Origin of the sequence: Nocardiopsis alborubida (assembly GCF_012396365.1) — a bacterium.
In the GTDB taxonomy this organism is placed as follows: Bacteria; Actinomycetota; Actinomycetes; order Streptosporangiales; family Streptosporangiaceae; genus Nocardiopsis; species Nocardiopsis alborubida.
Genome location: NZ_JAAXPG010000017.1, coordinates 1 through 57671 on the forward strand (window position 1 = coordinate 1; position 57671 = coordinate 57671).

Genomic DNA, 57671 nt, shown 5'->3' on the forward strand with positions numbered 1-57671 from the left:
CCGTCTGCACGGCGAGATCGGTCTGGTCCCGCCAGCGGAGTTCGAGGACGGCTTCTACCGGCAGCAGGCCGGGGCAACAGAAGGCGAAGCGTTGGTTCCGAGCCTCCAATAAACCCGGCACGAGACAATCACCAGGTACGGGAGCGCTTGGAAGTCGCCTCCGTCGACCAGACGCTCATCAGCCTGTTCGAGGAGCAGACGCAGAACCTACGCCTGATCGACCGGAAACTGGGCGCTCACTACCTCCTGGCGCAGAGCCAGGCCCATGTCCAGCAGATGGAGGAGTTGCTACGCCAGTCCATCCCGGGAGCCGCAAGGCGCGGCCTGGCCCGCGCCTTGGCCGAAGCAGCGTCCCTGACCGGATGGCAGGCCCTCGACTCAGGACGCGCGGCGACGTCCTGGCGCTACTACGAACTCGCCAAGGCAGCGGCTCGCGAGAGCGGTGACCCCGTGGCCCTGGCCCACGTGAGCGCCGAACAGATCTACGTACTGCTGGACAGCGGCCAAGCACCGGAAGCACTCACCGTGCTCAGAGCCGCGCACAAGGACGGCGGTGGGTCGCTGCCCCCGTTGCTGCGCTCGTGGATGTGGGCCGCCGAAGGAGAAGTGCACGCCTGTCTGGGGCAGAAGGTGGAGTCCCAGAAGGCCTTGGAACGGGCCTTCGCTCTTCTCCCCCAGCAGCCGGATGATCCCGCGTTGCCCTTCCTCATGCTGGACCAGACTCACCTGCTGCGTTGGCGGGGCCACTGCCTTGCACGCCTCGGTGCGCCCGAAGCGATCGAGGACCTGACCCGGGCTTTGGCGGACATCGCGCACCTCGGGCTGGGGCGCGCCGAGGCCGGTCTGCGCACCGACCTGGCCATGGCCTACGCCGCCTACGGCGACCTCACCCAGGCCCGTGGACAGGCGCGACGCGCCGTCGAGCTGTCGAAGCGTTCCGGTTCGGTCCGCCAACACGCCCGTCTGGCCCGGTTACTGGAACCTCGGGCTCTGTCAGGAGGCGAGCAGGTGGAGTAGGGCGATGAGGGTGCCTGAGCTCTGCACACGCCCCTCAGCGATCAGGGCACGGGTCTTGGCCAGGGGCACCCACTCATAGACGCCCTCGTCGAACTCGGTCGGGTCCGCGACGAGTTCAGCGTCGCGTCCAACGAAGACGTGGTGGGGGCTGCGGACCGTGCCGATCATCGGCTCGAACGTGGCCACGTGCTCCACCGAACCGACCCGGTGCCCGGTCTCCTCCAGAGCTTCACGAACGGCGGTCCGTTCCGGTGTCTCCTCGGAGTCCAAGAGCCCGCCGGGCAGCTCCCAGCCCCACACGTCAGGCACGAACCGGTGCCGATAACTCATCAGCACGTGCTCTTCGGTGCGGTCCAGGACCGCGACCACCGCGGCCGAGGGCAGAGTCACGGTGTGGTGCTCGAACCTGTTGCCCGAGGGTGTGGTGATGTCGGCCTTACCCAGCCGCACCCACGGACTGTCATAAAGTGTGTGCTCGCTGTGCACCACCCAGCGGCCCCGGCCGTCCTTGGTCCCGTCCATGCCCCGAAACTACCGTGATGTGGCACCTGTGCTCGCGGCTGGGCTCACGGTGTTCCGCGAAGCTGGGCTGGATGTGTGATCTACGGCCAGGTGCTACCAAAACACGCCGATGGGTGCACTACAGCCTGCATTTGTCGTACTGGTGAACGAAAATAAAGAGTGAGGCTGATCAATCGCCCCTCACGAGCACCACCACCGTGCTCGGCACAGAGCTGGCATCACCCACCGCATCGGCAGGTGAAGGGCTTCGCCTCGCACACACCGATCCCAGGCACACCAACACGAAGAGGCGATATGAACGAAGTGGAACTACAGGCATTCGTCAACGGGCCTGTTCCTGAGGTGCAGCACAGGAACGTGCCTCACCAATACCTACACCCAGACCAATGTGACGAGCAGACCGAGTACGGGACCTCGGCGGGCAGCCGCTACTGCGGTGCTCCGAAGGCAGCGGGATTCAAGCTCTGCCTCCACCACCTGTTCACGAAGCTCACCGAAGACACACCAGCCACTGAACTGCGAGAATAACCCTAAGTCCCAAAATGTCACTTTGAGCACCACCATTGGATAGCCACATATAACACTCAACGCGAAGTTTAGGACCTTATGCCTGTCATCTCAGAAAACCTCGCACTATGGCACTATGGTAATAATTCTCGTTTCGTAAGAGAATGACCGCTCCTGACCCAATATGGTGTGTGAGCGGGGTGGCGTGTGGGGCCCAAGTGGCTACTGGGTGCTATATCAGACTTCGGCGCGCAGTGCGCTCGGAAGCTGCAAGAAAGCGCAGGCCAACCGGAGGCAGCGATCCGCGGCCCCAGCGAGCGATTCCTGGTGGCGGTCGGCGGGCAATTCGGGCTCTCGGTCATAGCCCATGACGAAGCACGTATGAAGCAGACGCGAACCCGCCCCGACTTCGCAATCCGCGTCGACGGGGCGATCACCGGCCACGTCGAGCTTAAAAAGCCAGGTGAGAACCTGGACCCGGAGTGCTTCACCGGCCACAACAAACGCCAGTGGGAGCAGATGCGGGACCTGCCCAACCTGCTCTACACCAACGGCACCCAGTGGCGGCTCTACCATCGCGGAGAACTGGCCCTCACCGCTTCCTTCGCCCCGGACCTGTACACGGCCGGAGCAGACCTGTCCCCCCAGGACCTGAGCGCCGAACCCCTCCTGCGCGAGTTTTTGCGCTGGAGCCCGCCGCCCATCACCACCGCCGACCAACTGGTCCACGCCGTGGCCCCGCTGTGCCGCCTCCTGCGCGAATCCGTGCTGGAACAGCTCGCCGTCGAACACCGAGCCGTTGAAACCGGAGCCGACCCCGACGACCAGCCCTTCTCCCTGCTCGCCAAGAGTTGGCGCAACCTGCTCTTTCCCAGCGCCACCGATGAGATCTTCGCCGACGGCTACGCCCAGACCCTGACCTTCGCCCTGCTCCTGGCCCGCACCGAAGGCATCGACGTCGCCGCGCTGCCCGCCTACCAGATCGCCCGCCTGCTGGGAGAGAAAAGCGCCCACTCGCTGATGAGCCAGGCGCTCAAACTGCTCTCCGAAAGCGCCGTGGAGGCCTTCCAGGTCACCCTGGACCTGCTGCGCCGCGTGATCGGCGCGGTGGATTGGGAGCCCATCTGGGACAACCGCGACGACGCCTACCTGCACCTGTACGAGTCCTTCCTGGGCGTCTACGACCCCGACCTGCGCAAGGAGTCGGGCTCCTACTACACGCCCATTGAAGTCGTCCAGACCATGGTCCGCCTCACCGAAGAAGTGCTGACCACCCACCTGGGAGCTACGGAAGGCTACCTGTCCCCCGCGGTGACCACCGTCGACCCGGCAATGGGCACCGGCACCTACCTGCACGCCATCATCGACCACGCCGCACGTCGGGCCGCCCAGGACCAGGGTCCCGGCGCGGTGGGGCCCTCCATCAGCGACCTGGCCCGGCGCCTGATCGGCTTCGAACTGCAGATGGGCCCCTACACCGTCGCTGAGATGCGGGCGGTGGACCTACTCAAGAGCCACCAAGCGCGTCTGCCCCCCGAAGGTGTGCGTCTGCACGTGACCAACACCCTGGACGACCCCTACGAGGAAACCGTGGCCCTGCCGGGGCTGACCGCATTGTCCAAGTCCCACAAGCAGGCCAACCGGATCAAGTCCAACACCCCCGTCACCGTGGTCATCGGCAACCCGCCCTACCGTGAGCGCGCCGAAGGGCTGGGTGGCTGGGTGGAGTCGGGCTCCAAGAACGCCGCTGGCCCCGCCCCTTTGGAGCTCTTCCGCAAGGAGGGCAACGGGCGTCTGGAATACGTGCTCAAGAACCTCTACGTCTACTTCTGGGCCTGGGCTTCCTGGAAGGTCTTCGAGGCCCACGACCAGGACCGGCACGGCGTGATCTGCTTCATCACCACCAGCGGCTACCTCAAGGGTCCTGGTTTCAAGGGCATGCGCCGTTACCTGAGGAAGACGTGCTCGCAGGGGTGGGTCATCAACGTCTCCCCCGAGGGAATGCGCCCGGACGTGCCCACCCGGATCTTCCCGGGCGTGCAGCATCCTCTGGCCATAGCGATCTTCGTGCGCCGCGCCGACACTGACCCCAATGTGCCGGCCCAGATCCGCTACACCGAGGTCACCGGACGGCGGGAGGACAAATACGCCCAGCTCGCGAACTTGAGCCTGGAGTACGGCTCCTGGAGCTGGACGCGCACCGATGCGGAAGCGCCCTTCCTGCCCGCGGCAGAGTCGGCTTGGGACGACTACCCGGCCCTGGGAGACCTGTTCTGCTGGACCGTGCCCGGGATGAAGCCTAACCGGACCTGGGTCTACTCCCCCTCCCCTCAGCTACTGGTACAGCGTTGGCAACATCTCGTGAACGAGAAGGACAGGGAGAGGAAGCGCGTTCTCTTCAAGGAAAGCCGTGACAGGAAGCTCGACACGGTGGTGGGCCCTCTTCCTGGTTTTCCTGTCCACTTGTCAACGATCGAGAAGGAGGAGGGGCCTGCGGCTGAACCAGTTCGTGTGGCTTACCGTTCCTTCGATCGGCAGTGGGTTATCCCGGACAATCGACTCTTTCATGGGCCTAGCCCTGATCTGTGGCGAGGTCGCCTGACCCCTGATCAGCTCTTCCTCAATGAGCAGCACTCCCAACCCATCAGTTCCGGCCCCGCGGTGGTCTTCTCCACCCTCATCCCCGACATGGACCACTTCAAGGGAAGCGAAGGTGGCCGGATCCTGCCTCTGCTGCACCCTTCCGGAGAAGACAACACCGCACCCCGCCTCCTTAGCTGTCTCACTGACAGGCTTGGGATACCCGTGACCGCCGAGGACCTAGCCGCCTACATCGCCGGTGTCAGCGCCCACCCGGCCTTCACCCAGCGCTTCACCGCCGAGCTCACCACTCCAGGAGTCCGCATCCCCCTGACCGCTGACGGCAAGGCGTGGCACGAAGCCGCAAAGATCGGGCGCGAACTGGTCTGGGCCTGTACTTATGGCGAAGCCTTCGCCGACTCCGCAGCGGGTCGGCCCAAAGACGAAATCACCTTCGATGTCGCAGACTCGAGGAGGCCCAAGAACCTCACCCCCATAGGCGAGGACCTGCCGGACAAGCTCTCCTACACCGAAAGCCCGGACGGCGAAGGCACCCTCCACGTCGGCCAAGGCTCCTTCGGTCCGGTCACAGCACGCATGTGGGCCTATGACGTAGGCGGGATGAACGTCATCAAGAAGTGGTTCTCCTACCGCAAGGCTAACCCGGGGGGAAAGAAGACCAGCCCACTCGATGAGCTGCGTCTTCAGATCTGGCCGCGGGAGTGGATCACCGAGTTCAACGAGTTGCTCACCGCGTTGCGCCGCGTCACCGAACTGGAAGAGGCCCAGGCCGCTCTTCTGGAGCGGGTGCTCTCCGGTCCGCTGATCACCGCAAATGAACTGGTGGCCGCAGGGGTCAAGTTCCCGCAGAGCACCAGGGACCGCAAACCCAGCTACAGCCTGGCCATGAGCAGGCCCAACACCCAAGCAGGCCAGGAGACCCTGATGTGACCCAGTGGCGGTCTCGGTAGGGCCATGTGCCGCATCGTTCTTGACTTATTTCGGGGCGTTCGGCCCGGGTGGACTTACCAGTAGGCGTCGGCATCAGCTCCACCGCCCCGCCGCGTACACGAACCAGGTTCGTCCTAGGCTTTCCGCATGACGAAGAACCACTGGTACGGCGTTCTGTCCTACGTCGTTCCCTTCCTCACCGGGATGGTGTTGCTGACCTACGTGGGTGAGACAGCGGCCCTGGTGTGGTTGGGCATCTACTTCGTGGTTCTGTTCGTTTGGGCTTTTTGGATGCGATCCCAGCGCAAAGCACGCGCTCATCAGGCCGCTTCCCCCTCAGTAGAAGAACCCACGCCTTAGCTGTCCGCCATAGCGGTGATGTCCTCGTCCGAGACGTAGGCGGCCCGTACCCGCACCGGGGCCGGGGAGCCTTCCAGGCGGACGTAGGCCACCCCGGCAAGGTCGGATCGATCAGGTGGGCTTCCGCGCCCCGTTCGCGTGCACCTTCGCCGAGGACCATGTCCACCTGCGACGCCTCGTCCAGGCGCAGGGCGACCTTGTCCGGGAAGAGGTTGCGCAGGTTCATGACCTCCTTGCGCGGGTCCTGTAACGCCGCCAGGACCGCGAAGCCGACCGAACGCCCCTGCGAGGTCAGCGTGGCGATCGCGTTCTCCGCACGACGGCGCACGTCCCGATCCGGGTGGTACGCGGTCAGGAACGCCACCTCATCGAGCAGCACCACAACGAAGGGGTCATCGGTGGTCGGGACGTGCGAGCGCTGTTTGCCCGCGTAGCGTTCGGCCCGCTCCTGCATCGAGGCCACCGCCTTTTCCAGCAGTGCCACTGCGGATTCTCCGCTGTCCGCGTAGTGCGCGAACAGGTCACGCCCGTAGGCCAACTCCATGCGCTTGGGGTCGATCGCCCACACCTGTGCGGTGCCGCCTGCCAAAGCGGGGAGCATGGCGCGGACCGTGGACCAGATCACCGAGCCCTTGCCGGCCCCGGTCACCCCGACCACAAGGCGACAGCGCAAGCGTTGTCGCAGCGGCCTCCGGCCACTGCTCGGGCTGCGGGCTGACGCCCGGTCCCTCGCGCGGCCAACGGCCGTGCTACTTGGCATCTTGACGCGGCCCGCGGACGAACAGTTGCCGTTTGGACGAAATCGGTTGATGACGTGCGCAGATCCCGAGGCACCCGGTAGCGGAATGCGGTTGTCATGGGTAGTTGACGCCAGCGCCACCGGGCACCTCGGCCCGAAACCGGGGCGACCCTCCGCTGTGGTTGGGGTGTATAGCTGGTTCATCAGGTGAACCGGACAGGCCCCACCGAACCGAACCGTTGAAAGGACCGCACGAGTGGTCTCGGAGCCGGACAGCTCCCCCGGCAGTCAAACGACCGGCCCGGCTCCAGGAGACCTCGTGCGGGTCAGGATCACGAGCCACAAGCCGTGGGGAGTCCTGGTCCAGATCATCGGCCACGAACGCATCAGCGCATCGGTGAGCCTTTTCATCCTGCTTCTCGGAGCTGAAAGTCCAGCATGGCGCGGGTGACCTGGCCAGCCCATTGCGAGCAGCAGCGTAGGCGGCACAGAATGTCCCACTGCTTGAGCTGAGCGATCGCGCGTTCACACGGCGGACGGAGCTTGGCGTGGGCGGATTCGGCGTCCTTTTCCACTGCGGCTTACCGCGCCCCTTGAACGGGCAGAACACCACATCGGACAACCCCACGTATCCCTTATCGCCCAGACCGACCAGCCCTGAGGCCTTGATGCGCTCGGCGGGCTTCCACACCCGGGCGGCCTTTGGTGCGGACGGCCAGGTTCAGGGTGCGGTGTGACAACGGCAGCGCGGAACGGCAGAACAGCATACAGAACCCCTGGTGAACTGGGGATTCCTGGTCGAAAACCCGCCCACCAGGGACTTCTTGCCGTTCAGGAGGAATTCGGGGACACCGGAACGGGGCTGTGACCTGCATCTTCAGGGTGAAAAAGGCTCGGTGCACGCCCACTCTCCCCATGCACATCTCCAGATTTCGGACGCCCCGGAAAAGATCCACCGGAAGAGAGGAATCCGCACCCTGACACAATGAGAAACCTCAGAGACAACAGGAAACCCATAGGGTGCCCGTGACCCAATCTTCCCTATCCCCCTCGTCGCGGCGACAAGGGAAACCCCGCCTTTTCGCAGGTCCTGCGACCCCGGCGAACATTTCACCCTCCATTCGGCCATCCTCCGCACACGGAAATCGCTTCCCGACGTGTCCGCTACCGGCCACTCCCGTGAATTGTCTCCGCATGGGAGTTAGGCTCACGCCGGGCACAGAAGATGCTCCGAACCCCTGCCTGTGGAAGGAAACTCCGTGTTCCAGAACATTGGCCGTACCCTCGCCCGCGCCGGCGCAGCCTTAGCCCTGACCGCCGCGACCCTGTTCGCACTGTCCGCACCCGCCTCCGCGCACACCCTCGACCAGGCCGCCAGAGCATCGGCCGGATGCGCCTGGATCAGCGGGAGTTACAGCACCCTGCACTCGTCTCCCGTCACCACCGCCGGCGGCGCCACCTACGGCAGGGTGTACCTGCTGTGGAGCAGCACCTACGGGCAGAACTGCGTGGTCACGCTCAAGACCGGGTCCACCCACGGCACGCCCACGTACACCCGGGCCTCCCTCTACCTCCAGAACGGCAGCGGCGCCCATGAGACCGGCGACTACTCCCACTACGCGGCCGCGTCGAGGGCCGCCGCGGGTGTGTGCGTCCGCTACTCGGGAGCCATCCGGGGAACCACGGGAACGCTGGCCACCGGCGGTCGGTCCAACTGGGCCAACTGCAGCTAACGCAGCCCCCCGCAGAGCACGGCGGAGCCGGGCCCCGGGCCCGGCTCCGCCCCACCGCGGGCACACTCCGGGCACCGAACGCGACTCCAGAGACACCCGCCAGGTGGTCGTCGACGACGTCGACGACAGCAGCGGTGACCTGTTGAGCCAGTGATCGCGCGAGCCGGACGGCACGGGTGTGGCCGAGGGTGATGGCGCTGGCACCTACCGGGCGGCGCCCCGGAAGCGCGAAAGGGTCGGCCCCGGCGCGGCCTGTCCCGACCGCGCCCGAGGCGCCGACCCCCGACGCTCCCCGCACGGGACACGTCTCGCGGCCGTCAGTCCTCGGCGCGCACGTCGACGGCCTCGCCCGCGGCGTCGAGGATGACGTCGTACTCCTGGCCGTCGGCACCGCGCACCTCGGCCTCCCAGCCGTCCCAGCCGTCCTCGTCCTGGCGCTCGACGTCGACGGTGGTGGCGCCCTCGCCCACCGCGGCGGCGGCGTTGGCGGAGACCGTCTCGCGGTCGGCCGCGGCCTGCTCGTCGGTGTTCTGCCAGGGCGCGGGTCCCCCGTCGGTGTCGCGGAAGTCCGCGCCGTTGACGGTGAACACGTCGGCGTCGTCGCGCTCCTCGCCCTCGTCGTCGCCGTCGTCGTCGGCCTCGTAGCGCACGCCCAGGGTGACCTCGGTGCCCTCCAGGCCGCGCAGCTCGTCCAGGAGCGGCTCGACGGTGCCGTTGCCGTCGAAGTCCTCGAGTTCGGGGTCGGTCAGCAGCCACTCCTCCGGACCGAAGTCGACCTCGACCCCGGACACGGACCAGTCGTCGATGTCGTCCCCGGCGCGCAGCTCGCCCACGAGCTGTTCCAGTCCGTCGACCGACCGGGTCGAGGGCTCGCTCTGCTGCGGCTGCCCGTTCCCGCCCGTCCCGGAGTCGGCTCCGGCCGTGACACCGGTGAGCTCGATCGGGGCCACCTCCTGCTCGGGGTCGCCGGTGACCACGTAGCCGACCGTGCCCACGGCCAGCAGCCCCGCGGCGACGGAGGAGGAGAGGATGATGATGGTCTTGGTCTGCATCGCGGGTCCCTTGCTCACATGCTCGAAGGTCTGTGTACCCCCAAGCATGCGGCGGCCCGATGATGGCGGCATGAGGTCGACATGAGGGCCTTCTTCATGTTGCGCTCAGGGACGGTTCAGGGGCCTCCGCCACGGTGGTAGGCGACACGGGGGAACGGGGAGGGGCACGGCCTTGGCGATTCTGGTGGTGGAGGACGAGGAGGGGATCGTCTCCTTCGTGCGGCGCGGGCTGGAGACGGCCGGTTACCAGGTGCTCGCCGCCGACGACGGGATCGACGGGCTGACGATGGCGCTGTCCTCGGACGTCGAACTCGTCGTCCTGGACCTGGGGCTGCCGGGGATCCCGGGTGAGGAGGTGCTGCGTCGGCTGCGCATGCGCCGCCCCTCGGTGCCGGTGATCGTGCTCACCGCCAAGGACGCCGTGAGCGACCGGGTCGCCAACCTCGACGCCGGGGCCGACGACTACATGGTCAAGCCGTTCAGCGTGAGCGAGCTGCTGGCCCGTGTGCGGGCCCGGCTGCGCGGCGGCGGCCAGGAACGCGGCGACGTGCTGGCGGCGGGCGGCGTGGTGCTCGATCTCGGGGCGCGCACCGCCTCGGTGGAGGGACGCACCGTCAACCTGTCCGCCCGCGAGTTCGCGCTGCTGGAGGTGCTCATCCGCCATCCGACTCAGGTCTTCTCCCGGCCCCAGCTGCTGGACCGGGTCTGGGGCTACGACTTCGACGGCGCCTCCAACGTGGTGGAGGTCTACGTCAGCCAGCTGCGCCGCAAGCTCGGCGGCGAGCGCATCCAGACGGTCCGCGGCGCCGGATACCGGCTCGGGGACGGCCCGCGGTGAGCCTCACCGGCCGGGTCGTCCTGCGGTCGCTGCTGGTCATGGCCCTGGTCATCGGCGGCGTCGCCCTGCTCACCTACGAACTGGTGCGCGTGTCGGGCCTGGGCGACATCGACCGCCTGCTGCGCGAGGAGTCGGCGCTGGTCGGCGACGCCCTCGACGGACGGCTGCCCGCCGCCGCCGGGCTCGACGGCGTGGTCTCGGGGCCCGAGGCCGAGCGCGCCGCCCGCCAGGCGCTCGCCGTCCGCCCCAGCGGGGCCCGCCACGTGACGCTGGTGACCGTCAACGGCGTGCGGCTGCAGAGCACCGGGGGCCCCTCGCGCGTCGCGGGCCTCATGCGCGGCGGCGACGCCCCCGAGGCCGAGCCCGGGGCCATCCGCACGCTCGACACCGACGCGGGCCCGCTCCGGGTGCTCGACACCCGGGTCGTCGACGACGCCGGTGACACCCTGGCCGTCGTCACCGTCGCCGCCCCGCTCGACTCCACCCGCGACACCGCGGCCACCGTCCTGCTGTGGGCCGGGCTCGCCGGGGCGATCGGCGTCGTCGGCGGAGGGGTCGTGCTGTGGCTGGTGGTGCGGCGCACCCTGCGCCCCGTGCGGGAGGTCTCCGACGCCGCCAAGGCGATCTCGCCGTCCGACCTGGCCACCCGCGTCCCCGTGCCCTCCACCCGCGACGAGATCGCCGAACTGGCCACCGAGATCAACCAGATGCTGACCCGCATCGAGCAGGCCGACAGCACCCGGCGCCGGTACCTGGCCGCGATCTCCCACGAGGTGCGCACCCCGCTCTCCGTCGCCGAGGGGCACCTTGAGCTGCTGGGTACCGCGGAGGCGGCGGTCGTGGGCTCCGAACTCGACCGCCTGCGCCGCGTGCTGGAGGACCTCATGGCGGTGGCCCGCGGCGGCGACGAGATCGACGTCCGCGTCGAGGCCGTGTTCCTGCCCGACCTGTTCCACGACGTGCGGGCCCGGCTCGACGCCCTGCCCCACGCCGACGCCGTCACCCTGGAGGAGCCGCCGCCGGACGTCCTGCTCGGTGACCAGTCACGCCTGGAGCAGTGCCTGGCCAACCTCACCGCCAACGCCGTCGACCACAACCCGTCCGGTACCCGCGCCACCGTGACCGCCCGCGGCGGAGAGGACACGGTCACCCTCACCGTGGCCGACGACGGCCCGGGGATCAGCGCCGAGGTGCTCCCCCACGTGTTCGAACCGTTCGTCACCACCCGCGCCACCGGATCGGGACGTACCTCGGGGCTCGGTCTGTCGGTCGTGCGCTCCCTGGTCGAGGCCCAGGGAGGCGAGGTGGAGATCGACAGCGGCCCCTCCGGCACCGTCGTCACGATCACCCTTCCGCGTGCCACGCCCTGACCGGTTCCGCGCAGGACCCGGGTTCCACGTCCGGCGGCTCGGCGCACATCCCCGCCCACACGGGAACCCGGTGGAATTCCCCTTCACCACGGAGGGCGGAAACGGGAATTCCCCGGAAAGGGAGAACGCATTCCGCTGAGGACGCCCCCTCCGGCCCTCCGCGCGGCGGCCACCGGCGCACTCTCCGCGGGGAGTCCGCAATCCCCATCTCCCGTGATATTCTCGTAATATCGCTGCAACGCCTCTCACCTGCGCGTACGCCCACCACGGGCACCTGACTGAACCGTGGCCAAGTTTTGGGTGGGCCTTGGGGGGCAGTGCGATATGACAGGAGGTGCTCCAATGGAGACCGGAATAATTGTCATCATCGCCTTAGTGGTGGTGGTCGTCATCGCCGGAGGAATCGCGATCGCCGCGCGGTCCTCGATCCTCCCGGCCCGGCGCACCGCCCGGCTGAAGAAGCGTTTCGGCGCCGAGTACGACCGCGCCGTGGAGGTCCACGGCAACAGGACGGCCGCCGAGAACGACCTGTCCGAGAGGCTCCGCCGCCGCGACAACATGGCGCTCCGCGAGCTGAGCGACCAGCAGCGCGTGGCGCACACCGAGACGTGGGCCGCGGTGCAGCAGGAGTTCGTCGACGATCCCGTCCGCGCCGTCCGCGACGCCCGCGGACTGGTGGAGGCGATCATGGCGGACCGCGGCTACCCCGGCCCCGCGTCCGCGGCCGACGGTGGCGCGGCCTTCGACCAGCGCCTCGACGACCTGTCGGTGGACCACTCCGCCGCGGTCACCGGGTTCCGCCGCGCGCACGCCACCGGGCGCCCCGCCGAGGCGGACCAGACCGGCACCGAGCACCTGCGCGAGGAGCTGGTGTCCTACCGCGGCCTGGTGGAGTCCCTGCTGGGCGGCCTTCCGACGGCTGACGGCACGACGGCCCGGCCCCCGGGCACGGAGCGGACCCCGGTCGACCGCACCGCTCCGGCCGCGAGCGCGGAGCGGACCGCCGTGGAGCAGCCGCGCCGGAGGAGTGGACCGGAGGCGGGTCCGTGACCGGCCTCGGCGGCGCTCCGAGGAACCGACGACGACACGAGAAGGCGGACGACATGGTGGAACGCGTACCCGGCCCCGGCAGGAGCCGGGAGACCGAATCGGAGCAGTACCGGGCGCGGACGCCCGGCCCCGGGACCGGCCCCCGCACCGCGGAGCCGGTGACCGTCGACGCCGAGGTGAACGACCCCGGGCGCGGGACCGGCCCCGCTGGACGCACCGGCGACCCGGACACCGGATACACGGGTGCCCCCGGTACCGCCGGTTCTGGACACGCCCGGCCGGGTGCCCCCGGAACCGCGCCGGGTCAGGTGCCGGGGCAGCCGGGCACCGGAGCGGACCGCTCGGACCCGGCGGACGGGCCCCGGTCGCAGGGCGCGAAGCTGGAACGGGTCCGGGAGCGCTGGAGCGCGACGCAGGGCAGGTTCGTCGACGATCCCCACGGCGCCGTACGCGAGGCCGACGCGCTGGCCGCGGAGGTCGCCGACGCCGTGGTCGCGGAGATCGAGGAGCGCCGCTCCGCGCTGCGCTCCGCGTGGAACGAGGGAGAGGGCACGGACACCGAGTCGCTGCGGGTGGCCCTGCGCGACTACCGCTCCTTCGTGGAGCACCTGGTCAGTACCAACGCCTGACCGCGTGCGGCCGCAGTGAGCCGTTCCGGGCCGGGGGCCGCCCACCGCCGAGCGCGGGGGCGGCCCCTCCGGGTGCGCGGCCGCCCCCTCGGGCGGGGGCTCGCGCGAAGATCCGCGCCCTCCCGGACGGAATCCGGGCGGTCCCTTCGGAAGCGGTCGGCTCATCCGGCGACGAGCTTGTCGACCGCCGCCTCGGCCTCGGCGAACAGCTCCCGGTAGTGGTGTTCCCGGGCCTCGCCGGACAGGTCCTGGGCCTCGCTGTCGAACAACGCGGCCGTGTGGACCTCGAAGATCCCGCAGAACTCCGAGATCCCCCGGCGCAGGGGCCCGTCGAGCAGGCTGAGTACCAGGTCCGCGTTCGGGTCCCGCGCGGTGAGTCCGGCCAGGCCCAGCCACAGCATCCGCTTCCCCGCCATGGGGGACCTGCTGCGGCCGTACGTGAGGCCGTAGTTCCACACCCGGTCGATCCAGCCCTTGAGCAGGGCCGGCAGCCCGAACCACCACACGGGGAACACGGGGACGATGAGATCGGCTGCGTGGACGCGGCGGATGTGGGCGTGCACCTCGTCGGAGTAGACCTTGTCCCGGTCGCCGTAGTCGGGCTCGTCGGCCTCGCTGTTGCGGGGGTCGAACCCCTCGGCGTGCAGGTCGAGCAGGTCGACGCGGTACCCGGCCGCCTCCAGGCGGGCGGCGACCCGTCCGGCCACGGCGGCGGTCAGGGAGTCCGGGCGGTGGTGGGCGACCACGACCAGCGCGGTGCGTCCGGTCGACGCGGGGGCTTCGGAGGGCTCGGTGGGTGCGAAGGGCTCTCGGTTCATGAGTCCAGTACAGACCAACAGGCGTGGACGTTCCATAGCTGAAAAGCTGCGTTTCTTTGGCGTGCGTCTACACTCGCCTCCATGGACCCTTTGAGTGACATGCTCAGCGGAATCCGCTCCGCGGGCGCCTCCGTCAGCCAGGCCTCGCTGGATCCGCCGTGGACGATCCGCTTCACCGGCGGCGCGCCGCTGACCATGCTGACGGTGATCAGCGGCGGCGGGTCGGTGATCCTGCCTGACGGGACCGCCCTCGGGATCGGCGCGGGCGACACCGCGCTGGTACGCGGCCCCGACCCCTTCCACCTCGCGGACGACCCCGCCTCGCCGCGTCGCGTACACCGGAACCACGAGATCGACTGCCTCGAACCGGACCCCGTGTGCGGGCCGGACGGCGCTCCCCCGGGCGCGTTCCCCCGGCACGACGGCCTCCGGGGGGACGGACTCCCCGCCACCGACCTCCCGACCGCCGGGGCCTCGAACGACGGCCTTCCCAGCGAGGCCCCCGAGGGCGCCACCACCCTCATCGTCGCCGCCTACCGGGCCACCCGGAGCCGCCACGAGCGGCTGCTGCGCACCCTGCCGCCCACGCTGGTCCTCAACGAGGAGCAGCCCGAGAACGTCTTCTGGCTCGACGCGGCGAAGGACGCCCTGTCCCGGCGGCACCTCCCGGGCGGCCAGGCCCTGGTCGACCGCGTCGTGGACATGGGGCTGGTGTGCAGCCTGGCCTGCTGGTTCGAGCAGGAGGGCGCCGACGCCCCCGCCTGGTACCGGGGGGCCGTGGACCCGGTGACCGGCCCCGCGCTGGAGGCCGTCCACCGGCGTCCGCACGAGGCGTGGACGGTGGGCGCGCTGGCCGCCAGGGCGGGGGTGTCGCGCGCGCTCTTCGCCAAGCGCTTCACCGAGGTCATGGGCCAGTCGCCCCTGGGCTACCTGACCGAGTGGCGCATGTACACCGCCGAGGAGCTGCTGTCGGACCCCGACCTGAGCGTGGCCAAGGTGGCCGGGGCCGTGGGCTACGCCGACCCGTCCTCGTTCAGCACGGCCTTCAAACGGTTGCGGGGTCTGAGCCCGCGGGAGTTCCGCCTGCGGAACATGCTTTCCGGGCCCGGTGCCGCTCCCGTGTCCGGAACCGGATCCGGTCACGGCTCCTGAGCCGGGCACGGCCCCGGGGCGGAACCCGCTCCCGCGTTCGCCCGCGCGTGCGGCCGGGGGACCGCACCCGGCCCGGGGCCGAAGCCGGTCCCTCGGACCGGACGGCCCCGGCCCCCGGCTCCCTCAGCCCCAGACGACGGGGAGCGCGGTCCGACCGCTCGCCACGATGGACGGGGACTCCTCCACCTCCGCCCCCTCGGCCAGGCGCAGGTCCGGGAAGCGCGTGAAGAGCGCCTCCAGCGCGGTCACGCCCTCCAGCCGGGCCAGCCCCGCGCCCAGGCAGAAGTGCGGACCGTGTGAGAAGGCCAGGTGTCCCCGCTGCTCCCTCCGGAGGTCGAAGGCGTGCGCGTCGTCGCCGTGGCGCCCGGGGTCGCGCCCCGCCGCGCCGAAGCCCATGAGCAGCGCCTCCCCCGCGGGCACGTGCGTGCCCGCGAGGGTGACGTCCTCGGCCGTGTAGCGCAGCGGCAGGTACTGGATGCTGGCGTCCCAGCGCAGGGTCTCCTCCACCGCGTCGGCCCAGGAGGCGCCGCCGGACCGCACCAGCTCCAGCTGGTCCGGGTGGGTGAGCAGCGCGTGCACGGCGTTGGTGATGAGGTTCATCGTGGTCTCGTAGCCCGCACCGATCATGAGGATCAGCGTCCACACCAGTTCGGTGTGGGAGAGCCGCTCGTCGCCCTCGGCCCGCGCCTGGAGCAGAGCGCTGGTGAGGTCGTCGCCCGGCTCGCGGGACTTGCTCTCGGCCAGCTCCGCGAGGAAGGTCTGCATGTCGGCGTTGGTCCGGGCGGCCACCTCCGGCGTGGTGGTCGCGTCGAAGACCCGGCGCATCAGGGTGTGCAGTGTGCCGCGGTGCTCCGCCCCGACCCCGAAGAGCTCGGAGATGACCGTCATGGGCAGCGGCAGCGACAGCGCCGCCTTGAGGTCCACCGGTCCCGGCCCCGCCGCCGCGAGGTCGTCGAGCAGTTCGGCGGTGATCTCGGTGATCCTCGGGCGCAGCTCCTCCACCCGGCGCGGGGTGAACGCCTGCGAGACCAGGGTCCGCAGACGCCGGTGGCGGTCGCCGTCCGCGGTGAGCATGTTGTCCGGGGCCACCCAGGAGATCAGCGGCCAGTCCATGGGGATCTCGCCCTGCGCCCACGCCCGCCAGTGCCGCGCCTCCTTGCGCACGCCGGGGTGCGCGAGGGCCTCCATGACGACGTCGTGGCCGGTCAGCGCCCGAACAACCACGCCACCAGTGATCTCAACCTCGACGACGGGGCCGCGGTCCCGGAGTCCGGCTGTCTGTCGGTGGAGGTCGTAGGGGCGGAGGACGGGGATGTCTGCTGCCATCGCGGTGTTCCCTTCGGGGAGTCGGGCGGAAATTCCACGGGGAGTTCGGCCAGGGCCCGTGCGAACGGGGAGACGCGCCAGCGCGGGGCCGGGTCGGTCACGCGCAGGCCGCGCAGGCGCTTGGTGAGGACCTCCACTCCGACCTGGGCCATGGTCTGGGCGAACCCGTGGGCCGGGCAGCGGTGCGGGCCGACCCCGAAGGCCAGGTGGGCGCGGGTGACGTGTTCGATGTCGGGCCCGTTCTCGGCCATCGCGGTGTGGGCCGCGGCGTAGCCGAGGAGGATGGGCTCCCCCTTGCGGATGCTCCGTCCGCCGCTGATCTCGACGTCGCGCACGGGGTAGAGGACCGGGTAGTTGGTGATGGGCGGCTCGCGCCACAGGACCTGCTCGACCACCTCGTCGATCCCGACCAGGGCGCCGTTGAGGGCCCGGTTCACCTCGGGGTCGGTCAGGATCGTGTGCGTGGCGGCCGTGATGAGGTTGGCGGTCGGCTCGGCGCCGGCGCCGATGGTCACGACCAGCTGGTGCAGCATCTCCTCGTCGGTGAGCCCCGCCCGGTGCTGGAGCAGCCAGGTGGTGACGTCCTCCCCCGGCGTCGCGTGCTTCTGCGAGATCGCGTCGGACAGGGCCCGCTCGTACTCGGCGTTGGCCCGCACGACGTCGTTGCCGTCCCACAGGTCGATGAGCGAGGTCAGGACGCGCTCGCCGACGTCGCGCGAGAAGCCGAAGAGGTCGCAGATCACCAGCAGCGGCAGCAGGCGGGCGTACTCGGACACCAGGTCCGCGCTGCCGCGTTCGACGAAGGCGTCGATGAGGCTGTCGGCGTGGCGGCGGGTGCTCTCGCCGACACGGCTCTCGGGCACCCGGCCCAGGGAGTCGACCACCGACCGCTTGAGGCGGGCGTGGGCGTCGTCGTCGGCGAAGAGCAGATTGGGGCGGTAGGCCATCATCGCGGCCACGGGGGCGTCGTCGGGGACGCGCCCCTCGGACCAGTCGAGCCAGAGCCGGGAGTCGCGCCGGAAGGTGCGGGTGTCCCTGCACCAGGCCGTGATGAGCGCGTAGTCGGCGACCACCCATGCGCTGATCCCGGGGGAGATCTCGGCGGGGAAGACGGAGCCGTGTTCCTTGGCCATCCGCGTGTAGACGTCGTGCGGATCGGCGTGGAACTCGGGGGCGTGGAGTTCGGCGTAGGGGCAGCGGGAAGCCAACGTTTTCCTGTTCTACAGGGGGGTTCGAGAGCCGCGCCAGTCTAGTACCGCAACATGTCTGTTGTTCCTTCCGTCCCATCCGTCCCACTCCCACGGAACGCGGGATGGCCGGTCGCCGTGCGCGGGCGCCGCCGCGCCGTTCGGAGGCTCCCCGATCAGCGCCCAGATCAGCGCCCCGCGCCCACCGGTCCGGCCCGGAACCGCGCTCCGCCGGAGCCGCGCTCCCCTCGCCCCCGAAGTCCCGGAGGTGCCCGGTCAGCGGGGTGAGCTGTAACATCATGGCCGGATTCCTCCCCCCTGCAACCCGCTCCTCCGGTCCCGGCGAAGGCCGTACGGCGGGGCTCCTCGACACACACGGGAACGGATGTTCATGGACGCTGAAGACACCCAGGTCATGGCCAGGACGGGTGAGTTCACCAGCACCACCCTGAGCTGGGAGACCTCGGTACAGGGCCGGGTCGCGGCGGCGGTCGACCGCCTCTCCGGGCCGCTGTCCGACCTGCTGGAGCGCGACGCCAACGACGGCGACACCCGCATGCTCGTCGCCGACTTCTTCAGCGTCGGACTGAACTTCAGCAAGTACCAGGACATGACCACCGAGTACCGGACCAGCGGGGACTCGATCGACTACGCGATCATGCTGGACGGCAAGCTGTTCGCGCCGGTGGAGGTGCGCCGGGTCGGCCAGGAGCTCGACCAGCGCAACATCCAGGTGTCCCGCCGCCTGGCCGTCGACGAGGGCGCCGAGTGGGTGATCCTCACCAACGGCCGCCTCTGGAAGGTCTACCACCTGCGCCCCGACGGTGACGGCGGCAACAAGCCGGTGGAGGTCATCGACGTCGACCTCACCGACGCCGACGCCTACCAGCAAAACATCGACGCCCTGTTCCACATCACCCGCGAGGCCGTCGACCGCGGTCGGCTGGACACCCTGCGCAAGTGGAAGGAGGCCGTCGAGGCGGCCCCCGTCGCCGAGGCGCTGCGCAGCGACGCCGTGGTGGAGGCGGTCCGCGCGCAGCTGCGCGCCGCCACCGGCCACCTGGGTCACACGGGCGACGCCGACGAGGTGCGCCGCGCCCTGGTCGAGGAGGTCGTCGCGCAGGGCCTGCTCAAGGACTGACGCCGGTAGCGGGTCCGGCCCTCCCGGTCCGGACCCGCTCGCCCGTCCGCTCCCCTGTCGCGGGTCCGCCCCCCGCCGCTGCCTGCCTCCGCCTCCGCTCCCCCAGCCGCGGGGCCTCCCCTCGCCGCCGCCTGCCCGCCCCGGGCTCCTTCCGCCGCCCGCTGGTTCGCGCGTTTGCCCCCATTGACACCTGTGATACGCGCCACAACAATGGTCATACTATTGGGAGCGCTCCCAGTGCTTCCGGCCGCTTACCCCCCAGCGGAAGGACCCCCGTGAGTCCGGCACGAAGAAACAGCGCGGTGGCGCTCGGCGCCGCAGTCGCGCTCGGCACGAGCCTCCTCGTCGCCTCCCCCGTCCAGGCCGACGACGAGCCGGTCGAACAGATCACCAACGGCGACTTCGCCGACGGCACCACCGGCTGGTGGGCGACCGAGGGGATCGACCTCGCCGTCAGCGACGACGAAGCCCTGTGCGTCGCGGTCCCCGGCGGCACCAGCAACCCGTGGGACCAGATCGTCGGCCAGAACGACATCCCCCTCGTGGCCGGGGAGTCCTACTCCCTCACGTTCACCGCCTCCGGCGCCGACGGCCTGCCCGTCCGCGCGCTGGTCCAGGAGCCCGTCGACCCCTGGCGCACCGAACTGGACGAGCGCCCCGTGCTCACGCCGACGGCGACCGGCTACGAGTACGTCTTCACCGCGTCCGCCGAGATGGCCGACGCCCAGCTCGCCTTCCAGATCGGCGGGTCCGAGGAGGACTGGACGTTCTGCCTGGACGACGTGTCGCTGCTCGGCGGCGCCGAACCCCCCGTCTACGAACCCGACACCGGTCCGCGCGTCCGCGTCAACCAGGTCGGCTACCTTCCGCAGGGCCCCAAGAACGCCACCGTGGTCACCGACGCCGAGGAGTCCCTGCCCTGGCGGCTGGCCGACGCCGAGGGCGCGGTCGTGGCCGAGGGCGGCACCGTGCCGTACGGCCTGGACGAGTCCTCCGGTCAGAACGTGCACACCGTCGACTTCAGCGACTTCACCGGAACGGGTGAGGGCTACACCCTGACCGCCGACGGCGAGACCAGCCACCCCTTCGGGATCACCGCCGCCCCCTACGCCGCCCTGGCCACGGACGCCCTGGACTTCTACTACACCCAGCGCAGCGGCACCGAGATCCTCGACGAGCTCGCCCCCGGGTACGGACGCGAGGCCGGGCACGTCGGCGTGGAGCCCAACCAGGGCGACACCGACGTCACCTGCCACCCCTCCGCACCGTGCGACTACTCGCTCGACGTGTCCGGCGGCTGGTACGACGCGGGTGACCACGGCAAGTACGTGGTGAACGGCGGCATCTCCGTCCACCAGCTGATGAGCGTCTACGAGCGCGCGCACACCGCGCCCACCGGAAACCCCGCCCGGGTCGCCGACTCCACCCTGTCCGTCCCCGAGCGGGACAACGGCGTGCCCGACGTCCTGGACGAGGCACGCTGGGAGATGGAGTTCCTGCTGTCCATGCAGGTCCCCGAGGGCGAGGAACTCGCGGGGATGGCCCACCACAAGGTCCACGACGAGCGCTGGACCGGCCTGCCGCTGCTGCCCTCCGAGGACTCCCAGCCCCGCTACCTGCACCCGCCGTCGACGGCGGCCACGCTGAACCTGGCCGCGACCGCCGCCCAGTGCTCCCGGGTGTTCGCCCCCTACGACTCCGGGTTCGCCGCGACCTGCCTGGAGGCGGCCGAGACCGCCTGGGAGGCCGCGGTGGCCGAACCCGAGCGCTACGCGACCGTCGGCGGCGAGGGCGGCGGAGCCTACGACGACGACAACGTGGCCGACGAGTTCTACTGGGCCGCCGCGGAACTGTACCTGGCGACCGGGCACGGGGACTACGAGGAGGCGGTGGTCTCCTCCGAGCTGCACACCGCCGACGTGTTCACCTCCGCCGGGTTCGACTGGCGCTGGACCGCCCCGCTGGGCCGCCTCCAGCTCGCCACCGTGCCGAGCGGCCTCGACGGCCGCGACGAGGTCCGCGCCTCCGTCGTGGAGGGGGCCGGGCAGTACCTGGCCGACGCCTCGGAGCACGCCTACGGGCTGGCCTACGACCCCGAGGGCGGGGTCTTCGCCTGGGGCTCCAACAACCTCGTGCTCAACAACATGGTGGTGATGGCCAGCGCCTACGACATCGGCGGGGACACGCGCTTCCGCGACGCGGTCCTGGAGGGCATGGACTACGTCCTGGGACGCAACGCCCTCAACCAGTCGTACGTGACCGGGTACGGCGAGAACGACGCGGTCAACCAGCACAGCCGCTGGTACGCCCACCAGCTCGACCCGAGCCTGCCCAACCCGCCCGAGGGAACCCTGTCCGGCGGGCCCAACTCCGACACCGGCACCTGGGACCCCGTGGCCCGGGCCAACCTGGACGGGTGCGCCCCCCAGTTCTGCTACATCGACGACATCGAGTCGTGGGCGACCAACGAGCTGACCATCAACTGGAACTCCACGCTGGCCTGGGTGTCCGGGTTCGTCGCCGACCAGGGCGACGCCTCCCTGCCCGCCGGGTCCTCCTGCGAGGTCGACTACGTGGTCCACGGCGAGTGGCACGACCGCTTCAACACCCAGGTGACCGTCCGCAACACGGGTGACGAGCCCGTGACGGGCTGGGAGCTGGTGTGGTCCTTCCCCGGCGGTCAGACCGTGGAGCGCCACTGGAGCGGCGCGCTGGAGCAGGCCGGGCACGCGGTGACCGCCGTGAACGCGGACTGGAACGGGACCATCGACCCCGGCGAAGAGGTGACGTTCGGCTTCATCGGCACCCTGACGTCCGGGGCGAACGCCGTGCCCGCGAGGTTCACCCTCAACGGTTCGGTCTGTAGCTGAACCGCGGGCGGGGCGACGACGGCGCGCCCGCCCACGCCGTAAGACCCCCTTGGAGGACGGGGCCCCTCAGGAGAGCGTGGGGCCCCGTCCGTCATTCCCGGGGAGGAGAGGGAGGTTCAGCGCTGCCAGCGCGCCTGGCAGAAGCAGTAGGCGCCGTAGACGGCGACGCCCAGGGCGACGGCCACGAGGGCCCAGGGTCCGGCCGGGGTCTGGGAGAAGGCCCGCAGCGTGCCGTCCAGCCCCTCCGCCTGGTCCTTGTCGAAGGCGATCGCGGCCCGGAGGAAGAAGACGCCTGCGGCGGCCAGGACCAGGCCCTGGGTGCCGATGCCGAGCACGCCGACGGTGACGACCGCCCTGCGCCGGCGCGGCGGGAGCGCGCCGAGCGCCAGCTCCTGCGTGAAGCGGCGGGTCACCGCCTTCCAGATCTGGTGGAGGCCCACGGCGATCACGCCGCAGCCCACCGCGCCGACGACGAACCGGCCGAAGGGCAGCGCCATGACCTGGGCCGTCAGCGCCTCCGACCGGCTGTCCTGGGACTCGGGCGAGCCCTGTCCCAGCAGGAGGCCCGCGATGCTGGAGGCCAGCGCGGCGTAGACCACCGCGCGGGCCCCGGAGGCGACGCGCCTGGTGGCCTTCTCCAGGCCCACCGCGGCGTAGACCGCCTGCCACACGGTGAGGGCCACCAGGCCCGCCGCCGCGACCCAGAGCAGCAGCATGCCGCCGGTGTTCTGGGCGACGAGCTGGAGGGCACCGCTGTTGCTCGCCTCCTCCCCGCCGCTTTCTCCGAAGGCGATGCGCAGGGCGAGGTAACCGATGATGAGGTAGAGCAGGCCCGTGGCGGCGAAGCCCACGCCCGCGAGTCCGCGCAGCCAGCTGCTGTGGGCCGCCTGGCGCCCCGCGCGTCGGCCCGCCGCGTGGGCGTCCTTCGCCGAGCGCCGCGCCTTACCTGGTAAGTCTGATGGGGACATGTCCGGCCCGTGCCCGCGAGGGGGGCGCGAAAACGGAAGTTTACCCCTGGCACTCCCTTTTGTACTGGTCAGAGACGTGGAATCCCTCCGGAGCGCCAGTGCGGGACGACGGGTTGGCAGGCACCGGTTCAGGGGGCGGCTACTCCAGGGGCACCCGCAGGACGCGGTCGTCCCCCTCGGCCGGCTCCCCCACCCCGTCGAGATCGCTGGTGGTCAGCCACAGTTCATCGCCGCCGGGAGCGGCCACCACCGTGCGCAGGCGGCCGTACTCCCCCTGGTAGCGGTCCACGGGCTCGCCCACCCCGCCGTCACCGGTGAGCGGCACCTCCCACAGGCGTTCTCCGCGCAGCGCCGCCACCCACAGGGAGCCGCCCGCGACCGCCGCGCCGCTGGGCGAGGCCTCCGCGGGTCTCCACGTCAGCAGGGGGTCGACGTACTCGTCGCCTCCTCCGGCGCCCTCCACCTCGGGCCAGCCGTAGTTGCCGCCCGGTTCGATCAGGTTGACCTCGTCGAACTCGTTCTGGCCGAACTCGGTGGCGTACAGGTTCCCCTCGTCGTCCCACGCCAGGCCCTGGACGTTGCGGTGGCCGTAGCTGTGGACGGGGTTGCCGAAGGGGTTGTCCGGCGCCGGGTCCCCGTCGGTGGTGATCCGCAGGATCTTGCCGCCCAGCGAGTCGGTGTCCTGGGACAGGCCCTCCCGACCCGCGTCCCCGGTGCCGACGTACAGCAGGCCGTCGGGGCCGAACCCGATCCGGCCGCCGTTGTGGTGGGAGGCGGAGGGGATGCCGTCGAGGATGACCTCGGTCTCCCCGAAGCCCCCGTCCCCGTTCTCGGGGTCGTACTCCAACCGGCTGATCCGGTTGTCGGAGTCTGTGGTGTGGTAGGCGTACACGTACGGTTCCCCGGGGAAGCCCGGGTCCACGGCCAGCCCCAACAGACCGCCCTCGCCGTCCGGTGCGGTTCCCTCGACGGTGCCGACGCCGGCGACCGAACCGTCGGGGGACACGCGGACGACCTCCGCCGAGTCGCGCTGGGCGACCAGGGCCGAGCCGTCGGGGAGGAAGGCCAGCCCCCACGGCACCTCCAGGCCCGTGGCGACGTCCCCGGGCCGGCCGGGGTCGGTAGCGGCGGAGCCGTCCTGTCCGCCCGGCTCCTGCTGACCGTCCGTCCCGCCCGCCCCGCCTCCCTCCGCACCGCCGGCGGCGTCCCCCCGGGCGCCGCATCCGACGAGCAGGACGAGGGTGCCGAGGACGGAGGCGGTACGGAGCACCGCGCTCGCGCGCGCTGAGGGTTCCATGTCCGCTCCCTTCCCCCTGGCACCGCGGTTACCCCGCAGCGCCGCCGGGCGCCCCCTCCTCGCTGTTCTCGTGCCCCTCCTGCAACTCCTCGAACAACCGCTCCAGGTCGGTGAGCATCGCGCTGTGCACGGGCCAGCGTTCGGAGTCCCAGTCCTGCCTCATGCGCTCCCGTGTCCGGTCGATCAGCCGGAGCCCTCCTTCCAGGCAGGAGTCCAGATCGGGGGAGACCGTGTCGCGCTCGGGTTCCCCGGCCTCGTGGACGGCGTCGAAGGCGTCGGCGGCCGCGTTCAGGAGGGGCGCGAACTCGCGGAGGAAGGCGTCACCCGGCTCGGGGAAGCGTGTCCGGCCGCCGTTGGCGGCCCGCAGGGTGCGGATGAGGGACTGGATGTGGCGTGAGGACCGGCCCAGGGCGAGGATCCAGCCGTAGTAGGACTTCGGCGCCCTCTTCGGGACAGGGCCCTCCAGGATCCGCCGCGGGTTCAGACGCGCCCGGTACTCCTGTTGGGAGACCACCTCCCTGGCGTTGCGCTCGGTGTTGTCGAACCCCTTCGCGACCCGCCCCCAGTACTCGGCGTCACCGAGTCCCTCACCGCCCTCGCGGAGCGCCTCGGCCATCTCCCGGCAGAGGTCGCGCAGGCCGTCCGCGAAGTCGAGCACGGCGCTCTCGGCGTCGCGGAAACGGATGGCGGGTGCGAAGACCGTGTTCGTCACGACGGCGGACCCCGCTCCCACCAGCACCATGAGCAGCAGCGTTCCCATGTCCGTGAGGCTGCCCGCCGTGCCTCCCGCGAGCGCGAACGACGCCACCACGGGTATCTGTTTGCCCTGGTCGCCGAAGACCGTGAACTGTCCCGCCACCATCGCGACGAGCACGGCCAGGGCGAAGAACCACACGTTGAGCCCGACGGTGAGACCGGTCAGGCCCGCGATCAGGGCGCCGAGGAAGACCGCGGGAACGTAGCGCAGGGACTGGAGCACCGACCCGTACACGCTGGGCCGCACCACCAGGAGGGCGGAGAAGGGGGCGAAGCCGATCTGGGACGAGCCTCCCAGGAGCGTGCCCAGGAGCCAGGCGCCGGTGGAGGCGATGACGCACTTGGCGATGATGACCGCGGTCTCGCGCTCGTAGCCCCGCCGCTCGACGACCCGGCGCAGCAGTTCGCGGGCGTTGGACGCGACCCTCCTCAGCCGTGCGGCTACCACTTCGCTGCTTCCTCTCCCTGCCCCGCTAAGGCCGCAGGTCCCTGCGGCCCCGTCCGTATCCCGGCCCTCATCGCCCTCCTCGGTCCCGTACCGCCTCCCGCACGAACTCCTCGACCAGGTCGGCGACCTGGTCGGGGGCGGCGGCGGTGAGCGCGTGGGGCTGCCCGGGCAGGGTCACGAGCCGTCCACGGGGCAGTAACCGGGCGGCTTCCCGCGCCCAGGGCTCGGGACAGAGGGGGTCCCCGCCCCCGCGCAGGACCAGGGCTGGCTGCGTCACCCTCGGCAGGACCAGCTCGATCCGGTGGTCGCGGCTGGCCAGGAGGCTGCGGACGTCCCTGCGCAGCCCCGCGTCCCAGTAGTCGGCGACGACGGAGGACAGCACGGAGAGGTCCTCGCGCACGCCGTCGCGCAGCAGGCGCGCGGCCAGCGTGGGCAGCGAGCGCGCCCGGGGGTCCGTCGTGGGCCCGGCCAGCACGAGCGATCCCACCTCCTCGGGCGCGCGCACCGCCGCCTCGGCGACCACCTGCGTTCCCAGGGAGAGCCCGAGCAGACAGGGCCGCTCGATCCCGCGGCCCCGGAGCCACCCCAGGAGGGCGTCCGCGAGTCCGGTGACCGTGGGCGTGTGGTCGGGCGCGGTGCTCGCGCCGAACCCCGGCAGGTCGACGGCCCAGGCGGGCGTCCTGCCCTCCAGGGCCATGACCACGGGCAGCGTCTGGCGGGAGGAGATCCCCGCGCCGTGCACGCAGACCACCGGCGGCCCCTGTCCGGGCACGCGCCACCAGGCCATCGACGAGCGTCCGACCCCGTCCGTGCCCCTGCGGGCCTCCATGCGTACCCCCGAACGGCCTCCTCGGATCCGGTCATGTGGTCGCCACAACTACCCAGGGCCTCCGCCTTCAACCCACTCCCCGGCAGAGGCGTGTGGAGACGCCGTGGGGCGGTCAGGGAGGTACACGCAAGGGCGTGCGCGCGAAGGGAGCCATGAGATGGGCAGGAAGTCGGATTCGCCTCCGAAGCACCCGTGGTTGAGGGGTGCCGTACGGGGTGTCGCGGGTGCGATGGCCATGAGCGGTATGCGGCAGGTCGAGGTCGGCATGGGGGTCACGCAGCGCACACCGCCCGAGGCCGTCCTGGCAGAGGGCGTGCCCGCCCTGCTGGAGAGTGTTCCCCCCGAGCGGAGGAAGGCCGCGATCGAACTGGCGCACTGGGGGTACGGGGCGGCGTCGGGCACCGTGTTCGCGCTGCTGCCGCGCCGGGTGAGGCGGTGGCGGCTGGCCGGTCCGGTGTTCGGGGTCGCGGTCTGGAGTGCGTACGAGCTGGCCGTCGCCCCCGCGCTCGGCCTCGCCCACGCACGCAGGCACCGGCCCCGGGAGCGGTGGGCGTTCCTGTTCGACCACGTGGTCTTCGGGCTCATGGTCGGGGAGCCGCCCGAGACCGTGGTGGCCGGGACCGGAGGCTCCGGGAACGACGCGGAGGAGGGGTGCTGCTGCGGAGGCCACGGGGGCCCTGGGGACCGTAGGAAGCACCGGAGGCGCGGGGGGCACGGAGGCCGCCGGGGCCGCGGGGAGTACAGGGGACACGCAAGCCACTGCGGTCACGGAGACCACGAGCAGCACGGGAAACACGGGGATAACGGTGGCCATGAAGGCCATGGTGATCACGGGAAGCACGATGATCACGGGAAACATGGTGACTGCGGGGAACACGGGAGACGGAGAAAACGACACCGGCGCTGACAGCGGAGAAGCGGGGGCGGGGCGGGCGACCGGTCGGTCGCCCGCCCCGCTTCTCCGCCGCGTCCCCGGGCTCCGGTCGGTCCGGGTCGGCGCTCGGAACCGTAACGGCGCTACGCCCGAGCGGCACCGGCGCCAACCCGCTCACCCGCCGCCGGGGCGCAGCGGCGCCGGCGCCAGGACGTGTCAGCGCTGCCCGGCGCCACACGGCACTGCTCCTGGGCCTTCCGACGCTACTCCTGGGCCTTCTGGAGACGCACGTACGCCAACTGGAGCCAGTCGGACACGGCCACGGCGCTGAACACCGCCCCGGTCCCCCGGGTCACACCGGGCGCGAACACCAGGCCGAAGGCGTAGGCCGTGGCGATCCACTGCGCGGTGCAGAACGGGCAGGTGATCAGCTCGCCGACCGCCCGGCGTGCGCCCTGGCCGCGCACCTCCTCGGCCAGCTCGGCCGGGGCCGAGACCCCCTGGAAGCGGGTGAAGAACGCCCGGAGCGGGCTGGTGACCGCGTCCTTGGCCAGCATCCGCGACAGCTTGTGCGTGGTCAGCCCCATCAGCGCCAGGTCCCACGGCCCCACGCCCTCGACCCTGCGCCTGCCCCGGAACCGGCGCGCGGCGAGCAGCCCGACTCCCACCAGGGCCAGGTAGCCCGAGGCCACGGCCGTGTACCCGAAGAGGGGCTGGTCGCTGTCGCCCCGGTAGGCCTCCGCCTCCTCCTGGATCGTCTCCTTGATGTCCCCGGTGGTGTTGTGGTCAGCCATCTGCTCCGGTCCTCCTTCGTCGTGTCGCGCCGCCAGACCTGTCGCGGACCCACGCGTGCAGCGCCTCCCCGTCCCCCGCCTGGTCGAGGTTGACCGCCGCCTCGATCAGCGCGAGGTGGGTGAAGGCCTGGGGGAAGTTGCCCAGCATGGTGCCGTCGGCGGCCATCTCCTCCGCGTGCAGGCCGAGCTCTCCCGAGCTCCCGCACAGTTCCTCGAACCTCCGCCGCGCCTCCTCGGTCCGCCCGGCCAGCACCAGGGCGGAGACCATGTCGAAGGAGCAGAGGAGGAAGGCGCCCTCAGGGGTGCCCAGTCCGTCGTCGGTCGTCTCGGGGTCGTACCTGTGGACGAGAGCGCCCTCCCCGCCCAGTTCCGCGTCCACCCGCTCCAGGGTCGCGAGCACGCGCGGGTCGGTCCCGTCCAAGAAGCCCAGGAGCGGTATCCGCAGCAGCGACCCGTCCACGTGGGACGAGCAGTAGGACTGCGTGAAGGTCCCGGCCGCGGCGTCGTAGCCCCGGTCGAGGACCTCCTCGCGGATGGCGGCCAGCTCCTTGCGCCACTCGTCCAGGGGGACGTCCCCGCCCGCCTTGCCCGACTCGGTGGCCAGCTGGATCCCGCGGTCCAGGCACACCCAGGCGTAGACCTTGGAGCTCGTCCAGTGCCGTGGACGCGAACGCACCTCCCACATGCCGTCGTCCGGCTCGCGCCAGATCCGGCACGCCGCGTCGACCATCGAGGAGAGCTGTTCGACGTCCCCGCGCCCGAGTCCGCCGGTGGCCTCCTCATAGGACAGCGCGGCGTCGAGCACGTGCCCGTACACGTCCAGCTGGTGCTGTGAGTAGGCGTCGTTGCCGACGCGGACCGGCCTCGACCCGGCGTGCCCGGCGAGGTGGTCCAGGCTCTCCTCCCCGGGCGGGGGCTGCTCGTCGACCGCCTGCACCGGGGGGACCCAGTCGATCGGCTGGCCGCACATCCGCAGCAGGAAGCGCAGGTAGTGCCCGGCCTCCTCCGCGTGCCCGAGCCGCAGGAAGGCCAGGACGACGAGCGCGGCGTCGCGGTGCCAGACGTAGCGGTAGTCCCAGTTGCGCGGACCCCCCGGCCACTCGGGCAGGGACGTGGTGGGCGCGGCGATCAGGGCTCCGCTCTCCTCGTGGAGCAGGCCGCGCAGGGTGAGCGCGCTGCGGCGCACGTGCGTGGCGCCGACCCCGTCGTAGCCGGTGCGCCCGGACCACTCCCGCCAGGCCTCCAGGGTCTCCCGGAGCAGCGCACGGCCCTCTCCCAGGCCGACGCGGCGTCCGCCCTCCAGATAGTCCAGGGCGAACACGGCGGTGTCCCCCTCGGCCAGCTCCACGCGGTACTCCGGCACGCCGTCCCGCGCGGGCGCGGGGGCGGGCGAACCCGACAGCAGCGGCCCCGAGGCCTCCCGCAGCCCGCCGTCCACCCGTTCCCACACGGGCTCGGCACGCGCGAAGTCGGGCCTGGCGTCGAACCGAGAGCGCACGGACGTGCTCCCCGAGCGGCACTCGACGACCCGCAGGAGGAAGCCCTCCCGGTACAGGCCCGTCCCGCCCTCCTCCGACCTTCGCACCGCGAGCAGGTCGCGGACGGCCACCTCCGTGTCCGTGCCCCGCCAGAGCGTCTCCAGGACGAGCGTGTCGTCGACGTAGGCGCGTCCGGCCGGGCCCGCCCCCTCGACCTCCAGGGTCCACCCGCCGCCGCGGGGGTCCAGGATCCCCGAGACGAGGGCGGGGCCGTCGAACCGGGGAACGCACAACCAGTCGACGGTGCCGTCCGGTGTGGTGAGCGCGGCGGTGTGGCAGTCCGAGAGGAAGCCGTGGTCGCCGATGCCCGTGGTGCCCTGCCCCATCCGCACCTCCGAGTCGTGTCGTGTTCCCGGGAACCCCTCATGTGCGACTGCCCCGGGGCACCGCCGGTGAAACGACAGCTCAGAAGCTTGCCGCGGCATGTACATATCGGGCGGCGCTCCCGGGTAGCGGAGGGGGCGAAGGGCCGGAAGCGGCCGTGTCGACCCGTGTGGGGGTGGCCGAGGTGACCGGGAGACCGAACGGTCGGATCGCGGTGGTCAGCGGGGCCAGCGCGGGTGTCGGCAGGGCGACCGCGCGGGAGTTCGCCAGGCGGGGGTACACCGTCGCGCTGCTCGCGCGGGGACAGACGGGGCTGGAGGCCGCCGCCGAGGAGGCCCGTGCCGAGGGTGTGACCGCGCTGCCGCTGCGGGTGGACGTGAGCGACGCCGAGGCGGTGCGCGGGGCCCTGGCCCAGGTCGAGTCGGAGCTGGGACCGGTGGACGTGTGGGTGAACTGCGTGCTCGCCACGGTCATCTCGCCGTTCATGGAGGTGGAACCGGAGGAGTACCGCCGGGTCACCGACGTCTGCTACCACGGCTACGTGTACGGCACCCGGGCCGCGCTGGAGCGCATGCTGCCCCGGGACCGGGGCGTGATCGTGCAGGTCGGGTCCGCCCTGGCCTACCGCGGCATCCCCCTCCAGGCGGCGTACTGCGGGGCCAAGCACGCGATACGCGGGTTCACCGACTCCGTGCGGGCCGAGCTGGTCCACCGCGGATCGGGCATCCGGGTGACGGAGGTGCACCTGCCCGCGGTGAACACACCGCAGTTCACCTGGACGCGCGCGCACCTGGACGGCCGACGCCCGCGCCCCGTGGCCCCCGTGTACCAACCCGAGGTCGCGGCCCGGGCGATCGTCTGGGGCGCCGAGCACCCGCGTCGGCGCCGGTACTGGGTGGGGATCTCGACGGTGGCCACCGTCCTGGGCCAGCGGTTCGCGCCGAGGGTGCTCGACTGGCAGCTGGGGCTCACCGGGCGCAGGAGCCAGGTCCGCGACGCCCACCCGCCCGCGCGCGACAACCTGTTCCGCCCCCTGGACGACGAGCACGACTTCGGCGCCCACGGCGAGTTCGACGACGAGTCGCGCGAGTCGAGCCTGCTCCAGGAACTGAACCAGCGGCGGAACACCGTGGCCCTGCTGGGCGCCGCGGGGTTCGCGGTGGGGGCCGCGGGCTACGCGGTCGCACGGGGAGCGCACCGGCGGCCCTGATCAGCGACGAAGCCGAGACCAAGGGGGAAGAGCATGGTTGAGCACGATCCCGTCGTCGACGAGGCGTGGGAGGAGTTCCACGCGGTGGTGAACATGACCGGGGAGCAGCTGCGCGAGTGGCTGCTCACGAACGCCTCCGGCGAGGACGCCTTCCGGACCGAGCCGGGGCACACGGTGTCCCGGAGGGGTGAGGCGGTCGTGAACCTGCTCAACAAGCGCCGCGGGGACGTGACCGAGTCCGACGTCGAACTGATGCGCGAGGTGACCGAGTACGTCCGCGGCCAGCTGGCGGACCCGCACCGCGAGGACGCGCGGTGGCGGCACCGGCTGATGTCGGTGGGACACGACCCGCTCAGCCCCGACTCGGCGCGCCCCGACGAGGAGGACCTCGCCGGGTAGCGGACCTGGAACGGGGTCTCCCTGGCACCGGTACGGGGAGGCGCGCCGCCGTCCCGGCGCGCCTCCCCGCGTCTCTCCCGGCGCTGTCGGTCAGCCCCGGTCGGCGCCCGCCCGGCGGCCCTGGCGGTACTGCGCGGCCTGGCGGTCGATCTCGTCCTCGAAGTGGGCGCTCTGCTGGACCTTGTCGGCCCGCATCCGCTGCTCGTTCTCGTTGCGGTCGGCCTGCTGGCGCACCTCCAGCTCGCCGATCTCCCGATCGGTCCACACCTGGAGTTTCTTGCGTCCCACCCGTACCTTCTGCTCGTGGCTCTCCCGGTGCAGGTCCACCTGCGCCGTGTACAGCTCGTCGTACTTGCTGGTGCCGCCGAACAGCTTGGTCAGGACTGGGAACAGGTCCACGGCGGCCAGCAGCGCCCGCAGCAGGAACACGGCGGCCATCACGTAGAAGCTGTCCTTGGCCAGCGCGCCCAGCGCCTCCATCTCCTCGATGACGCCGTGCTCCCCCTCCTCGGCGGTCCGCTGGGCGACCTTCTCGTCGATCAGCGCGGCGCGCACGGCGGAGAAGTCGGCTGTGGAGGCTCCCGTGGCCGACGTGAGCGCCTCCACCTCCTCGTCCAGGTCCAGCAGGTTCTCCTGGTGCTCGGAGAGGCGGCTGTCCTCGGCGAAGGCGTCGGCCTCCCCGCGCAGCCGCTGGCAGTTGACACCCGCGCCCGCGCGTCCGGTCAGGCCCTCTCCGGATGTGCCGTTGCACTCCAGCCGGGCCAGCTCCTGCTTCTCCTCCAACCGCTCCTGGAGGGTGGCCACGTGCTCGCGAACCCGGTCCCGTTCGGCGGTGGTCGAGGCCAGCGCCGTCTGGTCCGCGGTGAGCGTGCTGCCGCCGACGGTCAGCAGGTACTCCTCCGTGCACTCGGGGTCGGTGCTGCGCACCCCCGACTCGGGGTTGCAGCGTTCCAGGGCCGAGCGGAACGCGTCCGACTCCTGTGCCCGCTCGACCTTGACCTGCTGTTCGACGGACGGGCGGAAGACGTAGAGCAGCAGCGGCTCGGCGATGACCACGCTGACCAGCAGCGCCAGCAGGACCCGGCCCACCAGGCCGCCGAGGCGGCCCGTCTTGCGCACGCCGTGCATGGTCGAGAGCATCCAGCAGTCGAAGACCAGGATGAGCCCCGCCCAGAACAGCGCGGCCGGAACCAGCAGCGGCCACGGGGTGGGGGTGAAGCGCTGGAGGGCCACGAACACCGCGATCCCGGCCATGGAGGAGGTCGCCACGACCACCAGCCCCTGGAGGGTGTAGCGGGGGCGCTCCTCCGGGATCAGGGAGAGCAGTTCCTCGTCCACCCCGGTCAGGCGGCGCAGCAGACGGCCCGCGCGTGCCCGGAGGCTGCCGGGGTCCGCGGGTTCGCGGCGGTCGGCCGCGTCCTGGACCGGCGTCCAATCCCGCTCGGGCTGGCGGGGAAGGGTACTAGACGTCATGGTCGTCCTCGCTCAGTCCCCGCGTGGAGGCGCGCCGTCCCCGGGGCCTGTCCGCGGCGGCGTCCCCGGAGGTCCCGGGCTCTGGCTCCTCCCCCGCCCCCTGTCCGTCCCGCGCCCCGGCGGAGGGGCCGTCCCCGCCCTCCGTCTCCACCCGCGTGCGCCCGCCGCCGATCGACGCGGCGCCCGACGGGAAGATCTCGGGGGCGACGAAGTCCACGACCTGGGCGGTGGTCATGGAGCCGTCCACGTAGTTCTCCCTGATCGCGGTCTGGGCGAGCTGGGAACGGATCTGCATCATCTGGTGCTCGTCCTCCCTGGCCCAGGCCTCACGGCGCAGTTGGTCCTCGCGCGTGCGCTCCTGCTGCCGCAGCCGCTCCTCGCGTTCGGCGTCCTCCCTCCGCGCCTGGTGCGCGAGCACGCGCTCGCGCTCGGCGGTGATGCGGTGGGCGACCTCGGTCGGGTCGATCCGGCCCTCGGCCAGCGCCAGCATGACCGCGTTGATGGTGTCGTTCTGGACGGCCTCGCTGAGACCGGCCATGATCTTGTGCGTGTGCTCCGTGACCTTCTCCTTCACCAGGTGGTCGTGTTCGGTGCGCGCCACCTCCACCTCCTGCTCGTGGCGGGTGGTGCGCCAGGTCCCCCGGACCTGCCGGAGGCTGTGCGGGGTGAGCACCTCGGTGCCGACGTACTCGACGCGCATCCCCCGCACCTCGGGCGGGGACAGGTCGATGAACGCCTTGACGTGGCTCCACACCAGTTCGCGGACCTCGTTGATGTCCTCCAGCCTCAGGTGCTGGGCGACCTGCGGCAGCTTGTCGTAGCGCCTCATGTAGCCGCTCAGGAAGCGGTGCGCGTCGCCCCGGCCCTCGCTGACCACCGTGGCGGGGTCCAGGACCGTGCACGAGAACGTCGTGCGCACCTCGAAGTCGTCGTCCTCCAGGGACGGGATCGACAGGTCGACGACGACCGACACGTCGTGGCTGACGTCGACCAGGCTCACGTGGTCGGCGTCGACCACGCGTCCGTCGTCGGGGGCGAGACCGCCCCGGTCCACGTGGAAGTCGCCGCCGCTGCGGTAGACGAGGACCTGGTGGGCGGAGGCCTGGGGCAGCTCGGAGGGGTCGCGCCGGCGTCCGCGCAGGCCCAGGAAGCCCTGGCGGCCCGGGGCGCCCAGGGGGCGCTCCTCGGCGACCGGGTAGGAGGAGGGATGGGACGTCATACCGGTGTCGCTTTCTCGGTGTGGTCGGATCCGGGAACGTCGTCCGGTCCGGTGGCGGAACCGTCCTCGAACACCTCCGCCAGGAGGTCGAGGACGGCGTCGGTGAAGGGGTCCTCGCGGTGGCGTGCCGAGGTGGCGAAGCCGGACCGGAAGCCGTCGCGTTCGTCGGGCCGCAGGGCCCCCGCCAGGGAGCCGAGCAGGCTCCTGGCGTGGCTCTGCGCGTCGGCGCCGTTGCGCTGGAGGGCCAGCAGGGCGCGCCACAGCGACTCGATGGCCAGGCGGCGCACGGGCCGGTAGCGGACCGCCTCCGCCCACAGCCCGGCGACGAGGGGGATCTGCCCGGGGACGAGCACGACGTGGCGGGCGATCGCGGGATCGCCGCCGGGCGGGGCGTCCCAGCCCCGCCCGGCCCCCCGACCCCGGGACTCGGCGGCGCCGTCGCGGGTGTCGTCCCGGTGGCCCTCGGGCCGGGCCCCGTCACCGGCCCGGCCGTCACCGCTCCCGCCGTCACCGCCCCGGCCGCCGCCTCCGTCGCGCTCCGGCCCGCGGCCGCCGTCGTCCTCACCCGGGTCGTCCGCACCGTGGGCGGCCCCCTGCGGAAGCGGTTCGCTGGTGGCCACCGTGAGCGCGGAACAGACCGCGGTGAGCACGAGGACGCGGTCGGTCCGCTGGGAGCCGACCGGGCGCAGGTCCGCGAGGTCGTCGCCGAGGCCGCGGAGCAGTGCCCTGCCGCTGCCTCCCCGGTCGACGAGGCTGCCGAAGAGGACGCCGACGGAAAGGGCCGCCTGGTAGCGGTGCGTCCCCCGGGGGTCCAGGAGCCGCTCCCGCAACCTGTTGACGGCCTCGGTCGGGTACTTCACGCCCAGTTCGCCGCTCCACGCGTGCAGCGCGGTCTCGACCTGCGCCGGGGTGCCGCGGGCCAGCCAGCGGTCCACGGTGCGCAGCGCCGCCGGAGCGTGGCCCTCCATGCACATGGCCCAGAGGACGAAGACGCAGGCGTCCCTGCGGCTCCCCCCGCCGCGCGACCACCGGTCCAGGTAGAGGTCGTGGACCTCCTCGAAGGCGATCCCGGCCAGCGCGGCCAGGCCGTGGGCCAGGTGCACCCTCCGCGTCTGGTGGTGGACGACCGTGTGGGTCCACGCCTCCACCGCGTTCCAGAAGTCGGCGTCGTAGCGCTCCCAGAGCTGGCGCAGGACCTCGGTCCGGTCCCCGGCCTCGGCGAAGGCGGGGAAGCGGCGGACCATCCAGCCGTCGTCGCGGTGTTCCACTCGGATCAGGTCGTGGCCGCCCTCGCCGCGGCTGCGCCGGAGGGCGGGCAGCCTGTCGCGGTCGGTTCCGTCGCCGGGCGCGGCCCCGTCCCGGGGTGGGGGTGGAAACGCCCTGGTCACGCGCTCGTGCAGACGTTTGGCGAGCAGCTCGTAGTCGCGCTCGTGGATGCCGTGGAGGAGGGCCAGTGCGGCGGCGTCGGCGATGTCCCTGCGGTCCGGGTCGGCGTCGAACCACGTGCGGACGCGGGTGCGGGAGGAGGAGCGCAGGACGCGGTCGACGGCCTCCCGGGGCGGCTCCCCCGCCGCCATCCCCCTGGCGACCTCGACCAGGTCGGTGATCGGGCGGTCGTCGGGGAGCCGTTCGGCCGCCGCCTCCACCGCCTCGGCGCGTCCGTCGTCGAACTCCGTTCCGAGGCGCTCGCACTCCCCCCGCAGGTGCCCGCGGAGCACGTCGGCGGTGCGGGGGCGCGGCCAGGGCAGGGCGGGCGCGGTCGCCCCGACGGGGGTGCTGCGGTCGCAGGTCAGGACGAGGTGCGCCTCCGAGTCCTGGACGTGCCGGAGCAGGACCGACCACAGGTACTCGTGCTCGGCCGGGGAGACCCCGCGGTCCACCCCGAACCAGTCCAGGACGATGTAACCGCGCCCGGGGACGAGTTCGCGTCCGGCCAGCGCGTCCAGGGCCTGGCTCGGGGACAGCACGGTGATCTGCTCGGTGCCGGTCCGCGACAGCAGGCAGACCGCCCCGGTCCGCTTGCCGGTCCCGGGTCCGCCGGTGAGGACGAGGACCCGCTGGTCGTCCAGGAGCTTGAGGGCGTCGTCGAAGCGCTCGGGAACCGCGAAGGTCTCCACGGCGGCCCTGACCTCGCGCTCCCGGAGGGGGCCGGTGACCGAGGGACCGGCCCCGTCCGGCGCCTCGGCGGCACCGGTGGCGTCCGCGGTGCCGAAGACGCCGTTGCGGGCGTTGACCATCCCGTAGAACACGTTGGTGACCCGGCTCCCCTCCCACGGGTCGGTCCGGGGGGCGGGAGCGTCCTCGGGCTCCCCTGAGGGGTGGCCGCCCGGGAGGGGGGCGCCGGAGGAGTCCGGTGGACGCGGGTCGTCGTGGGGAGGGGCGAAGGGGGCGTCCGACGCACTCCGCTTCGGCGAGCGGTCCGCCCCCGCTCCCCGGTCGGCTCCGGGGCCGCCCCGGGATCCCGTGTACGGGTCCGCGGCGGCTTCCCGGGCGTCGTCGGAGCGGCGGTTCACGAGCGCCCCTGGTAGCTCACGCCGAAGACGGCGTGGGAGGCCTCGACACCGCCGTGCAGGACGTTGGTGATCGCAGGGGAGTCTCGCCGCTCCGGACCGGACCCTGAGGAGTCCGGGACCGCGTCCGGCGCGGCGTCCCGTACAGCGGACCGCGCGGAGGGAGCGGAGGGAGCGGCGGCGGGGAGCGTGGTGGCGGAGGATGCGGCGGCGGTCGGCACGGCGGCCGGGGGAGCCGTGTTCCCGGGGCCTCCCCGGAAGGCGCCCTCCGCGGCGTGCCCGGGGCCGCCGCCCGGATGCCGACCGGGGACGTGGACCCAGACCGGCTCCTCGTACTCCTTGTTGGAGACGGCGGTGAGCGTGAAGTCCCCGGGGCGCAGCCGCGTGTGCCCCTGGGCGACCACGTCCTGGTAGACGGGCGCGGTCACCGCCACGACGAGGTCGGCGCCGGAGTCGCGGAGCGCGTCGCGCAGGGCGTCGCTGTCCACCACCCGTGCGGCGGTGACGATGCCGTTGCCGGAGTAACCGGAGGGGGAGGACACGGCGGACCCGTGGTGGACGACCATGCGCAGCCGCAGGCGCCCCGCCTCGGTCCGGTTGTGGTTGTGGCGGCGCAGGGCGTACTCGACCTCGGGCACGTAGCGGTCGAGCAGGCGGGTCTCCCCCACGGTCACCGGGAGCACCGCCATCTCGCCGTCGCCGCCGGACTGGACGTGCCACTCCCCGCGGTCGAGTCCGCTGTGCTCGGCGGCGTCGCGCAGGAGCGCGGGTATGGCCTCCTGGAACTGGTGCTGGGTCAGCTCGTCCGAGCTGCCGTACCCCTTGGCGTCGCACGTGACGATGACGCGCCGCCCGAACTCGGGAATCTGAGACATTTCCTCACTACTTCCTGGCGTGGAATCGCGGAACGCTGACAGTGTGGACCGGGGCGCGCACGCGAATCCCTGACCAGTCGACAATTCCCGCCCGGTTCCGCGTGAGGAGCCGCACACGGCGGAACACGGACCAGTCCGGAATCCGTCCGGCCAGAGGGGAGTGCAATACGGGGGAATTCACTTTCCGAGGAGAGGGAGCCGTGGAAACCCACAAGGCAGTGGAGTCCCCCAGGTCAGACGGTATCGAATCGGCCCTGGCCGTGGTGGCGTTTTTCCAGAACAACGTCGCCCAGGCCGACACGAAGATCGGTTTCCTGTGCGTCGCCCAGGTCGGTTTCGCCATGGCGCTCGTGAACGGAGGGGGGACCGGCGACACCGGCCCCCTTCCGGTGGCCCTGCCCGTCCTGGTCTGCGCTTTCGCCTTCCTCGTCGCGGGCTACCACCTGGTCCGGGCCCTGCGCCCCAGGCTGCGCTTCCACAGCGGCGGAAGGGCGGTGACGGGTTTTCCCCGGCCGCGTCCGCGGCAGCCGCTGACCTCCGACGAGGTGTGGCGGATGGCGGAAATACTGTCCGGAATCGCGTTGGAGAAGAACCGGCACATCCGGCGCTGCATCCCGTGGCTCGCCCTGATGCTCGTCGTGATCGTGGCGAATGGACTGGCGGAAAGGGCGTGGGGCTGAGAGGGGCGTTGTCGCGGCGGGATCGGCGCCGGGAGTTATCACGGCGGGAGGGGGTCCGGGCGTTCCCCCGGTAAGCCGGAACCAGTCGTTCGCTTGGTGGAAGCCACCGTGGTGGACCGGATACCGGGGGTTCGCGGAACGGACGTTCCGAGGAGTTCGGGCGGCGGGCGTTCGCGGGACGGGGCGGGGGTCAGGCGTTCTCGTAGACGGCGCGCAGCGTGTCCATGTCCACGACGACGACGCGTCGGTACCGCGACAGCAACAATCCCTCCTGGCGGAAGCGGCGCACGGCGTTGCCGACGGCGTCCGTGCGCGCGCCGATGAGCTTGCCCAGGTCGGTCTGCGACAGGCGCACCCCGAGCTCGACACCCTCGGGGACGGCGGCCCCGTGCCTGGCCGCCAGCTCCACCAGGACCCGGGCCAGGCGGGCGTCCACCTCGTAGCCGACGAACTCGGCGCGGTGCAGGTCGGACGAGGCCAACCGGTCGCCCATGACCGCTCCCACCGCCTCCCAGGCATCGGGGTGGCGCGTCAGGAACTCCCGGAAGGCCGTGTGGGTGTAGACGCGCACGGACATGGGCGTGCACGCGGTGACCGTGGCGCTGGCCCCGCTGGAGCGGAACATGCCCATCTCGCCGACGACGTCACCGTGCACCCGGATGCCGAGCATCACCTCGGTGCCGTTGCGCAGCACCGAGGTGACCTTGGCACAGGCGGCCTCCCCCTCTCCGGCGGGGCACAGCAGCAGGACCTGCTCCCGGTCCTGGCCCTGCCCGATCAGCACCTCGCCCTCGGACACGCGGCGGGTCGGGGCAGACGCGAGCAGCCGGGCGGCGGTGTCGGGCTCCACGCGGTCCATGAAGGTGCGGGCGGGCCAGTGGTTCGGCGTCATCGGGGTCCTCCCGCGACCCATGATGCCCGGTCGGACCTCACCTCAGGGGCGAATCCGCCGGATTGTCGGCCTTCCTTCCGAGGAACCAGGCCGCGGCCGCCGCCAGGACGGCCAGTGCGCCCAGGGCCGGGCCCACGACGTGGAACGCGTCCGTGAACCGCTCGCCCTCCAGGCGTCCCACGGTGAGCACGGCCAGGAGGGCCCCGACCGCGGCGAGGGCGACCGTCTCCACGGTGATCCGGGTCGCGTTGAACACCCCGGCCGCGACACCCGTCCGCTCGGCGGGCACCGTCCCCATGGCCATCCCGTCCACGACGCCGTTGGTGAGTCCCACTCCGGCCCCGATCAGCACGAACGGCAGGAGGAGGCGCCACGGGGTGGCGTCCGGGCCCAGTGCGAGCATCCCCGTGGCCCCGGCGGCGCACAGCAGCAGGGCACCGACCACGACCGCGGTGTGGGGCAGGCGCGCGGCCAGTTCCGCGCCCAGGGCAGGCAGCAGCAGCGTGGGCAGCGTGAGCATCAACAGCCACAGCCCCGCCTGACCGGCGCCCAGCCCGACCACGGCGATCAGGTACGACGGCAGGTACACGAGCAGGGGCACGAGCACCGCCATGAACGCGGCGGCGGCCAGGGCGTGGGCGACGAACCGGCGGTTGGCCAGCAGGACCAGGTCCACCAGGGGGTCGCGGGCACGGCGTTCGACGAGCACGAAGGCGACCGCCAGGGCCGCGGTCAGGGCCAGCCCTCCGAGCACCGCCGGCAGGCCGCGCGCGGGGCCCTCCACCAGGACGGCGATCGAGGCGAGCAGCGCCGAGGTGAACAGGACCGCGCCGAGCCGGTCCACGGGCCTGCCCGTGCCGCGCGCGGCGGGCAGCAGGGGCACGAGGAACAGGACGAGCCCGGCCACGGCGGCCGGGGAGGCGAACGCGGCCCGCCAGCCGAGGTTCTCGACGAGCAGTCCGGCCACGGCCGGGCCGAAGGCGGTACCGGCGCCCAGCACCGTGCCCAGCAGGCCGAAGGCCCGGGCCCGCGCGGGTCCCTCGAAGGCCGCGGCGAGCATCGAGCTGCCGCCGGCGACCGCCGCCGCTGCGCCGACGCCGCCCGCCGCGCGCAGCAGGTTCAGGGCGGCGACGTCCCGGACGACCAGGCACAGCAGGCCGCTGGCGCAGAACAGGGCGAGGCCGAAGGCGTAGACCCGGCGGCGGCCGACCGCGTCGGCGACCGACCCCGCGCACACGAGGAAGGCGGCGAAGCAGGCGTTGTAGGAGTTGACGACCCACTGGGCGGCGCTCAGCGCACCGCCGAGTTCGGCCTGGACGGCGGGCAGGGCCACCGAGGCGCCGGTGATGGCCAGCGGGAAGGTGAGTGTGGAGAGCAGGACGGCGAGGAGCAGTACCCCGCCGCGGTCGCGTGTGGACAAGAGGGGCTCCGTGGCATCGGAAGGCGGAGCCGGGCAGCACGCGGTGCCGCACCGGCGTGGTCGCTGATGCGGCGGGAGGACTCTGGGGTCGGCCGCCGCTAGGCGGCCACGTCATCCGATTCGGGCACGGGCGGGAGCCTAGCCGGTCCCCGGCGGCACGGGCCAGCGGTTTTCCGTGTCGCTGCCGGGCCAGTCTCGGTACCGCTGCCTGTCGCTGACCGCAGGGGGTCACAGGTCCGGTTCCCGCTCCGGATCCTCCGGGGGGACGGTTACGGAGCGACCGGCTTCGACGTCGGTCAGGCGCTCAACGATGATCGGTGCGGCGGGATTGCCCCACAGGGTTCGTTCGGCGGCGTGCCTTCTGTCGGGGTGTCGGGATGCCGGGGTCTTCCTGCGTGGCCGCACCGGGCCCCCGCGCCGGTGCGGCCTCCATAGTGGTCCGCTGGTTCGTTCGGAAGGTCAGCCCAGTAAGCCGGTGAGGTGGTGGGCGAGGGCCCCTGCGGCGGTGGTCAGGGCGTAGCCCGCGACCGTCCAGCCCACGCGACGGCGGGGCCTGCGGTGGCTCGCCGGACGGCGGGGACGGTCCGACCTGCGCGGGAGGGGTGGCGGAGGCGTGCGCTCGCGCCTGGGTCGGGGAACCGGCAGGAGTTCGGGCCTGGGACCGTCGCCGGGGGCGGGGCGGGGGTCGTCTCCGGGGGCTGGCCTGCGCCCGGGTCCGGGCTGGGGCCGGGGAACCGGGTCAGGGGCAGCGGCCCTGCGCGGATGGGACCTCCGGGACTCGGCCTCGATCATCCACGCGGGCACGTCCCCGTGGGTGAGCCGGTGGCGCAGCCGGGGCGTGTCGGGCATCCGGGCGAGCAGTGCGCGCTCGCGCGGGGTCCGGCCCAGGGAGACGAGCGGGGGCGGCGGGGCCGTCGCCGGGCGCTGGGACGGGTGGGCTGCCGGAGGGCTCGCCGGTCGGGCAGCGGGGCGGGTGAGCGGCTGTGCCGCCGGACGGGCCGCTGTCCGGGCCCCCGGGCGGCCGAAGCGCTGGCCCCGGGGCGCGTCCAGAACGCGTCGCATGTCCGGGGAGAGCGCGGGCGCTGCGGTTGCGAGAACCGGCGCGGTCATCGGACGGCCTCCGGGACAGCCGTGGCGCAGGAGGCGGCAGCGGAGGCGGCGGGGGGAGCAGCAGGACCGGCGGGCAGGTCGAAGTCCGCCCACAGCACCGTGCCGAGCCCTTCGCAGAAGGGGAAGTCGACCACTCGGCGGGTGCCCCAGCGCGCGGCGAGGTGGTGGATGAGCAGCAGGCCCCGGCCGCGTTCGGCCTCGTGCCAGTCCCGCTCGGTGCGCTGGCGGGGGATGCGGGGGCGGGTGTCGGTGTCGCGGTAGCCGTCGTCGATGACCGAGAGTCGGAGCGTGCGCTCGTCCGGACGGGTGAGCGTGCGAACGACCCGGCCGCCGTCCTCTCCGGAGCGGGTGTGCTCGCAGGCGTTGGCGAACATCTCGCTGGCGCACAGCACGATCGCGTCGACCAAGTTCCGGTCCAGGCCCAGACCGGGCAACCCGAGCAGGGCGGGCGCGCTGGACAGGTCGCGGCGCAGGTCGGCGCGGACCCGGGAGGCGGTGGCCAGGGTTCCGGGGTAGAGGAGCGGCTTCCACAGGCTGTGGACAACGGGGGGCGTTCGCTCGGGTACGGGGTTACGCGGCAGAATGGACATGCCAGGGGCTCCTTCGAGGAGTGAGGAAAACACTGATTTCTGGCCGTGCCCTGGGGGTGTTACGTCACCCGCCAGGGCTTTTCCGTGCCCGGCCGGAGGCGGCACGCGGGGGGAGTCCGCGAGCTTCCCGGACGGAGGGTGGACGGGAGCTGGGCGGTCGTCGCTGCCGTCCTGGGCGTTGCCGCGCGGGCAACGGGTGTGGGTGCTGTGGCCGCCGTTCTCGGTGCGACAGCAAGCGGGACAGGTCCACGGGGTCGTGAGGCGAGGCAGCCCGTTCATTCGACGGCCCTCGCCTCTATCAGCTCCACCGCGACCGAGTGGGCCACGGAGAACTCGTGACCGGCGGGGTGCAGGGGCGAGAGGGCATTGCGGCCGTCCTGGGCGGTGTGCCGCCTGAACCATTGGCCGTCTATCAGAGCGACCGCTACCGAGCGGTTCCCGAGTCGGGCCACGACCTGTCCCGGCTCCGGGGCCTCCTCCGCATTGAGCCTGTGTCTGGCTTCCAGGAGTCTCACCAGTTCAGCGGCCGGAGCACGGCGGACCCTGCGAGAGGTGGCGAACACGCGCGACATGGAGACTCCCTGTGACGGGGCAGTGACATTAGGTCCAGTGTGACCCCCGGGAGAGCAAAAAGCAATGTGCTTACACACTTTGCTTCAGATTTTTGTTCTAGGCCGTCCGGAGACTTCCCCGTATGGCATGCTGAGTCCATGACCGGCAAGACGCAGGCGCCCACAGTGGCCCGATGGGTGCTGGCCAGAGAGCTGCGACGGCTCAGAGGTGACCGTTCAGCCACGCAAGTGGCCAAGGCTCTCCGCTCTCAGCCGTCCAGTCTCGCCCGCTGGGAATCCGGTGGACCGGACGGTCAGGTGCCCGGAGTAGCTCGCCTGGAAAAGCTCATGGAGGTCTACGAAGCAGCTCCCGAAGAGGCCGCACGCCTCCTGAGCCTTCGTGAAACGGCGCGAACGCCCGGTTGGTGGCAGGGTCGAGAGATCGGCAAGCCGTATGGCACGTTCATCGGCCTCGAAGCCGCTGCCTCCGACATATGCGCGTACGAAGCACAGATCATCCCCGGGTTACTCCAGATCGAGGACTACACCCACGCTGTTACTCGTGCATGTTCCGCACCTGGCCGTGCACCCGCTGATGAGATCGCAAACCGCATAGCCATCCGCATGCGCAGGCAAGAGGAGTGGATCGCACGACGTACACCCCATCTATGGGCGATTGTGACCGAAGGGGCGCTGCGTTCACTGGTGGGTGGCTCTGACGTCATGCGCGCCCAACTCCAGCATGTTTTGGAGTTGTCCGAGGAACAGGACATGCTTACGCTCCAGGTGCTTCCCTTTACAGCAGGAGCACACGCCGCGATGGAAATTTTGGCCTTCGCGCTGATCGACGTTCCAGACGCGGGTCTATCGACGGTGTACCTGGAAGGGCCGACCGCCGACATCTTCATGGACGACCCACAGGATGTCACCACGTACCGCCGGTCGTTCGAACACCTGCGCAAGGCCGCGCTGAACAGCCCGGACTCCCGAGCGCTGATCACGGAAATAGTAGAAGGACTATCCGCATGAGTACGAACCTGGAATTTCGCAAGTCGTCCTACAGCGGCAGCAACGGCAACTGCGTGGAGGTAGCCGACACCTCCGACTTCTCCGCTGTCCGCGACACCCAGAACCGCGACCTGGGCACGCTCACCTTTAGCCCCGCTGAGTGGCGTGCCTTCCTGAGCACCACCAAGCACGACGCGCGCTGACCCGTACGGGCGCGCGGGCCTTCGGGATCCCGCGTGCCCACGCTCGCGGCTGCGCCGGGTCTCTACCCGGTGTCGGTTCCAGTATCCAGGCTGGGCAGGTCGTACGGCGGCGTTACGCTGATCCGCGTGATTACCGGCGAGCTGAAGAGCAAGATCGATCGCCTCTGGGACGCGTTCTGGTCCGGAGGGATCTCCAATCCCCTCGAAGTGATCGAACAGATCACCTACCTGATGTTCCTCCGCAGGCTGGAGGACATCCAAGCAGCCAAGGACAGGCAGCACCAGCGCACAGGCAGGCCCATCAAGGATCCTGTCTACACACCCGATGACGAGGCCCTGCGCTGGACCAAGCTCCAGGAGCTCGCACCGGACACACTGTTCGACACGATGGGAAGGGTGGTCTTTCCCTGGTTGCAGCGGCTCGGCGGTGACGACTCCACGTACGCGCACCACATGCGCGATGCCCGTTTCACCATCCCCAACGCCAACCTGCTGACCAAGGCAGTCGACATGATCGACAAACTGCCTCTCGGTGACGGCGACGTGCAGGGCGACCTGTACGAGTACATGCTCGGCAAGATCGCCACCGCCGGGCACAACGGGCAGTTCCGTACGCCCCGGCACATCATCCAGCTCATCGTGGCGATGATGAACCCCGGCCCCCAGGACGAGATCTGCGACCCCGCGTGCGGTACGGCAGGCTTCCTGGTCGCCGCTTCCGAGCACCTGCGTGCCGAGCACAGCGACGCCCTGCTGGAAGCCGCCAACCAGAGGCACTTCCACCACAGCATGTTCCACGGCTTCGATTTCGACAGCACCATGCTGCGGATCGCCAGCATGAACATGCTCATGCACGGTGTGGAGCAGCCTGACATCCGCTATCGCGACTCGCTCGCCGAGAGCGTCGCGGACGAGGCGGAACGCTACTCTCTCATCCTCGCCAACCCGCCGTTCGCTGGAAGCCTGGACTACGAGAGCACGGCCAAGGATCTCCAGCAGATCATCAAGACGAAGAAGACGGAACTGCTCTTCCTTCCTCTTTTCCTGCGCCTGCTCAAGCCCGGTGGACGTGCCGCCGTCATCGTGCCCGAGGGTGTGCTTTTCGGCAACACCAAAGCGCACAAGTCCATCCGCAAGATCCTTGTGGAGGGCCAGAAGCTGGACGCAGTGGTGAAGCTGCCCAGCGGCGTCTTCAAACCATACGCAGGCGTATCCACCGCCATTCTGTTCTTCACCAAGACGAACGCTGGTGGTACCGAAAACGTCTGGTTCTACGACGTCACGGCTGACGGGTACAGCCTCGATGACAAGCGGGCTCCTCTGCTTCCTGAGGAGAAGATCGGCGCTCTCGCCAAGAACCTAGAAGAAACCGAGCACGAAAAGAACAACCTGCCGGACGTACTCGCCCGGTGGTCACGCCGAGACGGCAATGAGCAGGACCGCGCTCGCACAGATCAGAGCTTCTGTGTCCCCAAGGCTGATATCGCCTCCCAGGACTACGACCTAAGCCTTAACCGGTACAAGGAAGTCGTCTACAAGGAGACTGAGCACCGGCCACCGCTGGAGATAATCGAGGAACTTGAAGGCCTGGATGCCGATATTCAGAAGGGCATCTCGAACCTGAAGGTGATGCTGGGATGACCATCCAGAAAATCCAACTGGGCGAGCTGATGGCGGGGCGCAACAGCACCATCGATCCAGCAAAATTTCCCACAGAAGAGTTTACGCTCTACAGCATTCCAGCATTCGAAAGCGGGATTCCCGAGTCCGCCATCGGGTCAAACATTGGATCTTCAAAGCAGATAGTAGAACCTAATGATGTGCTACTTTCCAAGATCGTCCCGCACATCCGACGCTCCTGGATTGTGCAAGAATCACTTTCAAGTCGAACAATCGCATCCAATGAATGGATTGTTTTTCGCTCTCATAAATTCCACCCTCCATATTTGCGCCACCTGCTAGTAAGCAATGGTTTCCACGCAAAATACATGAACACCGTCGCAGGAGTAGGAGGATCTCTACTAAGAGCAAGGCCTTCGTTTGTATCTAAAATCGAAGTTTCCCTGCCACCGCTAGAAGAACAGGAGCATATAGCCAAAGCGCTAGACTGCATCGAGGCTCTACGCGCAAAGCGTCGCAGGGCGATCGAACTCCTCGACGAGCTCACACAGTCCGTCTTCCTCGACATGTTCGGCGACATCACCAAAAAGAGTCAGTGGGGGTTTGGCCACGTCTCTGACCTCGTTGCTCGATTCGAGAGTGGAAAAAGCCTGGCCTCCGCAAGCGATGAGACCAAATCAAAGTATCGCATCCTGAAGATCAGTTCAGTTACGTCAGGAACCTTCAAGCCTCAGGAAAGCAAAGGAGCTCCACCCGACCACACTCCACCCGATTCTCACTTTGCTCGAGAAGGAGACCTACTATTCAGCCGAGCTAACACATCAGAGTTGATTGGTGCTACAGCTCTCGTAAGTTCTCCCCACAGCAATCTCCTCCTCCCGGACAAGCTCTGGAGATTCGTTTGGCACGAGGAGCCAAAGGCTGACCCTTTTTACATTAACCACATGTTCTCCCAGCCCGCGTTTCGAGATGCCATCAGGGCAAACTCCACGGGGAGCAGTGGCTCAATGAAGAACATTTCGCAGAAGAAGGTTCTTTCCATCCCCTGCGCCCTCCCTCCCGTCTCCACGCAAAAAGAGTTCGCTGAGAAGGCACGGAGGATCCAGGCGCTCAAGCAGGAACACCTCGCCCACCTCGAACGCTTGGACGAACTCTTCGCTTCCGTCCAACAGCGCGCGTTTGACGGCACCCTGTGGGACGATCGGGACATAACCGTGTAGCCCCCGCAGCCGCACGAGCCCACAACTCCATAACCCCGCTGCCCCGCATCCCGTTACCCCCTCCCCTCCGGGAAAGGTGCCTGGTGAGCAACTTCGCCTTCCTCCAGACCGAATGGCCCGAACTCCACAACGAGGCGATCCGCGCCGAGCGCCTCGCCGTGGCCGACCCCCGCGTGTCCTGCTTCTACGCGCGCCGGACGCTGGAACTGGCCGTCAACTGGCTCTACGAGGCCGACGACACCCTGCGCACCCCCTACCAGAGCGACCTCGCCGCGCGGATCGCCGAACCGACCATGGTCAACCTGGCCGGTCCGGCGGTCCGCACCAAGATGGACGTCATCCGCCGCCAGGGCAACGCCGCCGTGCACCGCCCCGGGCCGGTCTCGCCGCAGGACGCGGTGCGGGCCACCGTCGAGCTGTTCCACGTCATGTACTGGCTGGCCCGCAACTACACCCGCGCGAAGGACGGCGCACCGGCCTCCGGCCTGTCCTTCGACCGCAAGCTGATCCCGACCCCGGTCCCCGCCGAGGTGCGCAAGAAGAAGCAGGCCGAGATCCAGAAGATGGCGGAGGACTTCGCCCGCCAGCAGGAGGAACTGGCCCGGGCCCAGCGGCGCACCAAGGACCTGGACGCCGAGATCCTCCGGCTGCGCGCGGAGATCAAGGAGGCCAAGACCGCCAACGCCGAGCTTCCCGACCAGCACGACTACGACGAGGCCAGGACCCGCGTCCACATCATCGACCTCCTCCTGCGCGAGGCCGGGTGGACGCTCTCCGACCCCGAGGACCGCGAGTACCCCCTCACCGGGCTGCCCACGCCCTCGGGCGAGGGCCGGGCCGACTACGTGCTGTGGGACGACAACGGCAAGCCCCTGGCCGTGGTGGAGGCCAAGCGCACCACCCGCGACGCCCGCGACGGCAAGCAGCAGGCCAGGGCCTACGCCGACGCGCTGGAGGCCAAGTTCGGGCAGCGGCCCGTCATCTTCTACACCAGCGGCTACGAGACCTTCGTCTGGGACGACCACTTCGGCTACCCGCCACGCCAGGTCCAGGGCTTCTACACCAAGGACGAGCTGCGCACGCTCGTCATGCGCCGGGCCGGACGCCAGGCCCTGGCCGGGGTGGCGATCAACAGCGACATCGTCAACCGCCACTACCAGTCGCGGGCCGTCCGCCGCGTCTGCGAGGCCTTCGAGGAGGACAAACAGCGCGACGCCCTGCTGGTGATGGCCACCGGCTCGGGCAAGACCCGCACCGTCATCGCCCTGGTGGACCTGCTCAACCGGGCGGGCTGGATCAAGCGCGTGCTGTTCCTCGCCGACCGCCAGGCCCTGGTCAACCAGGCATACGGCGCCTTCAAGCAGCACCTGCCCAGCACCCCGGTGGTCAACCTGCTGGAGGAGAAGGGCGCGGACGCACGCGTGTACGTGTCCACGTACCAGACCATGATGGGGCTGATCAACGACACCTCCGACGAGGTGAGACGGTTCGGCCCCGGCTACTTCGACCTCGTGGTCGTGGACGAGGCGCACCGGTCCGTCTACCACAAGTACGGCGCGATCTTCTCCTACTTCGACTCGCTCCTGGTGGGCCTGACCGCCACCCCCAAGGACGAGATCGACCGCAACACCTACCGCCTCTTCCACCTGGAGGACGGGGTCCCCACCGACGTCTACGGCCTGGAGGAGGCGGTCGAGGAGGACTACCTGGTCAGCCCCACCACCATCGACGTGCCGCTGAAGTTCCCCCGCGAGGGCATCAGGTACGACGAGCTGTCCGAGGAGGACAAGGAGGCCTGGGAGCTCACCGAGTGGGACGACGACGACGGAATCCCCGACGCGATCGCCGCCGACGAGGTCAACAAGTACCTGTTCAACAAGGACACCATCGACAAGGCCCTCCAGACCCTCATGCGCCACGGCGCCAAGGTCGAGGGCGGCGAACGGCTCGGCAAGACCATCGTCTTCGCCCGCAACGTCAAGCACGCGCACTTCATCGTGGACCGCTTCCAGGAGCTCTACCCCGACCTCGGCGGCGACTTCGCGCAGGTGATCACGCACTCGACCACCTACGCCCAGTCCATCCTCGACAAGTTCTCCCGGCGCGACTCGGCCCCGCACATCGCCGTCTCGGTGGACATGCTCGACACCGGCGTGGACATCCCCGAGGTGCTCAACCTGGTCTTCGCCAAGCTCGTGCGCTCCAGGACCAAGTTCTGGCAGATGATCGGGCGCGGCACGCGCAAGTGCCCGGACCTGTTCGGGCCCGAGGACCACAAGGCGGGCTTCCTCGTCTTCGACCTGGGCCGCAACGTGGAGTTCTTCAACCAGAACCTCCCCGCCGCCGAGGCCCGGGTGCAGCCGTCCACGCGCGAGAAGGTCTTCCGCAGGCGCGCGGAGCTGCTGTACGGCCTGGACCGGCACTCTCCCGCCCAGGAGCCGGCCGCCGCGCCCGAGGGCACCGCCCCCGCCCCGGACGGTTCCGCGGCCGCGCCCGACGGCCCCGCCGACGAGGCGGGGCTGCGCCGGTCGCTGGCCGAGCGCCTCCAGCTGGAGGTGGCGGGGATGAACCCCCGCAACATCGAGGTCCGGCCCCACCTGGAGACGGTGGAGGCCTACCAGGACCCCGCGGCGTGGCGGCGGATCACCGAGGACAAGCGCGACCAGCTCACCGAGACCCTCGCCCCGCTGCCGACCGCGTACAGGGAGGACGAGAACAGCCAGGAGGCCAAGCGCTTCGACCTGCTGGCCCTGCGCCTCCAGCTGGGCGTCCTGGAGCCCGAGCCCGGCTTCGACAAGCTGCGCCGCCAGGTCCAGGACATCGCCGAGGCCCTGCTCGACCCCACCACCCTGAACAACCCGGTGGTGGCCAGGCAGCGCGAACTCCTGGCCGACCTGGTCTCGGACGCCTGGTGGCAGGACGTCACCCTGCCGATGCTGGAGGTCATGCGCCGCCGCGTGCGCGGCCTGGTGCGGCTCATCCCCAAGACCCGGCGGGGCATCGTCTACTCCGACTTCGAGGACGAGCTCGGCGAGCTCACGCGGACCGAGCTCAGCGGCCTGGACGTGGGCGGCGGCTGGACCCGGTTCGAGGTGAAGGTCCGCACCTACGTGCGCAACCACGAGAGCGACCTGTCCGTGCAGAAGCTGATGCGCAACCGGCAGCTGACCAGCGCGGACATCGACCACTTCGTGCGGGTGTTCCTCGACGGCGGCTTCGGCACCGAGAAGGACATCGAGCGCGCCGAGGAGGAGCACGGCGGGTTGGGGCTGTTCCTGCGCTCCTTCAGCGGGATGGAGCGCGACGCCGTCTCCGCCGCCTTCGACGGCTTCCAGGCGGGCAGGAAGCTCTCCGCCAACCAGCTGCGCCTGTTCAAGCTCATCGTCGACTACGTGGCCAAGAACGGCTTCCTGGACGTCGGCGACCTCTACGAGCCGCCGTTCACCAGTGTCTCCCCGGGCGGCCCCGAGAGCGTGTTCTCCGACGCCGAGGTCGACACGATCCAGGAGGTCCTCGAAGGCTTCCGGGCTACCGCGCTCCCCCCGGAGCGCGCCGCCGGCTGAGGGTGGACGGTGGGGGCGCGGCGTGGTCCGTGCCCGCACCGCTCACAGCCGCTCCAGCCCCGAGCGGGTCACACGCCGGAAACGCGTTCGACGGACCGCGCACGGATGTTCCGCAGCTTGCCGTGCGGCAGGGCGATCAGCACATCGCACCTGACGCTGTCGGGCAGCGGGAACATATGGGTCCTAACTCGTTGAGTAGGACATAGAGTCCGACGGCGTTGTGGTGGGAAACGTGCTCCCGTTGACTTCCGCCACAGCGATAAGAGCCAAGCGGGCATGCAATCTAGACCGCGTATCTACACTCAGTTGATGAACGCATCTTCCGGAGGGTTCTTCAGGATCTCTGCGTACGCCTCCGCAGATTCCTGATCGAAACCCTCGTCAATATACTTCTGAATCAGCTCTTCCAAAGTGTAGTTCTCTGGATCGTCCACGACACTGAACATTACAGCTTCCAATCGTTCTCGAAGACCGCGTCCAGCGCTGATGCTACTGGCCTGAAGTCATCTTCTGCCCACTGACGATACCCTTCGATGCCCGGCTGTGACAGATGACTGCGGATCTCGCTCTGGAGACGCGGGTCTCCCGTCCGCTGAGCGATCCACTGAGCGTAGGAGCGCGCCCACAGCTCCTGGGGCAGCCTCATGTACCTACTGTAGCCAGTCACAGGCATACTCCTCAGCTCCCTGACTTGCGGAGAGTTCCTCACAGCAGAGGCCCACTCTCGCATCTCTGGGGTAGATGGCATCGCGGATGCCAGTCCGTGGCGTGACCCGGTCCTTTCTCCGTGCATGGCATTATCGATAACATGACCGATCTCATGCACTAGAGTTTCGCGCATATTGGGAAGAGATGGATCGAACGTGATAGTACGCGTAGCACGATCATAAGAACCCATTCGCCCAGATCCCAGCTCTCTAGAATCGAAAACGATCGGCTCCATTCCATCTGGAAAACTATGCACCTGGCTTACGAGATCGATAGCCCCACGGATCTCCAGCAGCACATCTGCTGGCGTGCCATCAGGAATTTCAATTGGAAGCTCAGACCAGTTCTCCAGAACCTCTGGGAGCAATTGTCCATCTGGTCGACTCACGTGATCGCTCTGATCACCGAGGGACTGTTCGTTTGCATCCGCATCGGGCCCGCGTGAGGTTTCTGTGTCCTGAGTTGGCTGCGCCCAGCCCACCCGCTCAGAAATCTCGCTTCCACCGCTCTGGTGCGCCCTTCCGGAGGGAACTCCGTCAGCGCCTAGACCAGCATTTCTATTTCTGCTTTCGCGTCCCGGCTCCGCAAGGTCGACAACGATCCGCTCTTCGGCAGGCCTGTTTCCGATAACGGTCGAGCTGTTGTCAGGCCAACGATCGCCCTCGTGACCAGAGTAGTTATCTCTATGATTATCAGCGAAAGCGTCGCCTGCTCCTGAAAGGTCTGTTTCGCCCTGTACGTCATCGCGTATGTCGTCACGCTCTTCGGAACGACCTCTGTCCTGAGGCTGCGGGGTGTCACTGCGTTGCGGCTCGGACGGGCTCTGCGAGGGCCGCTCCCCGCCGCCGTCGGGCACCGGGGTGGTCGGGGTGGAGGAGGGCGGACGGTACCGGTTGGGGTCCAGCAACGACTCGTTCAGGTGGGTGAGCGGGTTCTCGAAGCGCTCACCCGTGGGACGCTGCCCCTCCCCGGCGCCCGGCAGCGGGCTGCTGGGCCAGCCCCGCGTTCCCGGCCCGCCCCGCGACGTGAAGCTGTCCGAGCCCGAGCCCCCGCCGGAACCCGGGCCGGAGCCGTCGGCGTCCGGACCGCCCGAACCCGTGGGGGTGTCCACGGAGCTGACCACCCCCGCTCCGGCGACGATCTTGATCAGCTTGAGCGGCAGACCACCGGTCATCAGCACGACGTTGGCGCCGATGGTGGTGTTGGAGTAGGCGACACCGTCCTCGCGTGTGGACCAGGCGGTGTGCCCCTCCCACACCTCGTCGATGCTGTCCCCGGCATTGCCCAGCCACCGGTCCCATCCGGCGCCCCAACCCTCCTGACCGCCCTCGCCGGGCTCCCACAGCCACCCGTGCTCGTCGTGGACACCGACCAGGCCGACCGTGTCCATCCACGCGTCGCTCCAGGCCGCTCCGAAGTTCTCCGCTAGGCCCCGCGGGTCGAACCGCCACCCGTTGTCGGGGTGCCAGAAACCGAGCTTGGACGTCAGCCCCACCGCCGACCCCCACAGGAAGTCGGTGACCACCGTGTCCCACAGCGCCTGACCGCTGGGGTTGCCCCAGTCCATCAGGGATGGGTGGAACTCGGTCCCCGCCCACGCCGTGACGTCGTTGTAGAAGCTGTTGATGCCCTCGAAGCTGAAGACCCTCTCCAGGGACATGTCGCGCTCACCGGCGTCGGTGGGCAGCCCGTAGACCAGCGCGTCGTCCCCGCCGGCCTGGTCCGGCGACACGTAGGCGGGCCCGCCGAACACCGCCGAGATCCGGGAGGCGCACGCGTTCTCGGCCTCGTTGAACGTCGACCAGGCCGTGTTGACCGCGTCCTTGATGCGCACGTTCTCGCCCAGCGCCCACTCGTCGGTCTCGTCGTCCTTGGTCAGCCACCACACCTTCTTGTCGTGGTTGGCGTTCCACAGGCTCTGGGCCTCGATCCGCAGGGTGTTGAGTGAGCCTCGCGCGGTCGTGGCCGCCTCGGCCAGGTCCTCCAGCGCGCTGGCGACGGTGGCGAGATCGCTCTGGACGTCCTCGCCGCGGGTGACCACCGGGTCCATCGCGGCGAAGAGCGTCTCGCTCTCCGGCGCGCTGTAGTGGGCCTGGAGCCCGCCCCAGGTCGAGGACATGTCCTCGGCGCCGCCGAAGAGGTCCTCTCCACCGGTGCGCAGGGTCTCGGCGGCGTAGTTGAGGGACCAGACGTCGGTGAGGGGGTAGGGGATGGTGTCCGGGTCGATGAGCGTGAACGGGTTCGGGTCCACGCCGTTCTGGGGCTCGGTGGGCTCGAAACTCACCAGGGGGCCTTCCGTGGGGGCGAAACGTCAGGTCATCAGGTCAGAGGTCGAGGTTCTCGCCGGTGCCCGCCTGGCTCTGGGCCTCGGCGGCCATCTCCTCCTGGCCCTGGTTGTAGGCCAGGGTCGCGTCGTTGGCGCCCTGGAGACAGGACAGGGTGCGGGTGAACATGGCGTCGGTCTCGCCGGTGAAGTGCTCGAAGAAGCCCGACAGCGCGGCCTCCACGGGCGGGCTCTTGGCGTTGGTCAGCGCCATCTCGATCCCGTCGGCGGTGGAGTCGATGGTGTCGGAGAACCCGCCTCCTTCGAGGCCGAGCTGGTCGCCCAGGTTCCCCAGGACCAGCGAGACCCCGTAGACGTCGATGTTCCACTGGCTCATCGGTTCTCCTCTCCGGGGGCGTCAGCGGCTTCGGGTGCGCCAGCGGCGAACCGGTGCACGTGGAACAGGGCTCCGGGCTCGGCATCCGAAACATCGGCGGCATGGCGGTGGGCCTGGGCCATGCTCCGCTCGGCGGCGCGGGCCCGCAGCAGCTCCAACGAGGCGCGCACGCCCTCGACCGCCCTGGCCCTGCGTTCCCGCACAGGCCTGAGGAAGGTCTCGTCCGGTTCCCTGACGACCGCGGTCCCGTCAGCGGGCGCCGGGTCCCGGGGATCGGCGACGGCGGCGCTCCCGTCCGGTTCGCCCGGCGGCTCCACCAGTTCGAACTTCATCCTGCCGCTGCCCTCCCTCGTCGGTCCCGGCGTCCGCCCGGCGGACTCCAACAGCAGTATGCGCATATGGAGTGACGTTCCATGATCGGTTCCGGTTCCGCGGGAGGGACCGCCCCCGCGATGGTCAGGCGCGGGGCCACCGGCCGGGCCGGGCAGAACGTGCAGATGGAAACAGTGACTGTGACGTGCGTCACTTCTGCTCCGAGAGGGGAGCTCCGGATTCCCTCCCGGACGGCTCAGGCGCCTCCTCCGGAACGGCTCAGGCCCTCTTCGCGGAAGCCGCGGACAGGTACTCCGTCTGCCGCCGCATGAGGTCCAGCGCCCGCAGGGGCGCCCCGGCCTCCTCCACCACCGGATACCAGACCGCCCGGCCTTCACCCTCACCCACGAGCGCGCCCGGGATCGGCCCCGCCTGGGCACGACCGGTTCCGATCCGACGCAGCCGGTCCGGCCCGACCGCGAGCCCGACCGGGACCGCGGGCCCCGCCCACACCGGCACGTAGGTGACATCGGCGCGCCCGGGGATGCGGCGCACCCGCAGCCCCTCCAGCAGCCCCTCGGCCGCCAGCGCCTCCACCAGGGCCGGGAACGCGTCGAAGGGCACGGCGCCCTCGTCCTCGAACCCGGCCACCACCGACACCCGCTCCAGGAGCCTGCTCCCGCGCCGGGCCAGGTGGAGCTGCCCCGAGAAGGGGCGCCCCTCACCCAGCGGCCCCTCCAGGTACAGGATCGCGGGCCCGGGCCCGCGCTCGCGCACGAAACCGGCCACCCGTTCGCGGTCCCAGGCCATGAGCGCGGGCTCGTGCGGCCCCCACGCCGACGGCGCGGTCCCGGCCAGGTGCTCGGCGACGACCTCCGCCGCACGGCCCGGGTCCGGGGTGAACGGGTCGCGGTGGAGCACGGACACGTCCACCACGACCTGCGTTCCGGCGCTCTCGGCGAAGTCCGCCAGGAACCCCGGGACCGGCTCGGCGTCCGGCTTCCCGTCCGCCCACGCCAGCCCGACCGGTTCCCTGTCCGCGCGGAACCCCTGCTCGTCGTCCCAGCGCACGGGCAGGCCGGTGATGCCGTCGTAGTGGCCGCCGTCCTCACCCCGCACCACCCAGCGCCCCAGCGATCCGGCCGCGAAGGTGCGCACCGCGTAGGTCAGGCGCGCGGTGGGCGGGGTGAGCACCTGGAGCGTCCTCTCCCCGCCGTGCGTGGCCACCGCGTCGCTGAGCCAGGACGAGAACGGCACCACCGCCCGGTCCTGGGCGACCAGGAGCGCCCTGGTCGCGGTGCGCTCGACCGCCGGGTGCTCCGGCTCGTCCCACAGGCCGAAGTCGGCCTGCCCCGAGGTCCACACCGCCCCTCCGAGCCGCAGCGCGAGCCCGTCTGCGAACCGGTGGGCCGCCTCCCGTCCCCGCTCGTCGGGGCGGGCGCGCGTCTCCACCCACCAGAACGTCTCCGGCAGCCCCGCCACGACCTCCGGCCCCAACAGGCGCACGACCGCGTCCGGACGCTCCACCAGCTGCCCGGGTTCGAGGGTGGCCAGCAGGCGGGCGTCCCCGTCACGGATCTGCATGACACGGGTGTCGCCGTGCCAGTGCAGCCGCAGTTCGGGGTCCACGTCCTGAAGGGCGTGGACGATCGCGTGCTCGTCGGGCTCCTCGGCGACCAGGGCCACCACGTCGTAGCTCAAGGGCTCTCCCGGAGGGACTGGGGGCGGACGGGGACCTCCACGATCCCACCCCGCCCGGATCAACGATCACGCAAACGTTCCCTGAGACACTCGGCGAAGCCCGGGACCCCTGCCTTGGCCAAACTGTCCACCAGGTCCTCGGGGGTCCTGGGCGGGCGACGTTTCTCCGCGGCCAACCGCACGACCGTCGCGGCGACCTCGTGCGGCAGCTCTTCGAGCAGCTCACGAAGGTAGGTGTCGGGATCGACGACCCGCAGTCCCAGAGAGGCCAGGGGTTCGCTCGGGAAATCGCCCAGGTTCCAGGTCACGACGGCGCTGGCCCGCCCCTTCAGAGCGGCGGCCATATGGTGGCGGTCGTCGGGGTCGGCTCCGGGCATCATCCCCGTCAGAGAGGCGTAGTCGTCCTCCGGGACGCGGCTGTCGGCGAAGCACTCCCTGATCGCCGAGGTGATCGCCTGGGCGGAGGCGGATGAACGCTGTTGTTCACGCACGATCACCCTTTCCCATTCCCCCAGCAGCCTCTCGGTCCAGAGCATGGTGTGGACCGTGTCCTCGGTCAGGGCCAGGAGGAGGTCCATGACCGAGAACGGGAAGAGCACGTTGGTGTCGACGAAAACGCGGGGGGTCATGCGTGCCCTGTCGCTCAGTAGGGAAGATCGGCGGACTCGACTGCTTCGGCGATCCTCCGTCTGCCCGCACGCCGCCTCTCCCGCCTGGCCTGGAACTCCAGGACGTCCTCTAGGCGCACGACACGGTGTCGGCTGTCGGGCAGTCGCTCGGACGGGATCTCCCCCGCGTCGAGGAGGCGTACGACGAACGGGCGCGACAGGCCCAGCAACTCGGCCGCCTCAGCCGGGGTCAGGCACGTCTCGGATGCCAGCACGGTGACCGCGTGCCCCTCGGAGAGCTCGTTGGCCGACGCCACCAGGATCCTCACCAGCGACTCCGGCAGAGCGAGTTCGCTGCCGTCGGCCGTCCTCAGCAGCAGTCGCGCCCCACTGGTTCCCGTGAAGCTCACCACCTTCTCCGTGATCCAGCGGTCCTCCCCGCGGGGCTCGATCCGGGGAGCGCGGCCCAGCACACTCGATCGCACCATCTCAGCCTCCCAGCGCCGCCAGCACATCTGTAGTAAGTGTAACCATCTCGGAGGCGACCGCGAAGGGGGCGGACGGGGACCGCCACGGCCCCGCCCGCCCGGATCAGGCGTCCTGGTGCTTCTCGACCCAGGACGTGAGGGGTTGCCCCTGGATGGCCGCCGCCATCAGCTCGGGGAACGCGTCGGGGGTACAGGCGAACGCGGGCACCCCCATCTCGGCGAGCGCGGACGCGTTCTGTCGATCGTAGAACGGAGCGCCCTCGTCCGACAGCGCCAGCAGCACCACCACCTGGACCCCGGCCGCCTGCATCGCGGCCACCCTCCTCAGCATCTCCGCTCGGACACCGCCCTCGTACAGGTCGCTGATCAGCACGAAGACCGAGTCGTTCGGCTTGGTGATGAGCCCCTGGCAGTAGGCGATGGCCTTGTTGATGTGCGTGCCGCCGCCCAACTGCGTGCCGAACAGCACCTCGACCGGGTCGGTCAGCTGCTCGGTCAGGTCCACCACCGCGGTGTCGAACACGACCAGCGACGTGCGCAGGGTCTTCATCGAGGCCAGCACCGCGCCGAACACGCTCGCGTAGACCACCGAGGAGGCCATCGACCCGCTCTGGTCGATCGCCAGCACCACGTCCTTCTGCACGCCCCGGCTGCGGCGACCGTACCCCACCAGGGTCTGCGGCACGATCGTGCCGTACTCGGGCAGGTAGTGGGCCAGGTTGCGGCGGATGGTCGCGTTCCAGTCGATGTCGGCCACCCGGCGCGGCCGGTGCGTGCGGGCCGAACGGTCGATCGCCCCCTGCACCAGGGACCGCGTCTTCTGCGCCACCCGGCGCTCCAGGTCGTCCACCACGCGGCGCACCACCGCGCGGGCGGACTCGCGGGCCTGGTCGGGCATCACCCGGTTGAGGGACAGCAGGGTCCCCACCAGGTGGACGTCCGGCTCGACGGCCTCCATCATCTCCGGTTCCAGGAGGAGCT

The 57671-nt window shown here is 70.5% G+C and carries 48 protein-coding genes and 1 pseudogene (1 of these 49 running past the window's edge); 20 read left to right on the forward strand and 29 right to left on the reverse strand.

Annotation, left to right across the window (positions count from 1 at the left end):
• Positions 1–147: 147 nt before the first annotated feature.
• Entirely contained in the window at positions 148–1017 is an 870-nt protein-coding gene (locus tag HGB44_RS18295; protein WP_233458805.1) for an ATP-binding protein, read from the forward strand.
• Here the strand turns inward: HGB44_RS18295 and HGB44_RS18300 are convergent.
• Positions 994–1539, reverse strand: a complete 546-nt coding sequence (locus HGB44_RS18300; protein WP_061083668.1) for an NUDIX hydrolase — start codon at positions 1537–1539, stop codon at positions 994–996. The two genes, HGB44_RS18295 and HGB44_RS18300, sit on opposite strands and share 24 nt — an antisense overlap.
• Before the next feature lie 888 nt (positions 1540–2427).
• Here HGB44_RS18300 and HGB44_RS18305 point away from each other — a divergent pair.
• The gene (locus tag HGB44_RS18305) at positions 2428–5577 is read left to right on the forward strand and encodes a type ISP restriction/modification enzyme (protein ID WP_210751851.1); all 3150 of its coding nucleotides are present in this window, start codon (positions 2428–2430) and stop codon (positions 5575–5577) included.
• Between the two features lie 147 nt (positions 5578–5724).
• Positions 5725–5937, forward strand: coding sequence for a hypothetical protein (locus tag HGB44_RS18310; RefSeq protein ID WP_061083667.1), 213 nt, complete (start codon positions 5725–5727; stop codon positions 5935–5937).
• On the opposite strand, the pseudogene HGB44_RS18315 reads toward HGB44_RS18310, so the two are convergent.
• Positions 5934–6598: pseudogene (locus HGB44_RS18315) on the reverse strand (cell division protein FtsK); the annotation flags it as partial. The gene HGB44_RS18310 and the pseudogene HGB44_RS18315 sit on opposite strands and share 4 nt — an antisense overlap.
• 1337 nt (positions 6599–7935) lie before the next feature.
• Between HGB44_RS18315 and HGB44_RS18325 the strand changes: the two are divergent.
• Positions 7936–8409 (forward strand): hypothetical protein, encoded by a 474-nt coding sequence (locus HGB44_RS18325; protein ID WP_061083666.1) that lies wholly within the window; start codon positions 7936–7938, stop codon positions 8407–8409.
• A 317-nt stretch (positions 8410–8726) separates the two neighbouring features.
• On the opposite strand, the gene HGB44_RS18330 is transcribed toward HGB44_RS18325, so the two are convergent.
• Complete coding sequence (locus tag HGB44_RS18330; protein WP_061083665.1) at positions 8727–9461, reverse strand: PepSY domain-containing protein; 735 nt, start codon at positions 9459–9461, stop codon at positions 8727–8729.
• Between the two features lie 172 nt (positions 9462–9633).
• Here HGB44_RS18330 and HGB44_RS18335 point away from each other — a divergent pair, with 172 nt between their 5' ends.
• The 4 genes from HGB44_RS18335 (at position 9634) to HGB44_RS18350 (ending at position 13348) form a co-directional block, all read left to right on the forward strand.
• Positions 9634–10299: a response regulator transcription factor gene (locus HGB44_RS18335; protein WP_168444056.1), complete on the forward strand. Its 666-nt coding sequence runs from the start codon at positions 9634–9636 to the stop codon at positions 10297–10299.
• On the forward strand, positions 10296–11669 hold the full coding sequence (locus HGB44_RS18340; protein WP_061083570.1) for a sensor histidine kinase: 1374 nt from the start codon (positions 10296–10298) through the stop codon (positions 11667–11669). Before HGB44_RS18335 ends, HGB44_RS18340 begins: the two co-directional genes overlap by 4 nt.
• 342 nt (positions 11670–12011) lie before the next feature.
• The gene (locus HGB44_RS18345) at positions 12012–12719 is read left to right on the forward strand and encodes a hypothetical protein (RefSeq protein WP_061083569.1); all 708 of its coding nucleotides are present in this window, start codon (positions 12012–12014) and stop codon (positions 12717–12719) included.
• Between the two features lie 53 nt (positions 12720–12772).
• On the forward strand, positions 12773–13348 hold the full coding sequence (locus HGB44_RS18350; RefSeq protein ID WP_061083568.1) for a hypothetical protein: 576 nt from the start codon (positions 12773–12775) through the stop codon (positions 13346–13348).
• A 161-nt stretch (positions 13349–13509) separates the two neighbouring features.
• On the opposite strand, the gene HGB44_RS18355 is transcribed toward HGB44_RS18350, so the two are convergent.
• Positions 13510–14166: an NAD(P)H oxidoreductase gene (locus tag HGB44_RS18355; RefSeq protein ID WP_061083567.1), complete on the reverse strand. Its 657-nt coding sequence runs from the start codon at positions 14164–14166 to the stop codon at positions 13510–13512.
• Between the two features lie 81 nt (positions 14167–14247).
• Here HGB44_RS18355 and HGB44_RS18360 point away from each other — a divergent pair, with 81 nt between their 5' ends.
• Positions 14248–15318 carry an AraC family transcriptional regulator gene (locus HGB44_RS18360; RefSeq protein WP_061083566.1) on the forward strand — a complete coding sequence of 357 codons (1071 nt, stop codon included), beginning with the start codon at positions 14248–14250 and terminating at the stop codon, positions 15316–15318.
• 123 nt (positions 15319–15441) lie between these two features.
• Here the strand turns inward: HGB44_RS18360 and HGB44_RS18365 are convergent, their stop codons facing one another.
• Both HGB44_RS18365 and HGB44_RS18370 read right to left on the reverse strand, forming a co-directional pair.
• A complete protein-coding gene (locus HGB44_RS18365; protein WP_082768645.1) occupies positions 15442–16542 on the reverse strand; it encodes a cytochrome P450 family protein in 1101 nt (366 codons plus the stop codon).
• Positions 16524–17852, reverse strand: coding sequence for a cytochrome P450 family protein (locus HGB44_RS18370; protein WP_061083565.1), 1329 nt, complete (start codon positions 17850–17852; stop codon positions 16524–16526). Before HGB44_RS18370 ends, HGB44_RS18365 begins: the two co-directional genes overlap by 19 nt.
• A 370-nt stretch (positions 17853–18222) precedes the next feature.
• Here HGB44_RS18370 and HGB44_RS18375 point away from each other — a divergent pair, with 370 nt between their 5' ends.
• Both HGB44_RS18375 and HGB44_RS18380 read left to right on the forward strand, forming a co-directional pair.
• Positions 18223–18972: a hypothetical protein gene (locus tag HGB44_RS18375; RefSeq protein WP_061083571.1), complete on the forward strand. Its 750-nt coding sequence runs from the start codon at positions 18223–18225 to the stop codon at positions 18970–18972.
• Between the two features lie 275 nt (positions 18973–19247).
• The gene (locus HGB44_RS18380) at positions 19248–21842 is read left to right on the forward strand and encodes a glycoside hydrolase family 9 protein (RefSeq protein WP_061083564.1); all 2595 of its coding nucleotides are present in this window, start codon (positions 19248–19250) and stop codon (positions 21840–21842) included.
• Positions 21843–21958: 116 nt separating this feature from the next.
• On the opposite strand, the gene HGB44_RS18385 is transcribed toward HGB44_RS18380, so the two are convergent.
• The 4 genes from HGB44_RS18385 to HGB44_RS18400 all read right to left on the reverse strand — a co-directional run bounded on the left by HGB44_RS18385 (position 21959) and on the right by HGB44_RS18400 (position 26140).
• Positions 21959–22810, reverse strand: a complete 852-nt coding sequence (locus HGB44_RS18385) for a DUF1206 domain-containing protein (protein WP_231972668.1) — start codon at positions 22808–22810, stop codon at positions 21959–21961.
• Positions 22811–22949: 139 nt separating this feature from the next.
• Complete coding sequence (locus HGB44_RS18390; RefSeq protein ID WP_061083562.1) at positions 22950–24107, reverse strand: PQQ-dependent sugar dehydrogenase; 1158 nt, start codon at positions 24105–24107, stop codon at positions 22950–22952.
• Positions 24108–24135: 28 nt separating this feature from the next.
• Positions 24136–25311, reverse strand: a complete 1176-nt coding sequence (locus HGB44_RS18395) for an FUSC family protein (protein ID WP_061083760.1) — start codon at positions 25309–25311, stop codon at positions 24136–24138.
• Positions 25312–25378: 67 nt separating this feature from the next.
• Entirely contained in the window at positions 25379–26140 is a 762-nt protein-coding gene (locus HGB44_RS18400; RefSeq protein ID WP_061083759.1) for an alpha/beta fold hydrolase, read from the reverse strand.
• A gap of 235 nt (positions 26141–26375) precedes the next feature.
• On the opposite strand from HGB44_RS18400, the gene HGB44_RS32720 reads away from it, so the two are divergent.
• Entirely contained in the window at positions 26376–27047 is a 672-nt protein-coding gene (locus HGB44_RS32720; RefSeq protein ID WP_325096992.1) for a hypothetical protein, read from the forward strand.
• 230 nt (positions 27048–27277) lie between these two features.
• Here the strand turns inward: HGB44_RS32720 and HGB44_RS18410 are convergent, their stop codons facing one another.
• Together HGB44_RS18410 and HGB44_RS18415 are read right to left on the reverse strand one after the other, a co-directional pair.
• On the reverse strand, positions 27278–27808 hold the full coding sequence (locus HGB44_RS18410) for a DUF1360 domain-containing protein (RefSeq protein ID WP_061081989.1): 531 nt from the start codon (positions 27806–27808) through the stop codon (positions 27278–27280).
• Positions 27801–29672 carry a glycoside hydrolase family 15 protein gene (locus HGB44_RS18415; protein WP_061081990.1) on the reverse strand — a complete coding sequence of 624 codons (1872 nt, stop codon included), beginning with the start codon at positions 29670–29672 and terminating at the stop codon, positions 27801–27803. The genes HGB44_RS18410 and HGB44_RS18415 overlap by 8 nt, the downstream gene beginning before the upstream one ends.
• Before the next feature lie 155 nt (positions 29673–29827).
• Here HGB44_RS18415 and HGB44_RS18420 point away from each other — a divergent pair, with 155 nt between their 5' ends.
• Together HGB44_RS18420 and HGB44_RS18425 are read left to right on the forward strand one after the other, a co-directional pair.
• Entirely contained in the window at positions 29828–30880 is a 1053-nt protein-coding gene (locus HGB44_RS18420; RefSeq protein WP_061081991.1) for an SDR family oxidoreductase, read from the forward strand.
• Between the two features lie 33 nt (positions 30881–30913).
• A complete protein-coding gene (locus HGB44_RS18425) occupies positions 30914–31279 on the forward strand; it encodes a DUF3140 domain-containing protein (RefSeq protein ID WP_061081992.1) in 366 nt (121 codons plus the stop codon).
• 90 nt (positions 31280–31369) lie between these two features.
• Here HGB44_RS18425 and HGB44_RS18430 read toward each other — a convergent pair whose 3' ends face one another.
• The 4 genes from HGB44_RS18430 to HGB44_RS18445 are packed head-to-tail and all read right to left on the reverse strand — an operon-like array spanning position 31370 to position 37356.
• A complete protein-coding gene (locus HGB44_RS18430; protein WP_061081993.1) occupies positions 31370–32752 on the reverse strand; it encodes a DUF4407 domain-containing protein in 1383 nt (460 codons plus the stop codon).
• Positions 32742–33971, reverse strand: coding sequence for a hypothetical protein (locus HGB44_RS18435; protein ID WP_061081994.1), 1230 nt, complete (start codon positions 33969–33971; stop codon positions 32742–32744). Before HGB44_RS18435 ends, HGB44_RS18430 begins: the two co-directional genes overlap by 11 nt.
• Positions 33968–36484: a hypothetical protein gene (locus HGB44_RS18440; protein WP_061081995.1), complete on the reverse strand. Its 2517-nt coding sequence runs from the start codon at positions 36482–36484 to the stop codon at positions 33968–33970. The genes HGB44_RS18435 and HGB44_RS18440 overlap by 4 nt, the downstream gene beginning before the upstream one ends.
• Positions 36481–37356: a hypothetical protein gene (locus HGB44_RS18445; RefSeq protein ID WP_061081996.1), complete on the reverse strand. Its 876-nt coding sequence runs from the start codon at positions 37354–37356 to the stop codon at positions 36481–36483. Before HGB44_RS18445 ends, HGB44_RS18440 begins: the two co-directional genes overlap by 4 nt.
• Positions 37357–37556: 200 nt before the next feature.
• On the opposite strand from HGB44_RS18445, the gene HGB44_RS18450 reads away from it, so the two are divergent.
• Positions 37557–38036: a hypothetical protein gene (locus tag HGB44_RS18450; protein ID WP_061081997.1), complete on the forward strand. Its 480-nt coding sequence runs from the start codon at positions 37557–37559 to the stop codon at positions 38034–38036.
• A gap of 190 nt (positions 38037–38226) precedes the next feature.
• Here the strand turns inward: HGB44_RS18450 and HGB44_RS18455 are convergent, their stop codons facing one another.
• The 5 genes from HGB44_RS18455 to HGB44_RS18475 form a co-directional block, all read right to left on the reverse strand.
• On the reverse strand, positions 38227–38928 hold the full coding sequence (locus tag HGB44_RS18455) for a Crp/Fnr family transcriptional regulator (protein WP_061081998.1): 702 nt from the start codon (positions 38926–38928) through the stop codon (positions 38227–38229).
• A 37-nt stretch (positions 38929–38965) separates the two neighbouring features.
• Positions 38966–40348 carry an MFS transporter gene (locus HGB44_RS18460; RefSeq protein WP_061081999.1) on the reverse strand — a complete coding sequence of 461 codons (1383 nt, stop codon included), beginning with the start codon at positions 40346–40348 and terminating at the stop codon, positions 38966–38968.
• 459 nt (positions 40349–40807) lie between these two features.
• Positions 40808–41410, reverse strand: coding sequence for a hypothetical protein (locus HGB44_RS18465; RefSeq protein ID WP_168444057.1), 603 nt, complete (start codon positions 41408–41410; stop codon positions 40808–40810).
• A 44-nt stretch (positions 41411–41454) separates the two neighbouring features.
• On the reverse strand, positions 41455–42048 hold the full coding sequence (locus tag HGB44_RS18470) for an ATP-binding protein (RefSeq protein ID WP_061082000.1): 594 nt from the start codon (positions 42046–42048) through the stop codon (positions 41455–41457).
• Positions 42049–42323: 275 nt separating this feature from the next.
• Positions 42324–42620 (reverse strand): hypothetical protein, encoded by a 297-nt coding sequence (locus tag HGB44_RS18475; protein WP_061082001.1) that lies wholly within the window; start codon positions 42618–42620, stop codon positions 42324–42326.
• 138 nt (positions 42621–42758) lie between these two features.
• On the opposite strand from HGB44_RS18475, the gene HGB44_RS18480 reads away from it, so the two are divergent.
• The 5 genes from HGB44_RS18480 (at position 42759) to HGB44_RS18500 (ending at position 50213) form a co-directional block, all read left to right on the forward strand.
• Positions 42759–43628: a helix-turn-helix domain-containing protein gene (locus HGB44_RS18480; RefSeq protein WP_168444058.1), complete on the forward strand. Its 870-nt coding sequence runs from the start codon at positions 42759–42761 to the stop codon at positions 43626–43628.
• Positions 43625–43810, forward strand: coding sequence for a DUF397 domain-containing protein (locus tag HGB44_RS18485; protein ID WP_061082003.1), 186 nt, complete (start codon positions 43625–43627; stop codon positions 43808–43810). The genes HGB44_RS18480 and HGB44_RS18485 overlap by 4 nt, the downstream gene beginning before the upstream one ends.
• Positions 43811–43843: 33 nt before the next feature.
• A complete protein-coding gene (locus HGB44_RS18490) occupies positions 43844–45451 on the forward strand; it encodes a type I restriction-modification system subunit M (protein WP_231972536.1) in 1608 nt (535 codons plus the stop codon).
• The gene (locus HGB44_RS18495) at positions 45448–46650 is read left to right on the forward strand and encodes a restriction endonuclease subunit S (RefSeq protein ID WP_082768493.1); all 1203 of its coding nucleotides are present in this window, start codon (positions 45448–45450) and stop codon (positions 46648–46650) included. Before HGB44_RS18490 ends, HGB44_RS18495 begins: the two co-directional genes overlap by 4 nt.
• Positions 46651–46733: 83 nt before the next feature.
• The gene (locus HGB44_RS18500) at positions 46734–50213 is read left to right on the forward strand and encodes a DEAD/DEAH box helicase family protein (RefSeq protein ID WP_061082005.1); all 3480 of its coding nucleotides are present in this window, start codon (positions 46734–46736) and stop codon (positions 50211–50213) included.
• A 302-nt stretch (positions 50214–50515) separates the two neighbouring features.
• On the opposite strand, the gene HGB44_RS32495 is transcribed toward HGB44_RS18500, so the two are convergent.
• The 8 genes from HGB44_RS32495 to HGB44_RS18535 form a co-directional block, all read right to left on the reverse strand.
• Positions 50516–50647 carry a hypothetical protein gene (locus tag HGB44_RS32495; protein ID WP_267909103.1) on the reverse strand — a complete coding sequence of 44 codons (132 nt, stop codon included), beginning with the start codon at positions 50645–50647 and terminating at the stop codon, positions 50516–50518.
• An 11-nt stretch (positions 50648–50658) separates the two neighbouring features.
• Positions 50659–53205 (reverse strand): hypothetical protein, encoded by a 2547-nt coding sequence (locus HGB44_RS18505; protein ID WP_061082006.1) that lies wholly within the window; start codon positions 53203–53205, stop codon positions 50659–50661.
• Between the two features lie 40 nt (positions 53206–53245).
• Positions 53246–53581 carry a DUF6507 family protein gene (locus HGB44_RS18510; RefSeq protein ID WP_061082007.1) on the reverse strand — a complete coding sequence of 112 codons (336 nt, stop codon included), beginning with the start codon at positions 53579–53581 and terminating at the stop codon, positions 53246–53248.
• Positions 53578–53913, reverse strand: coding sequence for a cell envelope biogenesis protein TolA (locus HGB44_RS18515; protein ID WP_231972537.1), 336 nt, complete (start codon positions 53911–53913; stop codon positions 53578–53580). The genes HGB44_RS18510 and HGB44_RS18515 overlap by 4 nt, the downstream gene beginning before the upstream one ends.
• 259 nt (positions 53914–54172) lie before the next feature.
• Positions 54173–55594, reverse strand: coding sequence for a DUF6177 family protein (locus tag HGB44_RS18520; protein ID WP_061082009.1), 1422 nt, complete (start codon positions 55592–55594; stop codon positions 54173–54175).
• Positions 55595–55653: 59 nt separating this feature from the next.
• Positions 55654–56223 carry a PIN domain-containing protein gene (locus HGB44_RS18525; RefSeq protein WP_061082010.1) on the reverse strand — a complete coding sequence of 190 codons (570 nt, stop codon included), beginning with the start codon at positions 56221–56223 and terminating at the stop codon, positions 55654–55656.
• Between the two features lie 14 nt (positions 56224–56237).
• Positions 56238–56690: a helix-turn-helix domain-containing protein gene (locus HGB44_RS18530; RefSeq protein ID WP_061082011.1), complete on the reverse strand. Its 453-nt coding sequence runs from the start codon at positions 56688–56690 to the stop codon at positions 56238–56240.
• A gap of 103 nt (positions 56691–56793) precedes the next feature.
• Positions 56794–57671: the 3' portion of a VWA domain-containing protein gene (locus tag HGB44_RS18535; RefSeq protein ID WP_061082012.1), read on the reverse strand. It continues 295 nt past the right edge of the window; only the last 878 of its 1173 coding nucleotides appear in the window; its start codon lies beyond the right edge, outside the window — the gene reads right to left on this strand; it ends in the stop codon at positions 56794–56796.

Coding starts and splice junctions, on each gene's coding strand:
- HGB44_RS18480 (WP_168444058.1), top strand. CDS start 42,759: ATGACCGGCAAGACGCAGGCGCCCACAGTGGCCCGATGGGTGCTGGCC.
- HGB44_RS18515 (WP_231972537.1), bottom strand. CDS start 53,913: ATGAAGTTCGAACTGGTGGAGCCGCCGGGCGAACCGGACGGGAGCGCC.
- HGB44_RS18510 (WP_061082007.1), bottom strand. CDS start 53,581: ATGAGCCAGTGGAACATCGACGTCTACGGGGTCTCGCTGGTCCTGGGG.
- HGB44_RS18465 (WP_168444057.1), bottom strand. CDS start 41,410: ATGCGACGCGTTCTGGACGCGCCCCGGGGCCAGCGCTTCGGCCGCCCG.
- HGB44_RS18305 (WP_210751851.1), top strand. CDS start 2,428: ATGAAGCAGACGCGAACCCGCCCCGACTTCGCAATCCGCGTCGACGGG.
- HGB44_RS18300 (WP_061083668.1), bottom strand. CDS start 1,539: ATGGACGGGACCAAGGACGGCCGGGGCCGCTGGGTGGTGCACAGCGAG.
- HGB44_RS18495 (WP_082768493.1), top strand. CDS start 45,448: ATGACCATCCAGAAAATCCAACTGGGCGAGCTGATGGCGGGGCGCAAC.
- HGB44_RS18530 (WP_061082011.1), bottom strand. CDS start 56,690: ATGGTGCGATCGAGTGTGCTGGGCCGCGCTCCCCGGATCGAGCCCCGC.
- HGB44_RS18470 (WP_061082000.1), bottom strand. CDS start 42,048: ATGTCCATTCTGCCGCGTAACCCCGTACCCGAGCGAACGCCCCCCGTT.
- HGB44_RS18415 (WP_061081990.1), bottom strand. CDS start 29,672: ATGGGGCAGGGCACCACGGGCATCGGCGACCACGGCTTCCTCTCGGAC.
- HGB44_RS18400 (WP_061083759.1), bottom strand. CDS start 26,140: ATGGAGGCCCGCAGGGGCACGGACGGGGTCGGACGCTCGTCGATGGCC.
- HGB44_RS18455 (WP_061081998.1), bottom strand. CDS start 38,928: ATGACGCCGAACCACTGGCCCGCCCGCACCTTCATGGACCGCGTGGAG.
- HGB44_RS32720 (WP_325096992.1), top strand. CDS start 26,376: ATGAGCGGTATGCGGCAGGTCGAGGTCGGCATGGGGGTCACGCAGCGC.
- HGB44_RS18350 (WP_061083568.1), top strand. CDS start 12,773: ATGGTGGAACGCGTACCCGGCCCCGGCAGGAGCCGGGAGACCGAATCG.
- HGB44_RS18485 (WP_061082003.1), top strand. CDS start 43,625: ATGAGTACGAACCTGGAATTTCGCAAGTCGTCCTACAGCGGCAGCAAC.
- HGB44_RS18390 (WP_061083562.1), bottom strand. CDS start 24,107: ATGGAACCCTCAGCGCGCGCGAGCGCGGTGCTCCGTACCGCCTCCGTC.
- HGB44_RS18345 (WP_061083569.1), top strand. CDS start 12,012: ATGGAGACCGGAATAATTGTCATCATCGCCTTAGTGGTGGTGGTCGTC.
- HGB44_RS18445 (WP_061081996.1), bottom strand. CDS start 37,356: ATGTCTCAGATTCCCGAGTTCGGGCGGCGCGTCATCGTCACGTGCGAC.
- HGB44_RS18435 (WP_061081994.1), bottom strand. CDS start 33,971: ATGACGTCCCATCCCTCCTCCTACCCGGTCGCCGAGGAGCGCCCCCTG.
- HGB44_RS18310 (WP_061083667.1), top strand. CDS start 5,725: ATGACGAAGAACCACTGGTACGGCGTTCTGTCCTACGTCGTTCCCTTC.
- HGB44_RS18430 (WP_061081993.1), bottom strand. CDS start 32,752: ATGACGTCTAGTACCCTTCCCCGCCAGCCCGAGCGGGATTGGACGCCG.
- HGB44_RS18410 (WP_061081989.1), bottom strand. CDS start 27,808: ATGGCTGACCACAACACCACCGGGGACATCAAGGAGACGATCCAGGAG.
- HGB44_RS18475 (WP_061082001.1), bottom strand. CDS start 42,620: ATGTCGCGCGTGTTCGCCACCTCTCGCAGGGTCCGCCGTGCTCCGGCC.
- HGB44_RS18330 (WP_061083665.1), bottom strand. CDS start 9,461: ATGCAGACCAAGACCATCATCATCCTCTCCTCCTCCGTCGCCGCGGGG.
- HGB44_RS18425 (WP_061081992.1), top strand. CDS start 30,914: ATGGTTGAGCACGATCCCGTCGTCGACGAGGCGTGGGAGGAGTTCCAC.
- HGB44_RS18525 (WP_061082010.1), bottom strand. CDS start 56,223: ATGACCCCCCGCGTTTTCGTCGACACCAACGTGCTCTTCCCGTTCTCG.
- HGB44_RS18355 (WP_061083567.1), bottom strand. CDS start 14,166: ATGAACCGAGAGCCCTTCGCACCCACCGAGCCCTCCGAAGCCCCCGCG.
- HGB44_RS18375 (WP_061083571.1), top strand. CDS start 18,223: ATGGACGCTGAAGACACCCAGGTCATGGCCAGGACGGGTGAGTTCACC.
- HGB44_RS18360 (WP_061083566.1), top strand. CDS start 14,248: ATGGACCCTTTGAGTGACATGCTCAGCGGAATCCGCTCCGCGGGCGCC.
- HGB44_RS18385 (WP_231972668.1), bottom strand. CDS start 22,810: ATGTCCCCATCAGACTTACCAGGTAAGGCGCGGCGCTCGGCGAAGGAC.